This window comes from Actinacidiphila yanglinensis, assembly GCF_900107965.1.
Taxonomy (GTDB): Bacteria; Actinomycetota; Actinomycetes; order Streptomycetales; family Streptomycetaceae; genus Actinacidiphila; species Actinacidiphila yanglinensis.
Window position 1 is genome coordinate 345504 of record NZ_FNVU01000003.1, and the last position, 57671, is coordinate 403174.

Here is a 57671-nt window from a genome sequence, read left to right on the forward strand (position 1 = left end):
CGGGTGGTCACCGACGGCGGCGAGGCGCTGGCCGACATCGCCGACGTGCTGGGCGACGAATCCGTGGACCTGGAACTGGAGTTCAGGCACCGCCCGACCCAGGCGTTCGACCTGCGCACCGGCCAGGGCAACGGTCACGTGCAGTACAGCTTCGCCGCGCACCGGGCCGTGGTCGAGGTCGACACCGAACTCGGCCTGGTCAAGGTGGTCGAACTCGCCTGCGCGCAGGACGTCGGCAAGGCGCTCAACCCGCTCTCGGTGGTCGGCCAGATCCAGGGCGGCACCACGCAGGGCCTGGGCGTCGCCGTCATGGAGGAGATCGTGGTCGACCCGAAGACCGCGAAGGTCCGCAACCCGTCCTTCACCGACTACCTGATCCCGACCATCCTCGACACCCCGACGATCCCGGTCGACGTGCTCGAACTCGCCGACGAGCACGCCCCGTACGGGCTGCGCGGTGTCGGTGAGGCGCCCACGCTGTCCTCGACCCCCGCCGTGCTCGCCGCCATCCGGCAGGCGACCGGCCTGGAGCTGAACCGGACCCCGGTCCGGCCGGAGCACCTGACCGGAGCGTAGATCCGGGGGCCGCGAGGCCCCCGGACCCCCTTTCCTTGTTCGCCTCGGGCCGTCCCCCGGGTCGTGCAGTCCGCGCCGCTTCCGGCGCGATCCCAAATCCCGCCCGCGAGCCGCGGGCCGGGTGCCCCTGTGAACCTTGGGAGTTGGCTACACATGACCCAGACGCCAGTAGAGCCGCAGACAGCGCCAGGAGCTGCCGGCGGGGACGCGGGACCGGGTTCCCGCGGGCCCGCGGGCAGATCCCGGCTCGACCGGTACTTCCACATCTCCGACCGGGGATCGTCGATCCCCCGCGAAGTCCGCGGCGGCATCACCACCTTCATGGCGATGTGCTACATCCTCCTGCTCAACCCGCTCTTGCTCTCCGGCCCGGACGCCCACGGCCACAAGCTCGCCCACGCCGCCCTGATCACCGCCACCGCGCTGGCCGCGGCGGTCTCCACCCTGCTGATGGGCTTCGTCGGCAAGGTCCCGCTCGCGCTGGCCGCCGGCCTCAGCGTCGCGGGGGTGATCTCCACCCAGGTCGCGCCGAACATGACCTGGCCGCAGGCGATGGGCATGTGCGTGATCTACGGCGCGGTGATCGTGCTGCTGGTGGTCACCGGGCTGCGCGAGATCGTGATGAACGCGATACCGCTGCCGCTCAAGCACGGCATCACCATCGGCATCGGCATGTTCATCGCGCTGATCGGCCTGGTCAACGCCGGGTTCGTCGGCAAGGGCGACCCGCACGGCACCGCCCCGGTCGCCCTCGGCGGTCCGGACGGGAAACTCGCCGGCTGGCCGGTGCTGCTGTTCTGCGTGACGCTGCTGCTGATCTTCATGCTCCAGGCCCGCAACGTCCCCGGCGCGATCCTGATCGGCATCGTCACCGGTACGGTGCTCGCCGTCGTCGTCAACGCGGCCGGCCACCTCACGCCCGCCGACTGGGGCGGCACCGCGCCGAAACTCCAGGGCAGCGCGGTGTCCATGCCGGACTTCTCGCTCTTCGGGCACGTCGAGTTCGGCGGCTGGGGCTCCATCGGCGGCATGACGGTCGGCGTGATCGTCTTCACGCTGGTGCTCGCCGGCTTCTTCGACGCGATGGCCACCATCATCGGCGTCGGCACCGAGGCCGGCCTCGCCGACGACCGCGGCCGGATGCCGGGCCTGTCCAAGGCGCTGTTCATCGACGGAGCGGGCGGCGCGATCGGCGGCGTCGCGGGCGCCTCCGGGCAGACCGTCTTCATCGAGTCGGCGACCGGGGTGGGGGAGGGCTCGCGCACCGGACTGTCCTCGGTGGTCACCGGGGTGCTCTTCGCGCTCGGCCTGTTCTTCACCCCGCTGGCCCAGATCGTGCCCGGCCAGGTCGCCGCGGCGGCCCTGGTGGTCATCGGCGCCATGATGATGGGCAACGCACGGCACGTCGACTGGGCCGACCGGTCCGTGGCCGTACCGGTGTTCATGACCGTCGCGCTGATGCCCTTCACGTACTCCATCACCGCCGGCGTCGGCGCGGGGGTGGTCTCCTACACCGCGATCAAGGCGGCACAGGGCCGGTGGCGCGAGCCGGGGGTCTTCATGTGGGTGCTCGCCGTCGTCTTCACCGTCTATTTCGCGCTGCACCCCATCGAGAACTGGATCGGCGTCAAGTAGCTGTCGCATTAGAGGAGTTGAACCCATGCTGGACATCGCCACCGAGCTGCACGGCTGGTACGGGCGCGGGCGCCCGTTCGCCGTCGCCACGGTGCTCGCCACCGGCGGCAGCGCCCCGCGGCAGCCCGGGGCCGCCCTCGCCGTCGACGGCGAGGGGACCGCGATCGGCAGCGTGTCCGGCGGGTGCGTCGAGGGCGCCGTCTACGAGCTGTGCCGCGAGGCGCTGTCCGCGGACGGCCCTGCGACCGTGGTGCAGCGCTTCGGCTACTCCGACGAGGACGCCTTCGCCGTCGGCCTGACCTGCGGCGGCGTGATCGACATCCTCGTCCAGCGGATCGACCCCGCGGCGCGGCCCGAGATCGCCGGTGCCCTTGCCGCCGCCGCCCGCGGGGAGGCCGCCGGGCTCGCCCGGATCACCGCCGGCCCGCCCGGACTCCTCGGCCGCGCCCTGCTGGTGCGGGGCGACGGGACGTACGACGGGTCGCTCGGCGACGCGCAACGCGACGCCACGGCCGCTGCGGAGGCGCGGGCGATGCTCGCGGCCGGGCGCACCGGCACCGTCGGGATCGGCGCGGACGGCAGCCGCTGCGGGGAGCCGCTGACCCTCCTGGTCGAGTCGAGCGTGCCGCCGCCGCGCATGCTGGTCTTCGGCGCGATCGACTTCGCGGCGGCGCTGGTCCGCGCCGGCAAGTTCCTCGGGTACGACGTGACCGTCTGCGACGCGCGGCCGGTGTTCGCCACCGCCCGGCGGTTCCCCGGCGCGGACCGGGTCGTCGTGCAGTGGCCGCACCGCTACCTCGACGCGGAGGTCGCGGCCGGGCGGCTCGACGAGCGCACCGTGCTGTGCGTGCTCACGCACGACGCCAAGTTCGATGTGCCGCTGCTGGAACGGGCGTTGCGGCTGCCCGTCGCCTACGTCGGCGCGATGGGGTCGCGCCGCACCCACCTCCAACGGCTCGACCGGCTCCGCGAGACCGGGCTGCCCGAGGAGGCACTCGGTGCGTTGCGGTCCCCGATCGGGCTCGATCTCGGTGCCCGCACCCCCGAGGAGACGGCGCTGTCCATCGTCGCGGAGATCGTCGCGCTGCGGTACGGGGCGACCGGGGTGCCCTTGAGGGGCGCGCACACCCCCATCCACCTCGCGACGGTGCCCTGACCCTCCGGGCTGCCCCGGACCCTCCGAGCTGCCCCGGTCTGCTGGTTGAGGGACCACCTGCCGGTGGTGGGTTGCGCGCGCAGTTCTCCCCCAGCCTGGCGGCTGGGAGGTGCCCCCACGCGCCCCTGGCTACGTGCGGCCCTTCCGCGAAAGGAGGGTCACAAACAGGGGGCGCGGGGAACTGCGCGGCCAACCACCCACCCACCGCAAGGTCCCGTGGCAACAGGGTGGGGCACCCTGGAGGGTCCGGTCACCCCGGAAGCTGGGGCACGGGCTGCCGCAGACCGCGTCGGCGAACCGCCGAGGCCCACGCGGAGACCTCCGCGGCGTCGGACGTGGCAGGGTCCCAGAGACGGACGGACGTGGTCTCGGTGAGCTTGTGGAACCTGCCCCGCAGATCCCTCAGCACCCAGGCGGAGGACCGTCCTCGCCGGGCGGGCATGCCGAGGACGGGACCCTCGGGGGTGTCGGCCTCCCACACCAGCGCGCGGGTGAGCGGCTCGAAGAGGGGATCGTCGAGGTGGGCGGCAGACCAACTCCCGGCGGGCCGACCGGGATCGCCGTGAAGGCGCTCGGCGAGCAGGCCGCGGTAGGTCGTCACCTCGTCACGCAGGGCGGTCAGCCTGGCCCGGAGTGCCCCGTGCAGCGCGGGATCGCGCTGCCGGACCTTCGACGGCGTCCGGCTGAGCAGCCGTCCCGCGGCATTGCGGAAGAGCAGCTCCACGCTGCCGTCGGAACCGATCCGGAAGATCGCCAGGTACTCCCCGACGGGCACGTCGAGCGCTCGGACACCTCCGGGAACGAGCAGGTGCCACATCTGCTGCAGCAACTCCCGGGCGGCCCCCTGGACATGGGCGGGCGGATCGCCGAGTGCCCGGCGGTGGCGGCCGACGGCGGGCTCGCCGGCGAGCGCGGCCAGCGCGGCGATCCCGCCGCGCAGGAAGAACGCCGCGCCCTCGCCGGACAGGTCCCGGTCGACCGCGAGCAGTGAGTCCCCCAACTCCCGGACCACCGCGCTGTCGTCGCTCATGCAGGCGGCCCAGGCCAGCCCGACCAGCAGGCGTCCGCTGGGCTCGCCGAACTCCCCCCGGTGCCGGCGCGCATCGGTGCAGTCGAGGGGCTCGCCCCGCGCGGCACGGAGCATGGGTACGAGCAACCCGGCGGCCCGCGGCGAGCTCTGCAGCAGCTCCCGGGTACGGCCGAGCCACGCGTAGGTGGGCCGTACCTCGGTCAGCCGCGCGCAGGCGTCCACCAGGGCGAGCGCGGGAGGCAGGTAGAGGTCGGGGCCGAGCGCGCAGCGGACCGAGGCGGCGAACGGGTCGGCGGGCGGGAGCAGTTCGTCCACGTTGTACGGGAGTCCGAGCGGCCGCCGCAACCGCTCGTTGTATGCCTCCATCGCATCCTGGGGCAGGCCGGCCACGACGACGGCGTGGCAGCCGAGCCGGGCGGCCAGCGCCACCCGCAGGTACGGTGCGAAGGCCGCGTGCTCGGACGTGCGGAGCTCCCCCAGCGCGGCGAGCGGGAGTTCGAGGCACTGCGCCGACCAGAAGGTCCACCGCGGCGGATGGTCGGCGCGGCTGCTCCGCGTCGCGAGCCGGAACAGCCGGTGCGTCTCCGCGGCCGACCAGCCGCAGTGGATCCTCGCGAGGGCCTCCCCGACGACCACCTCCTGGTCCAGCGCCTCCAGGCCCCGCCGCTCCTCCTGGAGCCGCAGGGCGATCCGGCGCCGTTCGGCCTCCGGAAGCCGGGCCAGCAGCTTCTCGCCGCGGGTGACGGGCCTGTTCCTCTTCTCGGAGAGGGCGCGCGCGATGTTCCGTTCGTCCAGGGCGGCCGCGCGACGCAGCGCCCGGCCCAGCCGGCGCGGCTCCAGCGGGTCGTTCGTCGGGCCGTTCAAGGTCCGCGGGAAGGTCCCGCCGGCGAGCAGCCCGTACCAGCGCCGGATCATCCGCGGCACCTCCCCGTCTCCTCACGACCGGGGCACGGGACACGCCGCACCCCCGCGCTTCTCGCGGACCGTACCTGTCCGCGAGGGCCCGTACCGTGGTCCCCATGGTCACCGAGCCGATCACCCGGCGCACCCTCAACCGGACCCTGCTGGACCGCCAACTCCTCCTGAATCGCGCGGATATGGGCCCGGACGACGCGGTCGCTCACCTGCTGGGCCTCCAGTCGCAGAACGCCTCCTCCGCGTACCCGGGACTCTGGACGAGGCTGGCGGGTTTCGAGTTCGGCGCGCTCGGCACGCTGCTCACCGAACGCCGCCTCGTGCGGACGGTGTTGATGCGCAACACCGTGCATCTGGTGACGGCTTCGGACGCCCTGCGGTTGCGGCCGTGGCTGCAACCGGCCCTGGACCGGGGGCTGCGGTCCTCGCAGTGGGGCGCGGGAGTCGCCGGGGTCGATCGCGACGCCCTGGTCGCCGCGGGGCGCGAGGTGCTGGCGGAACAGCCGCTGGGGAACCCCGAGTTGCGCTGTCTCCTCGGGGCGCGCTTTCCCGCCGCCGATCCGGAGTCGCTGGTCAGCGCGCTCCGGGTGTGGGCGCCGCTGGTGCAGGTGCCGCCGCGCGGGCTGTGGGGCGTGCCCGGCCCCCTCCGCCACGCCTTCGCCGACGACTGGCTCGGCGCCCCGCTCGCCGCCGGGCCCGACCCGGCCGGGCTCGTCCGCCGCTACCTGGCGGCGTTCGGCCCCGCCACCCCCGCCGACATGCAGAAGTGGTCCGGGGTGACCGGGCTCAAAAAGGTCTTCGCCGCGATGCAGTTGCGGACCTACACCGCGGAGGACGGCCAGGTCCTGTACGACCTGCCCGACGCCGAACTCACCGACCCCGGCGTGCCCGTGCCCGCCCGCTACGTCGCCGACTTCGACAATCTCCTGCTCTCCCACGCCGACCGCACCCGCATCCTCGGCGACGTGCCCAAGTCCCGCGTCATCACGGTCAACGGCATCGTCCGCGGCACCATCCTCGTCGACGGTTTCGTGGGCGGGACCTGGCGGTTCGACCGGTCCAAGGACACCACGGCGCTCGTCGTCACCCCCTTCACCCCCCTCCCCACCCCCGTCCGCCACACCCTGGAATCGGAGGGCGAACGCCTCCTGACCGCGGCCTACGGAGGTCCGGGCGAGGTGCGCCTCGAGCAGTCGTAGGGCCCGACGCCCGTCACCGTGCGTTCTCGAACGCGCGGCCCTCGTCCGTGACGGCCGGGCCGCTGTGGAAGAGGCCGGTGCTCGGGGAGCCGTCCTTCGCGGGGAGGCCGAACCAGGCGTAGCGCTGGAGGTAGGGGAGGCCGTCGAGCATGCGCGTGGCGGCGGTGAGGAAGGCGGCCTGCTGCTGGTCGGAGGGGTAGCGCGCGGTGCCCGTGGAGAAGTCGGTGAGCGCGAACTCGGTGAGCCAGATGGGCTTGTGGTAGCGGTCGTACACCGCCTGGAGGTAGGACCTGAGCTGGGTGACGGCGTCGGAGGTGGTGAAGTCCCCGCCGTACCAGTGCAGCGCGATGAAGTCGACGCGGTCGTTCTTCTGCCGGGCGCCGGTCATGAAGCGATCCAGCCAGCCGCCGGGCGTGTCCCCGCCGTAGGCGACGGCTGGGCTGCCGAGCACCTTGCCCGCGGACTCCAGCTTCGGCCACAGCGACAGTGCCTGGTCGACCGTCATGTTCGCCTGCCCGCCCATGTCCGGCTCGTTGAAGCCGAGCAGGTACGGCCCGGCCGCCTTCGCCTGCGCGAGTGCGGTGGGGGTGGCGCTGTCGGCGCCCCAGATCATCGGCACGAAGCCGGGGCCGCTGATCCCGGAGTGGGTGGGGGACCAGGTGTAGTACCAGCTCGCGCCGGACTGCCGGAGCGCCGTGTTCACGCCGTCGAACGTCCACACCCCGACGCCCTTGCGGGTGGACGACGCGGGAGTGGCGGCGGGAGCGGGCGCCTTGACGGGAGCGCGGGTGGTCGGCTTCGGCGTCGGAGTACGTGTGCGGGACGCGGTGGGCTTGGGTGAGGGCGGCCGCGAGGTCGAGGGGGTGGCGGGCGGCGGAGTGGTGGGAGCGGCAGCGGTGGTGGACGGTCGGGCGGTCGTGGCGTCGGCGGCGGGCGCCGTCGGGCCGGTGGCCAGGTGCACGGCCAGCAGCGCGCCCGCGGCCACGGCCGCGACCGCGCTCACCGCGGCGGCCGGTCCCGCGACGGGCCCGTGCGGCAGCCCGTGCCGCAGCCGGTGGACTCCCCGATGCGCACCGCTCCGCCGTGGGGGGTGGGTGTGCGGAGCGGTGCGCTGGGTGGGGGGCAGAGGGGGTTGTGCCGCGGGCGCGGGCAGCGGTGCGTGCGGGGGCGGCGAGGCGTGCGGCCCCGCAACAGGCGGATGCGGTCCGGCCGGTGGGTGCCCGGCGGCGAGCGGGCCGGGGCGCAGCGCGGCCAGCGAGATCGGCACGGGCAGCAGGGGCAGCCCGCTCAGCAGCCGGTCCATCGGCAGCAGCACCGCGCCGAGCCGCCCGCAGACCGCGCAGTCGCGCACGTGCCGCGCGAAGCGCTTGCGCCACAGCGGGCTCGGCACGCCGTCCCAGCCGCCGGTCAGTTCGGTGAGCTGCGGGCAGCCGTCGGCCGCGCCGAGCGCGCGCACCACCGTCCGCGAGGTCTCCAGCTGCTCCTTCATCCGCTGCACCCTGACCGCCGCGTGCTGGCGGGTCAGCCCGAGCGCGTCGGCCAGTTCGGACCGGCCGATGTCGCCGGTCTCCTCCAGCCACCACAGCGCCAGCAGCGTACGGTCGTCGTGCTCCAGCCACCGGGTCGCCTCGGCGATCTCCCGGCGCTGGTCGGTCAGGCCGAGCCGCAGGATCGTCACCGACGCGAAGTCCGAGGCGGGGTCGGGTATCAACTCGGCCGCGTCCAGGCCGGTCTGATGGTGCCAGGACGCCTGCCTGGCCTGCTCCCGGTCGCGTACCTGGCGGACCGCGATCGCCACGAGCCACGAGCGGAAGGCGGCCGGGTCGCGCAGGTCGGCCAGCCCGCGCACCACGCGCAGCAGCGTCTCCTGGACCACGTCGTCGACGTCGTCGTGGCCGTCCAGCGCGCGCCCGACCACGTTGTAGACCAGCGGCAGGCACTCCGCCACCAGCAGGTCGAGGGCCCGCTCGTCACCGGCCCGCGCCGCGGCCACCATCTCCGGGTCGGGGCCGACCCGATCGCCTGCACGCATTCGCTCGCCGTTCCCTCCGTCGCCCGTCGCCTGCGCCTACACAACAGGAGACGGTTCCCGCCCGGGGGGATAACGGAAATTCGGTGCCGGTGCGGGGCGGTCCGTACCCGGAGGTGAGCGGCGCTCGGCACCAGGAGGTGAGCGGCGGTCCGTACCCGGAGGTGATCCGCTTCCGGGTACGGACCGGCCGCCGAACGCGCGGCGCCCCGCGCCCCCTTCGTCCCGCGGCTCCTCACGTCGCGTGAGGAGCCGCGGGCCTCCGGGGCCGCGGGGCGCGGGAGACGGGGCGGGTCAGGCGCAGGTGATGGTGGCGTTCGCCCAGTCGCCGTGGTCGCTGTCGTTGCCGTCGCCGCCGTCGGTGACGACGAGCTGGATCGCCTGGCTGCCGGCGATGTCGGCGTGCAGCGGCTTCCCGCCGTCCGCGTTGGTCAGGACGCCGCTGTCCGCGACCTCCTTGCCGTCGGCGAAGACCTCGAACTCGACGGTGCCCTTGCCGTTCTTCTCGTCGTCGACGCCGACGACGGCGTCGAACGCGGTGCAGGCCGCGCCGGTGTAGTACTCCACCGTGCTGGGCGCGTTGACGCCGAGGCCCTTGGCGTAGACGGTGCCCTTGAGCGTGATCGGGTTGCCGTCCCCGGCCGCCGTCTCACCGTTGCTGGTGTCCCGCTCCACCGGGCCCCAGCCGTTGCTGGACGAGGTCCACGGCAGGTCGCTGACGTAGGAGGTGCCGCTCGGCGGCGCCACCACCACCCTGCTCTGGCCGATCAGCGGGGTGCTGCGGGTGTCCTTGCCGCCCAGGTCGAGCGAGGTGACGCTGCCGCCGAAGGTGGCCGTGCCGGTCGCGGCGCCGGCCGGGACCTCGACGTGCCAGCGGGTGGCCAGGGTGTGCCCGCCGGGCAGCGCGACGGCGCTGGTCGAGCCCACCGGGCGGACGCTCCAGCCGGCCGGCGCGGTGAGCTTGACCCGGACCTCCAGAGCGGGGGTGATGCCCAGGTTCGAGGCGTACACGGTGATGTCGGAGCTCTGGCCCGGCTGGATGTACTGCGGGAGCCCGGTGATGCCGGTGTCCAGCAGCGCCGGGGCGCTCGCGGCGTTCGGGGCCTTGCTCACCCGCAGCAGGGTGGTGCCGTGCGCGGGGACGGTGGCGGCGAGGGTGCCGGCCGTCTGCGAGGTGGTGTGCTGCCAGAGGTCCCGCGCCTGGTAGCCGGTGTGCGAGGTGGGCAGGCCCACGGCCTTGGCGGTGGTGGACAGGTGCTGCGGCTGGTCGGACGGGTTGTAGAAGGCCACCGCGCGGTCGCCGTCGGCGAGTTGCTTGACGATCACGTCACCGGCCGCGGAGGAGGACAGCACGGTCGCCTGCTTGCCGAGCGAGTCCTGGTCGAGGGCGATGACCTCCTTGTTGAGCAGGATGTCCATCGTCGCCGCGCTGGCCTTGCGCAGGTCGGTGCCGATCAGCAGCGGGGCGTTCATCATCGACCACAGGGAGAAGTGGGTGCGGTACTCCGTGTCGGTCATGCCGCCGTTGCCGACCTCCAGCATGTCGGGGTCGTTCCAGTGGCCCGGGCCGGCCGCGGAGGCGAGCGGCAGGTTGGCGTCGATGATGGACTTCAGGCTCGACCAGTTGTCGCTGATGTCGCCCGTGGTGCGCCACAGGTTGCCGACGTCGCCGGCCCAGTTCCAGGGCTGGTTGACGCCCCACTCGCACAGCGAGTAGACGATCGGGCGGCCGGTGGCCTTCAGCGCGTCGCGCATGGCGGTGTACCGGCGCACGTAGTCGGCCTGGGTGCCGTCGCTGTTGTTGTTGCAGTTGTCGTACTTGAGGTAGTCCACGCCCCAGTCGGCGAAGCTCTGCGCGTCGGTGGTCTCGTGGCCCAGGCTGCCGGGGTAGCCGGCGCACGTGCTGGTGCCGGCGTCCTCGTAGATGCCGAGCTTGAGACCGAGGCTGTGGACGTAGTCCGCCGTGCCCTTGATGCCGTCGGGGAACTTCGCCGGGTCGGGGACCAGCCGCCCCTCGGCGTCCCGGGAGTGGGTCATCCAGCAGTCGTCGATGTTGACGTACTGGTAGCCGGCCGCCTTCAGGCCGGAGCTGACGAAGTAGTCGGCCGTGTCCTTGATCAGCTGCTCGCTGACGTTGCAGCCGAAGGCGTTCCAGTCGTTGAAGCCCATCGGCGGGGTGGTGGCCAGACCGTTGTCCAGGGCCGCGGCCGGCGGCGCGGTGGCGACGCCGGTGCTGACGGCCGCGAGGCCGAGCGCACCGAGCCACACGGCTCCGGCGGTGACGCAGGAGACGATCCTGCGGGTGATCGGCATACGAGGTCCCTCATTCGTCCGGGAGGATCGACACGTGCGGGTGCCGTTGAGGCGATTGCGTTCGACGACCGAGGCGTGGTCAGGGCCGGGCGGCGGAACATAATCCGACGCAACTCAACAGTTGGCCACATGACAATCCTCAACGCCCCCGCCTGTCAAGGGATCTGACATGAACCCTTTCAATCGATGCCATCGGTCCGCGTCTGCCGGTGAGCAAGCGGTGGGTTGCCGAGGTGAAAGCGGAGAAATGGGGAGGAGACGCGGCAATGTGTACGACCTGTGAACGTCGTCGCGGCCTTCCTGTGTTCTCCCTATTGTGCGGCTTCCCGGCCGCTCCTATTGTTCGACTTCGATTGAATCTGTTGGGAGTTCGCCCGTCGGGCGTAGTGGAGGTCGCAGATGCGAAGTCATCCGGGAGGTGCCGGGTCCGGCAGAGCGGGCCGTCGACGGCGATGGTGGGCCGGGATCGCGGCGGCGATGGCGATCGCCCTGTCCGCGGGCACCACCGCACCCGCCATGGCGGCCGGGGCCGCGCACACCGCCGCGAAGGCGGCCGGCGGGCAGGGGAGCACCGGTACCGCGCCCGCGTCCGGCGCGAAGACCCACACGGTGACCTTCGACGGCTACTCGTTCCTCGTCGACGGCAAGCGCACCTACCTGTGGTCCGGCGAGTTCCACTACTTCCGGCTGCCCAGCCCGGACCTGTGGCTCGACATCTTCCAGAAGATGAAGGCCGCCGGCTTCAACACCACCTCCCTGTACTTCGACTGGGGCTACCACTCGCCGAAGCCCGGCGTGTACGACTTCACCGGCGTGCGCGACCTCGACAAGCTGCTCGACATGGCGCAGCAGGCCGGCCTCTACGTGATCGCGCGCCCGGCGCCGTACATCAACGCCGAGGTCGACGGCGGCGGCCTGCCCGGGTGGCTGACCACCAAGGAGGAGCAGAACCGCACCGACGACCCGCAGTTCCTGAAGTACTCCGACGAGTGGCTGACGCAGATCGACCGCATCATCGCGCGCCACCAGCTGACCAACGGCACCGGCTCGGTGATCGCGTACCAGGTCGAGAACGAGTACTACAACGGCTCGGCGTCGGCCCGCGCCTACATGGCGCACGAGGAGGCCAAGGCCCGCGCCGACGGCATCACCGTCCCGCTCACCGGCAACAACAACGGCACCTTCAACTCCGGTACCGGCGCCCTGGACGTGGACGGTCCCGACTCCTACCCGCAGGGCTTCAACTGCTCCAACCCCACGCAGTGGAACGGCGTCCCCGACCTCAGCTACGACCACCCGGCCGGGAAGCCGCTCTACGCACCGGAGTTCCAGGGCGGCGCCTTCGACCCCTGGGGCGGCCCGGGCTACGACAAGTGCGCCCAGCTGATCAACGACCAGTTCGCGGACGTCTTCTACAAGCAGAACATCGCCGTCGGCGCCACCGCCCAGAGCTTCTACATGACCTACGGCGGCACCAACTGGGGCTGGCTGGGCGAGCCGGAGAACTACACGTCCTACGACTACGGCGCCGCGATCCGTGAGACCCGCCAGCTGGACCCGAAGTACGACGAGGACAAGCTGATCGGCGACTTCACCCAGTCGGTCGCCCCGCTGACCAAGACCGACCCGATCAGGGCGGCGGCGCCCGACGACAGCGCGATCGTCGACACCGCCCGGATGAACCCGGACACCAAGACGCAGTTCCACGTCCTGCGGCACTCCGACTCCACCTCCACCGCGAAGGACACGACGCACATCGCGCTGGACTTCAACGCCCAGCCGATCGCGGACACCAGCTACACCTGGGACGACCCGGACGCCACCCTCCAGTACTCCGGCACCTGGTCCCACGTGTCCAACCAGAGCTACACCAGCGGCGACTACAAGAACACCGAGTCGTTCTCCAACGTCGCCGGCGACTCGGTCACCGTGCCCTTCGACGGGACCGCGGTGCGCTGGATCGGGCCGAAGACCAACAACCACGGTTTCGCCGACGTCTACCTCGACGGCACCAAGGTCGCCACGGTCGACGACTCCGGCAGCGGCAGCCAGGCGGTGGTCTTCCAGAAGACCGGCCTGCCGGCCGGGGCGCACACGCTGAAGATCGTCGTCGACGGCAACCACAGCTCGGGCTCCACCGACAACTTCGTGTCCGTCGACGCGATCGACGTGCCGACGGCCGAGACGGCGACCGCGACCTACCCGGTCGTGCCGCAGCAGCCGGGCACCGCGATCACGCTGGACGGCCGCGACTCGCACATCATCGTGGCGAACTACAAGCTGGGTGACTCCCAACTCCAGTACTCCACCTCCGAGATCATGACCACCGCGACCATCGCCGGGCAGGACGACTCGGTGCTGTACGGCGACGCGGGCAGCGACGGCGAGACCGTGCTGCGCTACTCCTCCAAGCCCACCGTCACCAGCACCGGCGGTCCGGTGCAGACGACCTGGGACCCGGCCACCGGCGACCTGCGGCTGAACTACACGCACAAGGGCCTGATCCGGATCAGCATCAGCGGCGGCGGCTCCCGCCCGAGCCTGCTGCTGGTCGGGGACAAGGCGACCGCGGAGACCTTCTGGCGCCAGGACACCGCGACCGGGCCGGTCCTGGTGCGCGGCAGCCACCTGCTGCGGACGGCGACCAGCCAGAACGGCGGCCGCACCCTGGCACTCACCGGTGACAACGCCGACAACAAGAACCTCGAGGTGTTCACCTCCGCCGCGCAGGTCACCTGGAACGGCCGCCCGCTCGACGGGCGGATCACCGGCGGCGCCAGCCAGAGCGGAACCATCGCGGTCGCCGCGGCGGTGAAGCTGCCGGCGCTGACGAACTGGAAGCACGCCGAGGAGTCCCCGGAGGCTGCACCCGGCTTCGACGACTCCAGCTGGCAGACCGCCGACAAGACGACCACCAACAGCTCCTCGGGCGTCAACTCGCTGCCGGTGCTCTACGCCGACGACTACGGATTCCACACCGGCAACACCTGGTACCGCGGGCGCTTCAAGGCCGGCGGCGACGAGACCGGCATCCACCTGGTCTCGGACTCCGGCGGCGGCGCGCAGGCGTTCTCCGCGTGGCTCAACGGCACGTTCCTCGGCAGCTCCACCACCGGCAGCGCGGACTTCACCTTCCCGGCCGGCGCGGTGAAGAAGACCGGCGACAACGTCATCTCGGTGCTCACGGTCAACATGGGCCACGAGGAGGACTACAACTCCTCCAACGGCAACAAGACCGCCCGCGGCCTGACCAGCGCCTCCCTCGTCGGGGCGCCGCTCACCCCGGTCACCTGGCGGTTGCAGGGCGTGCGCGGCGGCGAGGACCTCATCGACCCGGTGCGCGGCACCCTCTCGACCGGTGGCCTCTACGGCGAGCGGGCCGGCTGGTCGCTGCCCGGCTACCCGGACGCGAAGTGGTCGAACGTCACGCTGCCGGCCACCGACACCCGCGCCGGCGTCTCCTGGTACCGCACCGACGCCGATCTGAACCTGCCGCACGGGCAGGACACCTCACTCGGGCTGACGATCACCGACGACCCGTCGCGGAAGTACCGCGCGGAGATCTTCGTGAACGGCTGGCAGGTCGGCAACTACGTCAACTACCTCGGCCCGCAGCACTCGTTCCCGGTGCCGAACGGCATTCTCGACCCCAACGGCCACAACTCCATCGCGATCGCGGTGTGGAACCTGGACGGCAGCACCGGCGGGCTCGGCAAGGTCGCGCTCACCGACTACGGCAGCTACGCCTCGTCGCTGCACGTCGCCCAGAACGACAGCCCCGGCTACGACCCGGTGAAGTACGCGATGCCGTCGGCGCCGGGCGCCGGCACCACGCTGGACGTGCCCAACACCGTGCAGTCCGGGCAGGCGTTCACCGCGTCGGCGACGGTGCGGGTGGCGGCCGGGAAGCCGGAGGCGTCCCACGTGACGTCCTCGCTCACCCTGCCCGACGGCTGGACCGCGAGCGCGACCTCGCCCGCATCGGTGGACCGGGTCCTGCCCGGTAGGTCGGCCACCTTCACCTGGAAGGTCCAGCCGGCCACCGGGACGCTCCCCTCGGCCTCGGCGCTGACCGCCACCACGGGCTACACCCAGCGCGGCCGCAAGGCGACCAGCTCCGACGAGCGGATCATGGCGGCCATCCCGCCGGCACCGCCGGCCGGGCAGGACGCCGTGAGCGACCTGCCGTTCCTGTCGTCCACCAACGGGTGGGGTCCGGTGGAGCGCGACACCAGCGTCGGCGAGCAGGCGGCCGGCGACGGCAAGCCGATCAGCATCGCGGGCGTCGGCTACGCCAAGGGCCTGGGCACCAACTCGTTGAGCGACGTCCAGCTCTACCTGGCCGGCAAGTGCACCCGGCTGACCGCGGACGTGGGGGTCGACGACGAGACCGGCGGCGGGGGAACCGTCACCTTCTCCGTCGTCGCCGACGGGAAGACGCTCGTCACCACGCCGACGATCCGCGGCAAGCAGGCGGCCGTCCCGATCGACGTCGACGTCACCGGCGCCCAGGTCATCGACCTCAAGGTCGGCGACGGCGGCGACGGGAACGGCAACGACCACGGCGACTGGGGGCAGCCCACCCTGACCTGCAGCTGAGGCACGGTTCTCCGGCCAGGTCCCCGCGCCCCGGAAGGGGCGCGGGGACCTGGCCGGAGCCGTCGCGTCAGCTGCTCGGCACCGTGTCCTCGAACGCGGTGCCGCTGCCGCGGAGTCCGGCGACTGCCGACTGCACCTGCGACGGCGTGAGCACCTGGTCCTTGACGAAGTACAGGTAGTCGACCTGCTCGTCGTAGGAGCGCGAAGTGGTGCTCGTCTGCCCGGCGAGGTCGATCAGCCAGTGGTTGAAGTCGATGAACTGGCCGCCCTCGGGCAGGTACGGCTCGCCGTGCTGGGCGACGACCTGACCGTCGATGGAGTAGGTGATGTACGTGTCGTCGATGGTGATCTGCAGGTCGTGCCAGCCGTCGTAACTGCCGTACTGCTGCCCGTGGGTGTTCACCGCGTTCCACGGGTCGGGGTTGTACGTCTCCCAGGACGTCTCGTACATGATGTTCTGCGTCTCGCCCCAGCCGCCGTTGGGCAGGTACTCGAAGTCCTCCTCGCTGTAGTTCGGGTCCATCGGCGCGTTGAGCGGCGTGAAGTTGAAGAACGTCTGGTTGACGTGGTCGCCGTCGGGGCCGCCGGTCGGGGTGTCGTCGAACTTCACCCGCGCCGCGTAGGTGCCGTTCTTGAACTTCTGCGCGGTGGTCTGGATCTCCGTCTCGCGGGTCCCGGCGGCGGTGCCGTCGGTGGTGAGCTTGAGGTCCATCACCTTGTTGCTGCTGCCCGAGGTCTCGGGCACGAAGGTCAGGTCACCCGGCGACCAGGTGGCCCCGGCCACGCCCGGGCCGCCCTGGCCGGACTTGACGGTCCAGCCGTGCTGCTGGACGGCCGGGTCCGAGCTGGCGGTGTAGCTGAAGTCGTCGAAGAGCGTGGGCCCGTCGGTGCTGCCGCCCCCGCCGGGCGGCGAGGTGGGCGGCGAGGTCGGGTCGTTGCCCGCGGGGGCGGTGCCCCACACCACCGCGCCGTCCTGCTGCACGGTGATCCTCGGGGCGTCGGCGTAGGAGGTCTGCGCGCCGTCGAAGGAGTAGTCGTCGGACTGGGTGAGGGTCTGCCAGTCCGACCGGTAGAAGCGCAGCTGCATGTCGCCGGTGTTCTGGCCGGATGCGAGGGAGCCCGCACCCGCGGTGAAGCCGATCTCCAGGTAGCGGTCGGCGGTCGCCGTGGGGTTGGCGAGGGTGCCGAAGGTCCCGGTGATGTTCGCGCAGCCCTTCACCGCCCAGGAGCAGGCGAAGCGGTAACCGGCGCTCGCGCTGTCGGACTTGAAGTAGTACCGCAGCGTGACATGGCTGAGCGGCACCGACGCGGAGCCGCGGTTGGTGACCTCCAGCCACGGCTCGGACTGGTCGGCGGTGGCCCCGCTCGCGCTCGTCCGGTACTGGGCGGTGAGCGTGTCCTGCGCGGCGGAGGCGGGCAGCGCGGTGAGCGCGGCGCAGGCGAGGCCGGCGGCCGAGCACACGGCCAGCGCGGCCCGGACGCGAAGGGGGATACGGAGGGGTCGGCGGTTGCTTCCTGACACGGTGGTCCCTTTCCGGTGGTGGGGGGGTGGTCCCCGGGTGGGGGTGAGGGTGCTCGGGCTCCCGGTGGCGTCCTAGCCGGCGGCCGGCGCCGTCCGGGGGCGGTCGAGGGGGCGGTGGCGCACGCCGAGCGCGGCCAGCCGCGCCTCGTGCGCGCGCAGCGCGGGGAGGAAGTCGGTGGCCCAGCCGGCGGCCGGGTTCCAGGCCCGGTCGGCGAGCGCGCACAGCCGGGGGAAGGCCAGGTACTCGATCGCGGCGGGGGTCCGCGCGAACTCGGTCCACAGCTGCGCCTGCGTCCCGAGGACCCGGCCGGCGGCCTCGCCCGGCCAGTGCGCGGGCACGGGGGCGTGGGCGTGCACAGCGCGCAGGTCCACCACCGCGCCGGCCTGGCCGAGCGGTTCGCCGGGACCGTCGGCCTGCGGGTAGTCGAGGTAGGTGGCCCGGTGCGGCGCCATGACGAGCTCGTGGCCGTTCAGCGCGGCGGCCAGGCCGTGGTCGGCGTCGCGCCAGGGCATGACGACGAACTCGCGCGGCAGCGCGGCCGCGGCCCCGGTGCTGTCGGCCCAGCACACCGGCCGCCGCCCCTGCGCCAGCAGGAACTCGCCGATCCTCCCGAGCAACCACCCGTGCAGCGCCGCGGTTTCCGCGAGCCCGGCCTCGGCGGCCCTGGCCCGCGCCCGGGGACTGGCGGCCCACTCCACGACCGGGCACTCGTCGCCGCCGATGTGCACGTACGGCGAGGGGAAGACGTCGAGCACCGCGCCGAGGACGGTCCGGAAGAAGTCCAGCACCTCCTCGTGCACGCCGAACACCGCGTCCGACACGCCCCATTCGGTCCAGACGTCCAGCGTCCGCCCGGGCACGTTGCCCAGTTCCGGGTAGGCCGCCAGCGCGGCCCGCGCGTGCCCGGGCATCTCGATCTCGGGCATCACCTCGATCCCGCGTGCGGCGGCGTAGGCCACCAACTCCCGCAGTTCCGCGGCGGTGTACGCACCGCCGTGCGGGCGGTCGTCGTAGCGGCCGCTGCCCGCGCGGCCGCGCATCGACCGGGCCCGCACCCCGCCGACCTCGGTCAGCCGCGGGTAGCCGGGCACCGGCATCCGCCAGCCCTGGTCGTCGGTGAGGTGCAGGTGCAGCACGTTCAGCTTGTGCAGCGCCATCAGGTCGACGAACCGCCGCAGGTAGGAGGCGGGTTGGAAGTGCCGGGCCACGTCGAGCAGGGCGCCGCGCCAGCGGTGCCGGGGCACGTCGGTGATCTGAACCCCGGGCAGCCGCCAGGGCACGTCGGCGACGGGGCGCGCCGACAGCGCCTCGGGCGGCAGGAGTTGGCGGATCGTCTGCACTCCGTGCAGCAGCCCCCGGCCGGTCGCCGCACGCAGCAGCACCGCGTCGGGCCCGACGGTCAGCCCGTAGCCCTCGTCGCCGAGCCCGCCGAGCAGCGGGTCGACGGCGAGCACCACGTTCCCCTGCGGCGAGTCCGGCAGCGGCAGGCCGGTGGCGGGGCCGAGCAGGTCGCGCAGCAGCCGGGCGGCGGGCTGCGCCGCTGCCGGTGCCCTGAGCGTCGTGGCGGCGTCGAAGGTGAAGCGGCCGGGGATGCGGACGGCATGGGTGGGGTGCGGAATGATCACGGCGGTGGTCTCCAGGGGGCCGGGTGGGCATGGTGGACCGGGCGGACGGCCGCGGTACCGGCCGTGGCGCGACGTGGCGGGGCGTGGGGGAGCGCGTCGGCGAGGGCGCAGGAGGGGGAGGGGACCGTCAGCCCTTGACGGCTCCGGCGGTCATCCCGGCCGTGACCCGGTTCTGGAGCAGCAGGAACACCGCCAGGACCGGCAGCATGAACAGGCAGGACGCGGCCATCGTGGCGCCCCAGTCGGTGCCGAAGACGTTGCTGAAGGACGACAGCCAGACCGGCAGGGTGCGGGCGCTCTGGTTCTTGATGATCAGCGTGTTGGCGAACGCGAACTCGTTCCAGGCGGTGATGAACCCGAACAGCGACGTCGACAGCAGGCCCGGCGCGAGCAGCGGGAACGTCACCCGGCGGAATGCCTGCGGCCGGGTGCAGCCGTCCACCCGGGCGGCCTCCTCCAGCTCCACCGGAATGGCGGCGAGGAAGCCGCGCAGCGTCACGATCGTGAACGGCAGCGTCATCATGAAGTAGATGAGGGTGAGCATGGAGAGCCGGTCGAGCATGTCGGTGTCCCGCGCGATCACGTACATCGGGATCAGCAGCGCCTCCCAGGGCGCCATCTGCGCGGTGAACACCAGCAGGACGAACGCGCGCCGGCCGCGCCAGCGCATCCGGGCCACCGCGAACGCCGCGAGCAGCGCCACCACCAGCGACATCAGTACGGCGCCGAGCGTGACGACGAGGCTGTTGCGCCAGTACCCGGCGAACCCGTCGGCGTGCACGGCGGTGCGGAAGTGCGCGAGGGTCGGGTGCAACGGGAGGAAGTGCGGGTTCGCGCCCTCGATGTCCGCGGTGGGTTCGAAGGCGGTCACCGCCATCCAGTAGACCGGGAACGCGGACAGTGCCAGGACGAGCAGCGCCGCGGCGTTCAGCGGCAGCCGCCGCAGGCGGCGCGTCCGGCCGCGGGCGCGGCGGCGTGCGGACCCGGACCCGGACCCGGACCCGGACCCGGGAGCGGCGAGTGGCGTGGCGGCGGTCATGCGGTGCCCTCCTTTCCTTCCTGGCGGAACATCCGGCGCAGGTTGAACACCAGCGCGACGAGCAGGATCAGCACGGTCAGCGTGGAGACCGCCGACCCGAGGTCGTACTTGTGGAAGGACTGGGCGATCTGGAACGCGTAGACCGGCAGCGTGGTGGTGGCGCCGTCCGGGCCGCCCTCGCCGATCACCCAGATCTGCGTGAAGCACTTGAAGCACCAGATCACTTCGAGCGAGGTGATCAGCGCGAACAGCGACCGCAGCATCGGGAAGGTGACCAGCCGGAAGGACTGCCAGGGCCCGGCGCCGTCGATCCGCGCCGACTCGTAGAGCTCGGCCGGGATGGTGGTCAGCCCGCCGTAGAGGGTCAGTGCCGCGAACGGCACCGACTGCCACACCACCAGCATGACCAGGATCGCGAAGGTGGCGCCGCCGTGCGCGAACCAGGTGTAGTCGCGGTAGGAGGTGAACCCGAGCTTTACCAGTGCCCAGTTGACCACGCCGAACCGGGACTGGAAGAGCCACTGGAAGATCGTGGTGGCCGCGATCACCGGGGTGGCCCAGGCCAGCACCAGGGCGCTCATCACCGCCAGCCGCAGCCGGCGGCCGAGCCGGATCAGCATCAGCGCGACCAGGGTGCCGATCAGCATGATCAGCGCGACGTTGAGCGCGGTCCACCACACGGTGCGGCGTACCACCGTCCAGAACTCCGGGTCGGTCAGCGCCTCGCGGTAGTGGGACACGCCGGCGAACGTGGCCCCTCCGTTGATGAGTTGGGCCAGTCCGTAGTGCTGGAAGGACATCACGGTGTTGCGGATGACCGGGTAGGCCAGCAGGAACGCCGCGCCCACCACGGTGGGGGAGACCAGCAGGTACGGCCAGAGGGCGGCGAGTACGCGGCGCGGGCCGGAGCGCGGCCGGTGGGGCGGGCGTCGGATGCGGCGGCCCTGGGGGCGGTCGGGCGGCGTGCCGCCGGTGCCGCCTCGCGGGTCGGCCGCGTCCTGCCCGGCGGCGGTGGGTGCGGTGAGCACGGCGGTCTCCCTCGGGGTCCGGGCCGGTCAGGACGAGGTGTTGAGCGCCTTGGTGATGGCGTCGGACGCGGTCGTGCCCGCCTTCGCCGGGTCGGCGCCGGTGAGCACCTGCGTGAGGTACTGCTTGATCGGGTTGTCCGCCTCGACCGCCGCCCAGTTGGGGGAGTTGGGGGTGGCGTGCCCGTCGGCCGCGCCGACGGCCATCGCGGAGGCGCCCGGGTCACCGGACAGCACTCCCGCCAGCGACGTGCGGTTGGGCACGTAGCTCATTGTCGTGGCGATCTTCGTCTGCCAGGTGGTGCCGGTCAGCGCCTTGAGCACCTGGTAGGCCATCGCCTGGTGCTTCGACGCCTGCGGGATGACCAGGTCGGAGCCGCCGGTGAAGACCGCGCCGGGGCGGTCGGCGGTCTTGCCGGGGATCGGGAAGTAGCCGATCTTGCCTTTGAGCTTCGGGTTGGCCGCGGTGATCGTGGTGGCGTTGCCCGGGGTGGCGATGATCTGCGCGACGTTCCCCTTGGCGAAGACGTTCGTCTGGAGCGGCTTGGCCTCGTCGGAGTCCTTCGGGCCCTGGCCGAGCGCCTGGAGCTGCCGGTAGAAGGCGGTGGCGGCCTGCGCCTGCGGGGTGTCCAGGCCGCCGGTCCACTTCCCGCCGCTCTGGGTGGCCAGCTCGCCGCCCTCGTCCCACAGGAAGCCGGCGTAGGCGTACCAGGACTGCCCGGGCAGGTAAATGCCCTGGTGGGCCCCGGTGTTGAGCTTGGTGGTGTCGGCGATCCACTCGGCACGGGTCTTCGGCGCCGCGGTGATCCCCGCCTGGGCGAACAGGTCCTTGTTGTAGATCACCACGCGGTTGGCGGCGTACCACGGGATGCCGTACTGCTTGCCGTCGATCTTCCCGGGGTCGGCGAGGCCGGGTATCCAGTCCGAGCCGTGCAGGTCGGCGACCTTGCCGGTGAGGTCGTCGACGCCGCCGCTGGCCGCGTACTGGGCGACCTGGGTGTTGCCGACCTCGATCACGTCGGGGGCGTCGTTGCTGGCGAGGGCGCTGGTGATCTTCTGGCCGATGCCGTCCCACTCCTGGATCTGGATGTCCAGGGTGGTGCCCTTGTGGGCCTTCTCGAAGTCCGCCCGGAACGCGTTGAGAACGGGGTCGGCGACGCTGTCGCGCATGATCCACACGGTGAGGTGGGCGGGCCCGGCGTCGTCGCCCGCGCCCGATCCGGAGGAGGAGCCGCACGCGGTGAGCCCGGTGAGGCCGATGAGCAGCGCCGCGGCGCCGGGAAGCAGTCTGGATCTGGATCTCACGGAGTAGTCACCTCAAGAGGAGCGGTGGGGCCTTACCACTGGTCAACTGGTATGGTGCTGACCGAGAAGGTGGCATAGACCACTGGTGGCGTCAAGAGGTCGCGGAAAAGCCGTTCCCGGGGCCGTATACGGCCGATGATCAGGTATTGCCCCGGCCTGCGCGGACCGTCTCCGAGCGGGCCGGCACTGGCATACTGGTCAGCATCTGGATAACCTCCCCTTGACAAGCACCACCGGGGAAAGGGCATCGCACATGGCCAGCGAGGCACCGCGCTCGGCGCTGAAACGCGAACGGGTCCGGGACTACCTCATGGAACTCGTCGAGTCCCGCGCCCCCGGCGACCCGATCCCCTCCGAGCGCGCCCTCTGCGAGCAACTCGGAGTCTCCCGGCCGACGTTGCGCTCGGCGGTCGACGAACTCGTCACCACGGGAGTGCTGTTGCGCGAGCACGGCCGCGGCATGTTCGTGGCGCGGGCGAAGATCACCCAGGAACTGGCCCAGGACCACGACGCGTTGCGCCTGCCGCAGGCGTCGGGCACCTGGACCAGCCGGGTGCTGGAGTTCGACACCGTGCAGGCGGGCGCCCGGGTCGGCCGCAAGCTGCACCTCTCGCCCGCCGCCGACGTCGTCTACATCGCCCGGCTCCGCCTCGTCGACGGCGAGCCGATGGCGATCGAGTACCTGCACGTCCCGGCCGCCCTCGTGCCGGGGCTGTCCCCCGCCGACATGGAGTCCGGCGACTTCTACGACACGCTGCGCGACCAGCACGGGGTCCGCGTGCATGAGGCGGTCCAGTCCATCGAGCCGACCGTCACCAACGAGGAGGAGGCCGAGCTGATCGGCGTCCCGGTGCTCTCGCCGGCCCTGCTGTTCGAACGCCTCACCCAGGACGACACCGGGCGGCCGGTGGAGTACGTCCACTCGGTGTACCGGGGGGACCGCTACCGCATCGTCTCCCGTCTCACCCTGGCCCACCCGACGTCCGCGTGGCGGTACACCGGCCCTCCCGGGTAGCACGCGGGGGCGTCAGGAGGCCGGGTGCTCAGGGCGCCGCGGACCCGGCCGCGCGGACGGGCCGGGTGCCGTGGGACTCCGCGGGAGCCGGGGCTTCGGGGGTCACCGGTACATCGGGGGCTTCGGGGGTTTCGGGGGCGCCCCAGGAGGCCGGCGGCCGGGCGGTGAGCACCGGGTCGACGGTCAGGTGCTTGGCACCCATCGGCTCGGCCAGGCGCAGCAGCGCCGCCTCCGACAGCCGGATCCAGGGCTGGGTCGGGCCGAGCACGGACCGCAGCCGCCGGTCGGTGGTGAACGCGACCGCCGTCCTGGTGCCGAACGGCGTACGCCACAGCCGCACCACGTCCCCGGCGGGACCGCGCCGCACGGGGACGTAGAGTGCCCGGTTCGCCATCCGCTCCGACTGCTCTGCGTGGCCGGCGACGGACGGTTGGTGCTGGCTCACATGCATGCCCTTACGGTAACCCGCCGCGGGGCCCCGCTTCCTGCCCGGCCGGAGCGGGCCGTACGGTTCGTGCCGCGCGGACCCCGGGACCCGCGGCCCGGGCCGCCCCGCCCACGCCCGAGGAGAGGGCACGCGGCCGTGGCCGCCCCGGGGGCGCGGGCTGCCCTTACTCTCGCCCGGACGAGTGAACCCGCGGCCTTGATTCGCGACGCCTCGGCCGCCCGGCCTTTTCCCGCTTCCCGCGCGGCCCGCCGCCGGTCCGCGCCCCGCGCTCCTGCCGGCCCGGCTCCTCGGGCCGGCCCGCCCTGTCCCGCCACCCGCTGCGGAGCGGACCGGAGACGCGGTCACATCCCCGTACGTGAGGGCGTCCGTCCCCCGGCGTGGGCGGGAGACCGCTCCGCCCGGAGCACCGGACCGCTCGTACGGCCCCGCCCGCCTCGCTGCGAGTCATCGGCGGGGCCGTACCATCCCGGCGTGGAACTGCGCCAGTTGAGATACTTCGTCACGGTCGCCGAGGAGCTGCACTTCGGCCGGGCCGCGGACCGGCTGCACATCGTGCAGTCCGCCGTCAGCCAGCAGGTGCGACGGCTGGAACGCGAGCTGGACGTCGAGCTGTTCGACCGCTCGCCCCGGCATGTACGGCTCACCGAGGCGGGTACGCGCTTCCTGCCCGAGGCACGCGCGGTCCTGGCCGCGGAGGAACGGGCCCGGGCGTCCGTCGCGGAGTTCGCCGACGCGCGGGCCCGCGGCCTGCGGCTCGGCACGAGCACCGGGCTGGGCGTCCACCTCGACCGGGTGCTGGACGCCTTCGCCGACCTCGCCCCCGGCTTCACCGTCGACCTGGTGTCGGCCTCCTCCGCCGGACGGCTGGAGGGTGTGGCAGCGGGCGAGCTGGACGCGGCCTTCGTGCGCGGCGACTGGCCGCTGCCGCCCGCGGCGCAGGGCAGCGGCCCGGGCGGCCGGGCCCTCCTGCCGGGCGCGGTGGACACCGACGTCGACGGGGTCTGCGTGGTGCCGCTGTGGTCCGATCCGCTGGTGGCGGTGGTCTCCGCGCGCAACCCGCTGGCCCGGCAGGCGGACGTGGCGATCGAGGAACTGGCCAAGGTGCCGCTGCGGCTGGTGCCCCGGCGGCGCAACCCCCCGCTGGTCGACCTGGTGGTCGGCGCCTGCGCGGCGGCGGGGTTCGAGCCGGTGCCGGGGGCGGCCCCGGCGGACGCCGACGGCCCGGGCTCCCTCCAGGACAACCTGGCCGCGATCGGTGCGGGCGCCGACCTGTGGACGGTGGTCTACGCCTCGCACGCGGCATCGCTGCACGCGCCCCGGGTGGCCTTCCTGCCGTTCCGGGGCGGCGGCCTCGCCCTCACCTCGGGCCTGGCGGTGCGCCGCCCGCCGTCGCGGGCGGCGGCGCTGCTGCTCGACGCGTGCGCCCGGCTGGACGATCTCGCTTCGTGATCGCTGCGCTCGCGCAGTGCTTCTTGGTCGGCGTGCGGCGGCGCGATGGACTGGTCCCACACCGCAAGGCGGCCCGGAGCCTCCGGAACAGCCGTCTCCGACCAGGGAGTTCATCATGCCGATCGTCACCGTGCAGCAGGGCCCGCGCACCGTCGAACTGAAGAGGGACCTGGTGCGGAAGATCACCGACGCGTTCGTGGACGCCCTGCACGTGCCGGCCGAGAGCGTCCAGGTGTGGATCCAGGAGACCCCGGCCGACAGCTGGGCGGTCGGCGGCCGGCTCACCGCCGACAAGAAGTGAGCCGCGGACCCGCACACACCACCGCCCCGGCGATGCGCACGGGGGTGGCGCACCGACGGGGCGGTGATCGTTCAGGAGCTCGACGGCCGGGTGTCCCGTCCCCACGATGACCCGGGTACGGGCCCCTGAAGCCCCCGGCGGCGATCCGCTCGGTTCGTGCCGGGGCGTTCTTGAGATGTGTGTCCGGAGGTGCGGCCCGGAGCCGCGGTAAGGGGCGTGTATCTGGATGCGCGCCCCTTACCTGCGCGCGGCTTCGACCTCGGGACTACATGTGCACGGCCTGCGCCTCGCCCGCGGGCGACTGCTCCGGGCGGCCGCTGCGGAACATCAGCGCGGCGAGCACGGTGCCGACCGCGAAGAACCCGGCCGACCACCAGTACGCGGTCGAGTAGCTGTGCAGCTGGGCGTGTGCGGCCACCAGTTGGGCGGGCGTACCGCTGTGCGCGTGGCTGTGCAGGTAGCTCGTCGCGGCGCTCGCGGCCAGCGTGTTCAGCAGCGCGGTGCCGATCGAACCGCCCACCTGCTGCATGGTGTTGACACCCGCGGAGGCGACACCGGCGTCGTCGGCGTGCACACCGGCGGTGGCGACGCTCATCACGGTCGGCATCACCAGGCCGAGGCCCAGGCCGATCACGATCAGCGGCGGCAGCACGTTCGCCGCGTAGGTGCTGTTCAGGTCCAGCGTGGTCAGCCAGGCCATGCCGACACCGGCCAGGCCCATGCCCACCGGCACGATCGGCCGGGGACCGAACTTCGGCAGCAGGTTGTTCGTCGCGAGCTGGGCGGCGACCATCAGCGAGCCGATCATCGGCAGGAAGGCCAGACCGGTCTTGACCGGGTTGTACTGCAGCGACAGCTGGAGGTAGTAGGTCAGGAAGAGGAAGACGCCGAACATGCCCACGCCCGAGATCCCCAGGATCGCGAACGACGCGCCGCGGTTGCGGTCGAGCAGCACGCGCAGCGGCAGCAGCGGGTGCTGGGCCCGGGTCTGCCACCATCCGAACGCGGCCACCAGCACCACACCCAGCAGCAGGAAGCCCCAGGTCAACGGGGAGCCCCAGTGGTGGCTGTCGGCGTTGGAGAAGCCGTAGACGATGCTGAACAGGCCGGCGGTGACCAGTACGGTGCCGGGGACGTCCAGCCGCGGCCGGGCCGCCGGGGCGCCCTTGCGCAGCAGCGTCATGCCGCCGATGAAGGCGATGACGGCGAAGACCAGGTTGACGTAGAGCGTCCAGCGCCAGCTCAGGTGCTCGGTGAGCACGCCGCCGAGCAGCAGGCCGATGCCGCCGCCCGCGCCGGCGATGGCGCCGTAGATGCCGAACGCCTTGGCGCGTTCCTTGCTGTCGGTGAACGTGGTGTTCAGCAGCGAGAGCGCGGCGGGTGCGAGCAGGGCGCCGAAGAGGCCCTGCAGGGCGCGGCCGCTGACCAGGACGTCGAAGTTCTGCGCGGCGCCGGCCAGTGCGGAGGCAAGGGCGAAGCCGACGACGCCGATGAGGAAGACGATCTTGCGGCCGATCAGGTCGGCGAGCCGCCCGCCGAGCAGCAGCAGGCTGCCGAAGGACAGGGAGTAGGCGGTGACGATCCACTGCCGGTTCCCGTCGCTGAAGTCGAGCGCCTTCTGCGCGGAGGGAAGGGCGATGTTCACCACCGTGGCGTCGAGCACCACCATGAGCTGCGCGATCGCGATGACACCCAGCACCCACCAGCGGTGGGACGGGTGCTCCTCCGGGGTCTGCTTGTCCAGCGTGACCGGGCTGTCCCGGTGCGAAGCGCCGACCGGTGCGTCGGCTGCGGACTGAGTCGACATGTTCGTGACTCCTGGAAGTGGGACGGGCGGCGAACCGCGGGAAGAACGAAACGGTTTCGTACTCTCTTACTCGACCGAAGGTACGACTCGTCATATCGAAACGCAAACGTTTCGCTTCCCTCGGCGGTGTGCGTCTGCTCACAGCCGGCCGGCTCAACCCTGGCGCGGCACAGAGGCGTCTTTCCCTCGGCTTCGCCGCCCGTTCCTGCGCGCCGCGCCAGCCTGCCCCGGGACCTGCCCGCGGACCTGCGTCAGGAGTCCGCGCGACCGGTCACCGCGACCGCCACGCCCAGCCCGATCATCGCCAGGCCCCCGGTGCCGCCGACGGCCGCCATCCGGCGCGGCGAGCGGGCGAACCAGCCGCGGGCGGCCGAGGCGGTCAGCGCCCACACGCTGTCGCAGATCAGCGCGATCACCGTGAAGACCAGGCCCAGCAGCAGCATCTGCTCATGCACGTGCCCCGCCTCCCGGTCCACGAACTGGGGGAGCACCGCGGCGAAGAACACGCAGGTCTTCGGGTTGGTGACGCCCACGACGAAGCCCTCCCACAGGGTGCGGGCGTCACTGCGGGCCCGTACGGGAGCGGCGCCCGGTCCGGACGGCGACCCGGTCCCGGGCCCGGCCCCGGACTCCGCGCCGGGTACGGCCGTCGCCGACAGGTCGGCGCGGTGTCGCCACGCCTTCACGCCCAGGAAGACGAGGTACACCGCGCCCGCGAGCTTCACCGTGGTGAACACCGCCGCCGAGGTCGCCATCACCTCGCCCAGTCCCAGCGACACCCCGGCCGCCAGCAGGTACGCGCCCGTCGCGTTCCCCAGCACGCTGCCGAGCGCGGTACGGCGGCCGTGGGCGAGGGCGCGCCCGAGGACGAACAACACGCTGGGGCCCGGGATCAGCACCAGCACCAGCGAGATGCCGGCGAAACCGAGCAGGCGGTCAGGGGACACGGGGACACTCCTCGGGGCGGCGGGCTGCGCGGCGGGCTGTGCGGGATCTCCCGCGTGAGCGTAGGCCGCCGGAGCCGTCGCGTCCCCTGGGTTTTCGGACGGCCGGATCGGTCCGGACGACCGGGCAGCCGCAGGGCCGGACCCGGGTGCGGACTACGGCAGGAGGCCGGCCCGCCGCGCGGCGACCACCGCCTCCAGCCGGGTGTGGGCCCCCAACTTCCGCATGGCCGAGCGGAGGTAGCTCTTGACGGTCTCGGGCCGGAGGTGCAGCCGGGCCGCGACCGTTGCGTTGGTCGCCCCGGAGGACAGGGAGCTGAGGACGTCCAGCTCGCGCGGCGTGAGCTGGGGTGCGGCGGCCGGGCCGGGGGAGGCGGGGGGCCTGGGCGGGGCGCCGGCCGCGGCGAGCCGGGTGCAGGCGCTGAGGAGTTCCTGCCGCAGGTGGATGTCGGGCACCTGGCCGGCCAGCGCGCGCAGCTCCGCGTGCGCCTCGCGCACCTCCTCCCACGCGCGCGGGTCGGCGGGCAGCGGTGCCTGCGCCAGGGACAGCAGCCGCTGCGCCTCGTCCCTTATCACCAGGGCCTGTTCGAGCTCGCGGGCCGCATCGAGCGCCACGTTCAGCGGCCGGTCGCCGAGCGTGAAGGGCTGCCGCAGCGCCCCGTAGAGCACCCCGCGCACCCGGCGCTGCACGACAATCGGCACCGCGAGGACCGAGCGCAGGCCCTCGCCCGCCACCGCCGCGTCGTACTCGTGGCTGATCACCCGGGAGTCGCGGTAGTCGGTGACGGCGTACGGGCGGCCCATCGCGAGCGTCTTGCCGCCCAGGCCGTTGCCGGTGGTGATCGCCAGGCCGCGCAGCGACTCGGTGGCCGTGCCGGCCAGCTCGGTGATCCGGAACTGCCGCGCGCCGTAGCCCACCGGCAGCCCGCCGCCCGGCACCAGACCGCCGAACGACACCGGAAGCAGTCCGGACCTGCGCATCCGCAGCAGCGCCGCCCGCAGATCGACCGCTTCGCCGTGCCCGTTCACCCGAACCACCCCCTCACCCCCTTCCGGGGGTAGTGAGACCCACATCACTACCGGACGATGCTACTCAGGGGTCCGTCGATGAGGAGGACACATGGCGTCATCGGAGGCGACCGGTACGTTCCGGGACGCCCGGGACTTCCTGCTGCGGCACCGTGAGGACTACCGGGCGGCGTACGACGGCTTCGGCTGGCCGCGCCCGGAGCACTTCAACTGGGCGCTGGACTGGTTCGACGTGATCGCCGCCGATCCCGTGCGGGCCGACCGGCCGGCGCTGTGGATCGTCGAGGAGGACGGCGGCGAGGCGCGCACCACCTTCCGGGAGATGTCCGCGCGCACCGACCGCGTCGCGAACTGGCTGCGCGGCCTGGGGGTGCGGGCCGGCGACCGGGTGCTGCTCATGCTCGGCAACCAGACCGAGCAGTGGGAGACCGCGCTGGCGCTGATGAAGCTCCGCGCGGTGGCGATCCCGGCCACGCCGCTGCTCGGCCCGGCCGACCTGCGCGACCGGATCGGCCGGGGCGGCGCCCGGCACGCGGTGGTGCGGGCCGCCGACACCGGGAAGTTCGACGACGTGCCCGGCGACTACACCCGGATCGCGGTCGGCGGCGCCCCCGCGCCGTGGCTCGCGTACGAGGACGCGTACGCCGCGGAACCGGACTTCGTGCCGGACGGCCCGACCCGCGGCGACGACCCGTTGATGCTGTACTTCACCTCCGGCACCACCGCCCAGCCGAAGCTGGTCCAGCACACCCATCTGTCGTACCCGGTCGGTCACTTGGCCACCATGTACTGGATCGGCCTGCGCCCCGGCGACGTGCACCTGAACATCTCGTCGCCGGGCTGGGCCAAGCACGCCTGGTCCAGCCTGTTCGCGCCGTGGAACGCCGAGGCGACCGTCTTCGTGCACAACTACACCCGGTTCGACGCGGCCCGGCTGATGACCGAGATGGACCGGGCCGGGGTGACCAGCTTCTGCGCGCCGCCGACGGTGTGGCGGATGCTCATCCAGGCCGACCTGCGGGCGCTGCGCACCCCGCCGCGCGAGGTGGTCGCGGCGGGCGAGCCGCTCAATCCCGAGGTGATCGAGCACGTCAAACGGCTGTGGGGGGTGCTGATCCGGGACGGTTTCGGGCAGACCGAGACCGCCGTGCAGGTGGCCAACCCGCCCGGGCAGCTGGTGAAGGCCGGTTCGATGGGCCGCCCCACCCCGGGCTACCGCGTCGCCCTGGTCGACCCGCAGACCGGCGAGCCCGGCGACGAGGGCGAGATCTGCCTGGACCTCGCCACCCGGCCGGTCGGTCTGATGACCGGGTACGCCGGGGACCCGGAGCGCACCGCGGAGGCCATGGCCGGCGGCTACTACCACACCGGCGACATCGGCCGCCGGGACGAGGACGGCTACATCACCTACGTCGGCCGCAGCGACGACGTGTTCAAGTCCTCGGACTACAAGATCTCCCCGTTCGAGCTGGAGAGCGCGCTGCTGGAGCACGAGGCGGTCGCCGAGGCCGCCGTCGTGCCCGCGCCCGACGACGTGCGGCTGTCGGTGCCGAAGGCGTACGTGGTGCTCGCGGCCGGCTGGGAGCCGAACGGCGAGACCGCCCAGCAGATCTTCGCGCACTCCCGGGCGGTGCTGGCACCGTACAAGCGCCTGCGGCGGCTGGAGTTCGCCGAGCTGCCGAAGACGGTGTCGGGCAAGATCCGCCGGATCGAGCTGCGCGAGGCCACCGCCCGCGACGGCAGCGCCGAGTACCGCGAGGAGGACCACCGATGAGCGGCACGGGCAGCACCGCGACCCGCGCGGACCCGCCGGCCGAGCCCGCCTACGCGCACGGCACCGGAACCACCGCGCTGCTCGGCGACACCATCGGGCGCAACCTGGACCGGGCGATCGCCGCCCACCCCGAGCGCGACGCGCTGGTCGACGTGCCCAGCGGGCGCCGGTGGACGTACGCCGGGTTCGGCCGCGACGTCGACCGGCTGGCGCGAGGACTGGCCGCGCACGGCGTGCACAAGGGCGACCGGGTCGGCATCTGGGCGGTGAACTGCCCCGAGTGGGTCCTCGTCCAGTACGCCACCGCGCGGCTCGGCGCGATCATGGTGAACATCAACCCCGCCTACCGGCTGCACGAGTTGGAGTTCGTGCTGAACCAGTCCGGTATCGAGGTGCTGGTCGCCTCCACGGAGTACCGCAGCAGCGACTACCGGGCGATGGCGGCCGAAGTCCGCGGCGCCTGCCCGGGGTTGCGCGAGGTGGTGCACATCGGCGACCCGGAGTGGGACGAACTCGTCTCGGGCGGGGGCGGGTTGCCCGCCGACTACCTCGCCGTGCAGGAGGCGTCGCTCAGTTGCGACGAGCCGATCAACATCCAGTACACCTCCGGCACCACCGGCTTCCCCAAGGGCGCCACCCTCTCCCACCACAACATCCTCAACAACGGCTACTTCGTGGGCGACACCGTCGGCTACAGCGAGCAGGACCGGGTCTGCCTGCCGGTGCCCTTCTACCACTGCTTCGGCATGGTGATGGGCAACCTCGGCATCACCTCGCACGCCGCCTGCATCGTCATCCCCGCACCCGCCTTCGACCCGGCGGCGACGCTGCGCGCGGTGCAGCAGGAGCGCTGCACCTCCCTCTACGGCGTGCCCACCATGTTCATCGCCGAGCTGGGCCTGCCCGACTTCGCGTCCTACGACCTCGGTTCGCTGCGCACCGGCATCATGGCCGGCTCGCCGTGCCCGGCGGAGGTGATGAAACGGGTGATGGCCGAGATGCACATGGCCGAGGTGTCGATCTGCTACGGCATGACCGAGACGTCGCCGGTGTCCACCCAGACCCGCCGGGACGACGATCTGGAACACCGCACCGAGACCGTCGGCCGGGTGCTTCCGCACATCGAGGTGAAGGTCGTGGACCCTTCCTCGGGCATCACCGTACCCCGCGGCACCCCGGGTGAGCTGTGCACCCGGGGCTACTCGGTGATGCTCGGCTACTGGGACGAACCGCGGCGCACCGCCGAAGCCGTGGACGCGGGACGCTGGATGCACACCGGCGACCTCGCGGTGATGCGGGACGACGGGTACGTCGCCGTCGTCGGCCGGATCAAGGACATGATCATCCGCGGCGGCGAGAACGTCTACCCGCGCGAGATCGAGGAGTTCCTCTACGCCCATCCGAAGATCTCCGACGTGCAGGTCGTCGGAGTGCCCGACGAGCGGTACGGCGAGGAGATCCTGGCCTGCGTGATACCGCGCGACCCGGCCGACCCGCCCACCCTCGCGGAGGTCGCCGAGTTCTGTGCCGGCCGGCTCGCGCACTACAAGGTCCCGCGCCACCTGCGCGTCCTCGCCGCCTTCCCGATGACGGTCAGCGGCAAGGTGCGCAAGATCGAGCTGCGCGAGGAGTTCAGCGCGCGGCCGTGAGCGGGATGATCTCGGTCGGCGCGTGCCCGGGCTCGGTGGCGAGTTCCTCGAACTCCGTCACGTCGCCGATGTCGGCGGTGGTGGACATCGCGATGTTGGTGATCCGCTCCAGGACCGCCTCGACCACCACCGGCACCCGGTGCAGGGCGGCGAGCTTCTTCGCCTCCTCGAAGGCCGCGCCCAGCTCGTTCGGGTCGGTGACCCGGATCGCCTTGCAGCCCAGGCCCTCGGCGACCTTGACGTGGTCCACCCCGTAGCGGCCGATCTCCGGGGAGTTGACGTTCTCGAACTCCAGGTTGACCTGGAAGTCGATGCCCAGGCCGCGCTGCGCCTGCCGGATCAGCCCGAGGTAGGAGTTGTTCACCAGCACGTGCACGTAGGGGATGCGGTGCTGGGCGCCGACCGCGAGTTCCTCGATCATGAACTGGAAGTCGTAGTCGCCGGACAACGCGACCACCTGCGCGTCGGGATCGGCGGTGGCGACCCCCAGCGCGGCCGGGACGGTCCAGCCCAGCGGGCCCGCCTGGCCGCAGTTGATCCAGTGCCGGGGCCGGTAGACGTGCAGCATCTGGGCGCCGGCGATCTGGGAGAGCCCGATGGTGGAGACGTAGCGGGTCTCCGGGCCGAACGCGCGGTTCATCTCCTCGTAGACCCGCTGCGGCTTGATCGGGATGTCGTCGAAGTGGGTGCGGCGGTGCAGCGTCGCCTTGCGCTCGCGCGCGGAGGCGGCCCACGCCGAGCGGTCGGGCAGCAGGCCCCGCGCCTTCGCCTCCCGCGCCGCGGCGACGAACAGCTCCAGCGCGGCCCCGGCGTCCGAGGCGATGCCGTAGTCGGGGGCGAAGATCCTGCCGATCTGGGTCGGTTCGATGTCGACGTGCACGAAGGTGCGGCCCTTGGTGTAGACGTCGAGCCGGCCGGTGTGGCGGTTCGCCCAGCGGTTGCCGATGCCGAGCACGAAGTCGGAGGCGAGGAACGTCTCGTTGCCGTACCGGTGGGAGGTCTGCAGGCCGACCATGCCCGCGTGGAGCGGGTGGTCGTCGGGGATCGCGCCCCAGCCCATCAGCGTCGGCACCACCGGCACCCCGGTCAGCTCGGCGAACTCCACCAGCAGGCCCGCCGCGTCGGCGTTGATCACCCCGCCGCCCGCGACGATCAGCGGGCGCTCCGCCGCGCCGAGCATCGCCAGCGCCTTGCCGATCTGCGCGGCCGAGGCGGCGGGCCGGTAGACCGGCAGCGGCTGGTAGGTGTCGGGGTCGAACTCGATCTCGGTGAGCTGCACGTCGATCGGGAGGTCGATCAGCACCGGGCCCGGGCGCCCGGAGCGCATCAGGTGGAATGCCTGCTGGAAGACGCCCGGCACCTGCGCGGCCTCCAGCACGGTGGTGGCCGCCTTGGTGACCGGGGTGGCGATCGAGGCGATGTCGACGGCCTGGAAGTCCTCCTTGTGGATCACGGAGGTGGGGGCCTGCCCGGTGATGCACAGGATCGGGACGGAGTCGCCGGTCGCGGAGTACAGCCCGGTGATCATGTCGGTGCCGGCGGGGCCCGACGTGCCGATGCACACGCCGATGTTGCCGGGGGCGGTGCGGGTGTAGCCCTCGGCCATGTGCGCGGCGCCCTCCACGTGGCGGGCCAGGGTGTGCGTGATCGCGCCGGAGGCCTTGAGCGCCGCGTAGAAGGGGTTGATCGCGGCTCCGGGGACGCCGAAGGCGGCGTTCACGCCTTCGAGGCGGAGGATTTCCACGGCCGCGCGGGCGGCGGTCATACGGGTCATCGGGGGGCTCCCTGCGGGGCGTGAACGGGCTGGGGCTCGCTGAGCTTGTTCCGTCATGCGGAAAAGAGTTTCTGTGATGTGAAATGAGGCTAGGTCCGTCGCGGGCGGGGCGTCAAGGCTGTCCGCCCGGGCTGCACCGTGCTGTCCGCACCCGGACCACCCGTCGGTGGTGGCTTGTGGGGGCACCTCCCGGGCGTAGCTCTGGGGGCGCAGTTCCTGGCGCCCCGGAAGGTGAACGTCTCCCCGGTCCAGCCGAGCCCGTGCCGTATCCGCGGGTGACAGCGGCGAGCCGTCACAACAGGGGCGCGGGGAACCGCGCGAGCAACCACGGCGGACCGTCGGGTCCGGGTACTCACGCCATCGGGCAGTGCGGGCGGACCGTCAGTTCGGGCCCTTGCGGGTCAGCGCGTCCGCCGCCTCGTTGACGGGCTGGGGCGTACCCGTGAGGTCCATCACGAAGAGCGGCACGCCGAGCTGGTCCGCCCGCAGCCGCGCATCGTGGGCGTATCCGGCCAACGAGAAGAACGCTCCCGTGGCGTCCTCGTGCACGCAGTTGAGCCACAGGCACTCCACGTCCCGCAGCGGCGTGGGCAGCGTGGTCGGGTCGACCTGCGCCACCAGTCCCTCGCCGCGCAGGTCGATGCCGTTGGCCGTGCGGTCCCCCGCCATCCGCACGCTCGCGAAGCCGAGCCACTTCAGGTAGTGCGCGGCGGCGGTGAGCGCGTCGCGCGCGGTGCGGATCGTCACCGGGCGGAACGGGGGCCGCGGGGTGGTCGGTGGCGGCACCTGCCCGGTCGGCTCGGGCGCGGCGCCGTGCGGCACCGGCACCTCGTCCTCGCTGCCCTCGGCGCACCCCTCGACGGGCAGCCGCACCAACGCGCCGCACACGCAGTCGAACTCGGGCTGCGGCCATTGGTCGCGGCGGCCGCACTCCGGGCAGCGCAGCCGGACCCAGGACTCCTCCCAGGAGCGGTGCAGCACGTGCACCGGCTCCCCACCGGGCACGACCGAGGGGGCGAGCGGGTTGCCGCAGGCGCACGGAAACGTCGGGGCGGTGTAGCTGTGGTCCCGCCCGCAGGCGGGGCAGCGCACCAGCACGCTCTCTGCCATCGCTCGCAACTCCCGTCCGGCCGCGGTGATTTCCGCCGAGGTGTCGTGCACCCATAGTGCAGGAATTCGGCGCCGCTGTGACCGGTCCCTCGCACGCGGTGAGCACGAGGAGGGCGGAGCTGGGCCGCCCGGCGGCGCTCCCGCGGCCGTCGGGCCGCGGGTGCCCCTGGCGCGACCCATGAAAGGGCGTGCACCGCCGGGCGGAGTTCGGGGGGACTCGGGGGACACGGAGGGAAGGGGCGTTCAGTCCTTGACCGGCAGGCCGGACAGCCGCTCCACGCCGCGCAGCAGCGCCGAGTGGTCCAGGCCGCCGTCGCCCTGCGCGCGCAGCGACGCCACCAGGTCGGCGACGACCGTGCCGACCGGCAGCGCCGCGCCGACCGCGCGGGCGGCGTCGGTGACGATCCCCATGTCCTTGTGGTGCAGGTCGATCCGGAAGCCGGGGGTGAAGTCGCGGGAGAGGAAGTTGTCCCTCTTGCGCGCGAGCACGGTGGAACCGGCCAGGCCGCCGCCGAGGACGTCGAGGGCAGCGGTCAGGTCCACGCCGGACTTCTCCAGGAAGACCACGGCCTCGGCGCACGCCTGGAGGGTGACCGCCACGATGAGCTGGTTGGCGGCCTTCACGGTTTGGCCGGCGCCGTGCGGGCCGCAGTGCACCACGGTCGCGCCCAGCACGTCGAGGATCGGCCGGGCCCGGTCCACGTCGGCCGCCTCGCCGCCGACCATGATGGACAGCACCGCCTCGATGGCGCCCGCCTCGCCGCCCGACACCGGGGCGTCCAGCACGTGGATGCCCTTCTCTGCGGCGGCCTTCGCCAGGTCGATCGAGGTCTGCGGGGTGATCGAGGAGGTGTCGATCAGCAGGGCGCCGCGGCGGGCGTGCGCGAGGATGCCGTCCGCGCCGTAGGCGACCGCCTCGACCTGCGGGGAGGCCGGGACCATGGTGATGATCACGTCCGCGTCGCGTACGGCCGCGGCGATCGAGCCGGCGGGGGTGCCGCCGTGCGCGGCGAGCCGCTCCAGCTTGTCGGCTTCCAGGGTGTGGCCGGTCACGTCGTAGCCGGCCCGGATCAGGTTCTCCGACATCGGGGAACCCATGATGCCCAGCCCGATCCAGGCGACCTTGGGCAGCGGGTTGCTCATCTCTTCTTGCCTTCCGTGGGGTGCGGGTCGGTGCGTCAGTGCCGGAGCCAGCCGAAGCTGGCCGCGGAGCCGGCGGGGGAGGGCTTGTACTCCAGACCGGTCCAGCCGTCGTAGCCCTGGGCGTGCAGGGCGTCGAGGAGGGAGCCGAGCGGCAGGGAGCCGGTGCCGGGGGCGCCGCGGCCGGGGTCGTCGGCGATCTGCACGTGGCCGGTGAGCGCGGTGTGCTGCGCGATGACGGCCGGCAGGTCGGCGCCGTTCCTCGCCAGGTGGTAGAGGTCGAGCAGGAAACGGGTGTTGTCGAGCCCCGCGGCCTCGTTCACCCGGCGGACGACGTCGACCGCGGAGTCCGCCGAGACCAGCGGGTAGTGCGGGGACTCGGGGGCGTTGAGTGCCTCGATCAGCAGGGTCGCGCCGATCTCGTCGGCGGCGCGCGCGGCGCGCACCAGGTTCTCCAGCGCGAGGGCGTCCTGGGCGGCCGGGTCGACCCCTTCGACGCGGTTGCCGTACAGCGCGTTCAGCGCGCGGCAGCCGACGGACGCGGCGAACCCGGCGGCGACCTCGACGTTCGCGCGGAACCGGGCGGACTCCTCGCCGGGTACGGACAGCGCGCCGCGGTCGGGCCCGGGCAGCCGCCCGGCGTAGAAGTTGAGCCCGACCAGCCGGGTGCCGGCGGTCTCCAGCGCGGACCGCAGGTCGTCGAGGCGGGCCCGGTCCGGCGTGGGGTCGTCGATCCACGGCCACCACAGCTCGACGGCGTCGAAACCCGCGGCGGCGGCCGCGGCCGGCCGTTCCAGCAACGGGAGTTCGGTGAAGAGGATCGAGAGGTTCACATCGAAGCGCGCGTCGGCGAGACCCACGAGGCGGCTCCTTCCGGGTCGGCGTACGGGTTCGTATTTCCGGATAGCGGAAGTTAGTTTCTGTTCTGTGGAACAGTGAAGCAGGCGTGGCGGCCGTGTCAAGTGCCTCCGCCGGCCTCCGGAGCGCGGTCGCCCGGCGCCGGGGGGTCGGTTAGGGTCGCCTGCGAGTCGCCCTCCGCGGTGGAGGGCCCGAAGGCGCCGCAGCCACCGTGGGGGCAGTCGTGAGAATGAGGCTGGAGTTCACCACCGAGCCGTTCGACCTCGAGGAGCCGCCCGAGCACGCGCTGGCCGCCCGCGAGGTGCTGGCGGCCGGGCCCCTGGAGGCCGTCGACGTCGGCCCGTTCGGCAACACCGCCGAGGGCGAGGAGGAGGCGGTGATCGCGGCCGTCGCCGAACTGCTGCGCCGTACCGTCGCGGTGGGGGCGACCCGGGTCTCGCTCCAGGTCAGCGTGCTCGGTGCGGGGCCGCGGTGAGCGGCGCGGCGCAGGGGCGGGACTTCGTCGCCGCCGTGCAGCCCCTGGTGGACGCGATGGGCGGGCAGGCGCTCCCGCCCGACCAGGCCCGGGGCGACGACGTCGTGCTCAGCTGGGAGGGCGAGCCGGTGGTCGCGGTGCGGCTGCCGCACCTCGCCGACTCGCTCGACCACCTGCTCGCCGACCTGCGGCGCCGGCACGGGCCCTTGGCCGAGCTGGGCCGCAAGGACAAGCAGACCGTGGTGCGCATCCTGGAGGAGCGCGGCGCGTTCTCGGTACGGCACGGGGTGGAGACGGTCGCGTCGGCCCTCGGAGTCAGCCGCTTCACCGTCTACAACTACCTGAACAGGGAGAACGCCGCTCGCGACACGAAGTGAGCCCTGCACGGCGGCCGCTCGCCGGCAGAAGTTTTCAACAAACTGTTGACGTCTGCTCGCGGCTGCTCGTAGCTTGCGAGGGTGACTTCCAGCGCTTCGCCGGGCCTGGCCCGGTTCAACGAGGCCGCCGACCGCGCCGCCGCCGAGCTGCTGCACGACGTGTGTGCCAGCCGGGCCTGGGGCGCGGCGGTGGCCGCCGGCCGGCCGTACGCCCGCCTCGACGACCTGCTCGCGGCGAGCGACGCGGCCGTGGTGGCGCTCACCGCGGCCGACCTCGGCGAGGCGATGGCCGGTCACCCGCCGATCGGCCGCCCCACCCAGGGCGACCCGGCGTCGGCGCGCGAGCAGGGCGGGGTCGGTGACGCCGAGCGGGACGAACTCCTGCGGCTGAACCTCGACTACCAGGACGCCCACGGCCACGTCTTCCTGATCTGCGCCACCGGCCGCACCGGTGCCCAGATGCTGGCCGCCCTCCGGGAGCGGATCGGCAACGACCCGGACACCGAACGCGAGATCGTCCGGACCGAACTGGGAAGGATCAACCGGATCAGGCTGACCCGCCGCACCGAGGAGGACCCCGCATGACGGCCGCACCGCACCCTCAGGGCCCGGCGGACCGGGCGCGCCCGGAGGAGACCGTCTCGGTGTCCACGCACATCCTCGACACCAGCGCCGGGCGCCCCGCGGCCGGTGTCGCCGTCGAACTCGCGGTCAGGACCGGGCCCGAGGCGCCCTGGAGCGCGCACGGCGACTCGGCCACCGACGCCGACGGCCGCTGCTCGGACCTGCCGGTCCTGCCCGCGCACACCACGCACGTCCGGCTCCGCTTCGCCGTGGAGCCCTACTTCACCCACCGAGCCGAGGCCCAGCAGGACGCCCCCCGCGCGGACCGAGTCGGTCCAAGGGACAGCGGAGTGTTCTTCCCCGAGGTGGCGATCGTCTTCGCGGTCGCGCCGGGCGAGCACTACCACGTACCGCTGCTGCTCAACCCGTTCGGCTACTCCGTATACCGAGGGAGCTAGCACCGATGACTGCAGAACCCAGCCCCGCCCGCCCCACCCGCCTCGGTCAGAACCAGTACGGCAAGGCCGAGGTCCGGGTGGTCCGGGTGGTCCGCGACGGGGACACCCACCACCTGAAGGACCTCAGCGTGTCGGTGGCGCTGTCCGGCGCCATGGAGGACGTGCATCTGTCCGGCTCCAACGCCGCCGTGCTGACCACCGACACCACCAAGAACACCGTCTACGCCTTCGCGCAGAAGCACGGCATCGAGTCCGCAGAGGGGTTCGCGATCCTCCTGGCCCGGCACTTCGTCACCAGCCAGGCATCCATACACCGGGCCCGTATCCGGGTCGAGCAGTACGCCTGGGACCGGATCGGGCCGCAGGAGACCGGCCACTCCTTCGTCCGCGACGCCCGCGAGACCCGGACCACCGAGGTCACCTTCGACGGCGCGCACTGGCAGGTGGTCTCGGGGCTGAAGGACATGGTGGTGCTCAACACCACCGACTCCGAGTTCCGGGGCTACCTCAAGGACGGCTACACCACCCTGCCGGAGACCCGCGACCGCGTCCTCGCCACCGAGGTCACCGCCCGCTGGCGGTTCTCCTGGAGCGGTGACGACCAGCCCGAGCCCGCCTGGGAGGAGACCTATCCGCAGGTCCGCGGGCACCTGCTGGCCGCGTTCGCGGAGACGTACTCGCTCTCGCTCCAGCAAACCCTGTACAGCATGGGCGCACGGGTCATCGAGCGGACGCCCGGCGTGGACGAGGTACGGCTGTCGCTGCCCAACAAGCACCACTTCCTGGTCGACCTCGAACCCTTCGGCCTGAAGAACGACAACGAGGTGTACTACGCCGCCGACCGCCCGTACGGCCTCATCGAGGGCACCGTGCTGCGCGAGGGCGCCGAGGCCGCCATCCCGGTGACGGACTGAGAGGGCCCACCCCATGGCAGAGCACATCCCCGCGCAGGTCCCGGCCCGCGCACCCGCCCGGCGGCTTGTCATCGAGAACTGCGCGATCGCGACCGTCGACGCGGACGGCACCGAGTACGACTCCGGGCACATCGTCGTCGCCGGCGGCATCATCGAGTCGGTCGGCGCCGGACCCGCGCCCGCGGGGCTCGCGGACGTCGCCCGCCGGATCGACGGCACCGGCCACCTGGCCACCCCCGGACTGGTCAACACCCACCACCACTTCTACCAGTGGATCACCCGCGGGTTGGCCCAGGACAGCAACCTGTTCAACTGGCTGGTGGAGCTGTACCCGACGTGGGCGCGGATCGACGAGCCCATGGTGCACGCCGCCGCGGCCGGGTCGCTGGCCATGATGGTCCGCGGCGGGGTCACCACCGCGATGGACCACCACTACGTCTTCCCGCGCGGCGCCGGCGACCTGCTCGGCGCGGAGATCCGGGCCGCCGCGGACATCGGCGTGCGCTTCACCGCCGCCCGCGGCTCGATGGACCGCGGCCAGAGCGCCGGCGGACTGCCGCCGGACTTCGCGGTGGAGAGCACCGAGGACGCGCTGCTGGCCACCGAGGCGGCGATCGACACCTACCACGACGCCTCCTTCGGCTCGATGCTCCAGATCGTCGCCGCGCCCTGCTCGCCCTTCTCCGTCTCGACCGAACTGATGCGTGAGGCGGCGCTGTTGGCCCGGCGCAAGGGCGTCCGGCTGCACACCCACGGCAGCGAGACGGTGGAGGAGGAGAAGTTCTGCCACGAGCTGTTCGGCATGGGCCCGACGGACTACTTCGCGTCCACCGGCTGGCTCGGCGACGACGTGTGGATGGCGCACTGCGTGCACATGAACGACTCCGACATCGCGGCCTTCGCCCGCACCGGCACCGGAGTGGCGCACTGCCCATCCTCCAACGCCCGGCTGGCCGCCGGGATCGCGCGGGTCCCGGACATGCTCGCGGCCGGCGTGCCGGTCGGCCTGGGCGTGGACGGCACCGCGTCCAACGAGTCCGGCGAGCTGCACACCGAGCTGCGCAACGCGCTGCTGATCAACCGGCTCGGCGGCGGCGAGAAGGCGCTCAACGCCCGCCAGGCACTGCGGCTCGGCACCTACGGCGGCGCCCAAGTGCTGGGCCGGGCCGCCGAGATCGGCTCGCTGGAGCCGGGCAAGCTCGCCGACCTGGTGCTGTGGAAGCTCGACGGCATCGGGCACGCGTCCATCGCCGACCCGGTCGCGGCCCTCGTGCTGGGTGCCGCCGCGCCGGTCACCCTGTCCCTGGTGGGCGGGCACCCGGTGGTGGAGGACGGCCGGCTGACCCGCGTCGACGAGGACGCCGTCGCGAAGCTGACCCGCGGCGAGGCCCGCCGGCTCGCCGAGATCACCAGGGCCCGCCTCAACGAGCCCGGTCCGGCAGCGGGTTGAGACGACCGGCCGGGGAGGGACGGCCCCCGGCCGGTGACCGGGCCCCGTCCTGAACGGGGCCCGGTGACAGCGCCCCCGGCCCGGCGGTCCCTGCGGACCACCGCTGCCCGGGGCGCTGTGCGCGCCTACAGCGCCTTGTACATGATGTGCAGCCCGACGTAGCCCAGCCGCGGGTGCCGGAAGCCTTCGGGCACGGTGCCGACGATGTCGAAGCCGAGCGACTGGTAGAGCTTCACCGCCGGCGTGTTGGACGCCACCACGGCGTTGAACTGCATCCCGCGGTAGCCCTCGGCCGCCGCCCAGCGCAGCGCCTCCTCGCACAGCGCCCGCCCCACGCCCCGCCCGGCGTGCTCCGGGTCGACCATGAAGCTGGCACTGGAGACGTGCGCGGCGTTGCCCATCTGGTTGGGGTTCATCTTCGCGGTGCCGAGGACGGCGCCCGAGGGGTCGGTGGCCACGATCGTGCGGCCGGGCGACGGGAGCATCCAGTAGCCGCGGCCCTGTTCCTCCGTGAGGTCGACCGGGTAGCTGAACGTCCCGCCCTCGGCGCAGATCCGGTGCAGGAACGGCCATATCAGCGGCCAGTCCGCGGCCGTCGCGTCGCGCAGCGCGGTGGCCGCCCGGGCGCTCATCCGACCAGCCGCTGGTAGGCGGGCAGCGTCAGGAAGTCGACGTACTCCGCGTCCAGCGCGGTCCTGATCAGCAGGTCGTGCGCCTCGGCCCACTTCCCGGTGGCGAACGCGTCCTCGCCCACCTCGTCCCGGATCGCCAGGAGTTCGTCGGCGGCGACCTGCCGGGCCAGTTCGGCTGTGGCCTTCTCGCCGCCCTCGAAGACGACGCCGGCGTTGGTCCACTGCCAGATCTGCGAGCGGGAGATCTCCGCGGTGGCCGCGTCCTCCATCAGGTTGAAGATGGCCACCGCGCCCGAACCGCGCAGCCACGCCTCGATGTAGCGGATGCCGACCTGGACCGCGTTGCGCAGGCCCTCGAAGGTGGGGCGGGCGTCGAGCGAGGCGATGTCGATCAGTTCGGCGGCGGTGACGTGGACGTCCTCGCGCAGCCGGTCCTTCTGGTGCGGGCGGTCGCCGAGCACCGCGTCGAAGGAGGCGCGGGCGATCGGCACCAGGTCGGGGTGGGCCACCCAGGAGCCGTCGAAGCCGTCGGCGGCCTCGCGGTCCTTGTCCGCCTTGACCTTCTCGAAGGCCAGCTGGTTGACGTCCGCGTCGCGGCGGGACGGGATGAAGGCCGCCATGCCGCCGATCGCGTGCGCGCCGCGCTTGTGGCAGGTGCGCACCAGCAGTTCGGTGTAGGCGCGCATGAACGGCGCGGTCATCGTCACCGCGTTGCGGTCCGGCAGCACGAACCGCTCGCCGGCGTCGCGGAAGTTCTTCACGATCGAGAACAGGTAGTCCCAGCGGCCCGCGTTGAGCCCGGAGGCGTGCTCGCGCAGCTCGTAGAGGATCTCCTCCATCTCGTAGGCGGCGGTGATCGTCTCGATCAGCACGGTGGCGCGGATCGTGCCGCGCGGGATGCCGACGTACTCCTGGGCGAAGACGAACACGTCGTTCCACAGCCGGGCTTCGAGGTGCGACTCGGTCTTCGGCAGGTAGAAATAGGGTCCCTTGCCGAGGCCGAGCAGGCGCTGGGCGTTGTGGAAGAAGTACAGGCCGAAGTCGACCAGGCCACCCGCGATCTGCTCGCCGTCGACGGTCAGGTGCCGCTCGGCCAGGTGCCAGCCGCGCGGCCGTACCACCACGGTGGCCAGTTCGGCGGCGTCCTTCAGTGCGTAGCTCTTGCCCTCGGGCGAGGTGAAGTCGATCCGGCGCTCGTAGGCGTCGATCAGGTTGACCTGGCCGCCGACGACGTTCTCCCAGGTGGGGGCGGAGGCGTCCTCGAAGTCCGCGAGCCAGATCCGGGCACCGGAGTTGAGCGCGTTGATGGTCATCTTGCGGTCGGTGGGGCCGGTGATCTCCACCCGGCGGTCCTCCAGGGGGGCCGGGGCGGACGCCACCTGCCAGTCGCCGTCGCGGATGTGGGCGGTCTGCGGCAGGAAGTCGAGCGTGGCGGTGCGGGCGATCTCGGCGCGCCGCTGCCTTCTGAGCGCGAGCAGTTCGTCGCGGCGGGCGGCGAAGTGCCGGTGGAGTTCGGCGAGGAAGGTGAGGGCCTGAGGGGTCAGCACCTCCTCCGAGCGGGGTACGGGCCCGGCGGCCTCGGAGACGACGGCCGGGGACGGCGCGCTTGCGGACATGCGGGTCACTCCTCCGTAGAGCAAGGGTGGCACGGGGTGCCGGGGCGCGCCCGGAGCGCGCTCACTTCTGCAAGGTGGAGCATAGTTTTCGCTGTGCGGAAGTTCAACGTTTTGTGGCACGCGGTGCAGCGCCGGACTCCGGACCGCCGCCCGCACCGCGGCCGCTGCCTCCTTCCGGGCCGCCCTCCTGCTGGTCGAGAACGTGCAGATCGTCGGGGGTGTCGATGTCGGCGGGGTCGCCGATGTCGGCGCATTCCACGAGCACGGTCTGCTCGATGTGCTCCCGCAGATACGTCCGCGCGCCGCGATCCCCGCCCGCGCTGCACGCCACCCCCGCCCAGCGGCTGGCGCCGAACAGCACCGGGTGCCCCCGCTGTCCCTCGTAGACGGCGGAGACCAGCGCCGACGGCAGGTCGTCGGCCGCCCGGCCCGCGGCGATCACCCGCGCCACCGCGGCGGCCGGCACCCGCGGCTGGTCGACCAGGCCGATCACCGCCGCGGTCGGGACCACCGGCACGGCGGCCAGCGAGGCGAGCCCCGCGCGCAGCGACGAGCCCATGCCGTCGGCCCAGTGCGGGTTGTCCACCAGCACGCAGCCCGCCAGGTCGGCGCGGGCACGGACCTCGTCCGCCGCGGCGCCCAGCACCACATGCACCTGGTCGCACCCGCCCTCGCGCAGCACGGCGACCGCGTGCTCCACCAACGGCCGCCCCCGGTAGGCCAGCAGCGCCTTCGGACGGCCGCCCAGTCGCCGGCCGCCACCCGCCGCCAGCAGCAGGCCGGCCACCTCGCCATGTGAGTTCATTCCTCCTGCATACCGCGCGTGTCACGGCAGTGGAACAGGACGCCGTCGGCGTGGCGTGTTCCGGTATCGTCGGGCCGTGTTGCGGGAGGGGCGGTTGCCAGGTGAGGGACGGGGACTGATGGGGCCAGCGCACACCGGTCCGGACTTCGGTCAGGACCCCGGACCGGACTTCCGAGGTCCGGTCTTCGCGCCGGTGTCCGGCGATGACCCGGCGACGGTCTCCGGGCACCGCATCGCCGCGCGGCTCGGCTCGGACGGGCCCGGCGCGGCCGGCACCTCCTACCTCGCGTACGCCCCCGGCGGGCAGCCGGTCGCGCTCACCGTGATCCGGCCCGAACTCGCCGCCGCCGACGGCTTCGCCGCCCGCTTCCACCACGACGCCCAGGCCGCGGCCCGCGTGCCCGGGCCCTGCATCGTGCCGGTGCTCGGCAGCGGGCGGGAGGGCGAGCGCTACTGGGTCGCGAGCGCCTACGTGCCGTCCCTGTCGCTGCGCACCGCCGTGGAGCGCGGCGGACCGCTGCCCACCGGGGTCGTGCTGCGGCTGGTCGCCGCCCTCGCCGAAGGGCTCCAGGCGATGCACCACGCCGGTGTGGTGCACGGCGGGCTGCGGCCCGCGCACGTGCTGCTCGCCGGGGACGGGCCCCGGCTGAAGGGGTACGCGCTGGCGTGGGTCGCGGAGGGCGCCGCCGCTGGTGCGCGCGAGCCCGCCGGCGACGGGGAGGCCGCGGGCGGCGACGGTGCGGGGGAGGGCGGAGCCGACGGGAACCGGGCGGACGGAAATCGGGCGGACGGGAACCGGGCGGACGAGGGCCGCGCGGACGAGGTCCGGGTCGGCGAGGTCGGGGAGGCGACCGCGTTCCGCTCGCCCGAGCAGGCCGCGGGGAAGGCCGCCCGGGCCGCCACGGACGTCTTCGCGCTCGGGCAGATAGCCGCGTACGCCTCGATCGGCGTCGCGCCCTTCGGTGACGGCTCCCGGGTCCAGCACGCCGAGCCCGATCTCAACGAACTGCCGGGCCAGCTCCGGGAGATCGTCACCCGCTGCCTGATCAAGGACCCCGCGCTGCGGCCCTCGCTCGCCCAGATCGCCACGATGTGCGCCCAGGCCGCGCCCGAGTCGCGTCCCACCTCCTGGCTGCCGGCCCCCCTCCTCGCCGCGATCCTCCCGGCCATCCCCCCGCCGCACTTCGCGCCGCCCCCGGTGAAGCCCGCGGGCCCGCCCCCGAGTTCGCCCGCGAACGCACCCGCGAACCCGCCCGCGGGTCGGGCGCCGTCCCGTCCGGAGGCCGCGCCCCACCTCCCGGCGCCGCCGCACCCGCACCAGGCCCCGCAGGCCCAGCCGCAGCAGCCGCCGTCGCCGGCCGGGCCGCCGCCCTCCGCGTCGGACGCCGGAGCGCCGTACCCCGCGCCGGCGCAGCCGCCGGTCCTGGCGTACGCGGGTGGCGCGCACGCGCAGCAGCCGGCCGGCGCCGCGGGCGGAGCGCCGCCGCACGGCGGGTACCTGTGGCACCCGCAGCAGTGGCCGCGGGCGCCCTACGTGCATGTGCCGCTGCCGCTGCCGAGAAAGCGGCGGAAGGCGGTCGGGGTGGTGGCCGCGATCGCCGGGTGCGCCGTCGTGGCGACCGCCGCGGTCGCCTTCGCCGGGCGGAGCAGCAGCGGGCCGCAGTCGAGCGGGGCGGCGCCGTCCGCGGTCGAGGGGGCGCCGCAGCCGTCGCTTTCCCCCGTGTCGCCCTCGCCCACCTCGCCGCCGCCCGGCGGGGACGCCACCGGCGCACCCCAGCCGGACAGCGGCCTGGTCTACCAGCAGATGCGGCTGCCCGCCGGTGACGGGCTGTCACTGCGCGGCGACCCGCCCACGCTCAGCCACGGTCCGGCGAGCGGCGATCTGGGGCTCACCGCGGACGCCGGTGCCTTCACCGTGGACGGCACCCGGGACACCCTCGCGGTGGTCGCCGCGGGCAGCCCGGCAACTGCTGCCACCTGCCGGTCGGCCGCCACCGGCCGGGTGACGTCGGTGGCCACCACCGCGCTGAGCGGGGGCGCCCGGCTGTGCGTACGGTCCGTGGACGGCGCCGTCACCGCGCTGGTGACGTTCCGTCAGATGCCGGGTCGTCAAACTCCTTCCGCCGCAGCGGTGTTCGACCTCACGGTGTGGCATGAGGTGGTAAACCGATCTGCTCCTGGTGACCAATTCCGCGCGAATTTCGCCGACGGAGTGGCGCGATAAGGGTGGAGTCGCGTTAACTGATCCGCCCCGGGCGCGCCATGGCCGGATTGCGCCCCGGGTGAAGTCCTACGCGAGGGTGGTCTGTCCGTGGTGGTGGGGGAGTCGCAGGTGCTCGAGAACGGGCGCGGCGGTACGGCCGGGAGGGGACCCGGCGCGCATCTGGCGGAAGCGGTGCGGGGGCTCCGCCGGGAACTGGCCGCCTACCGCGCGGTGTTGCCGGATCGGGGCGTGGCCGAGGACCAGCTCGACGTGCTGGCCCACGAGGCCGGCAACGCCGAACAGGCGCTCGGCCTGGTGGACTCCGAGCGGATGCGCCACTCCTTACTCCTGGTCGCCGCGGTGATCGGATCGATCAGCGCGCTGACCGCCCCGCTCGACGCGCTGCGCGAGGCCGTCGAACGCCTGGCCCCGCCGCGCCCCTGAGTCCCGCTGGGCCACGGAGTCCCGCTGAGTCCCTGTACCGCGCCGAACCGCCGCGCATTGTTGAACCGCGACGGCCCTCAGGTCGACAGCGCCCGCGCCAACTGCTGTGCCACGTCGTGCAGGACGGGCACGATCTTGTCGGTGGCCGCTTCCGTCACCCGCCCGGCCGGGCCGGAGATGGAGATCGCCGCGGCGGTGGGGGAGTCGGGCACGGTGACCGCGAGGCACCGCACGCCGGTCTCCTGCTCGTTGTCGTCGACGGCGTAGCCGAGCCCGCGGATGCGGTCGAGTTCGGCGAGGAACGCGTCCGGGTCGGTGATCGTGTGCTCGGTCGCGGCCGGCATCCCGGTCCGCCCGAGCAGCGCCCGCACCTGCTCCGGCGGGAGTTGGGCGAGCAGCGCCTTGCCGACGCCGGTGGAGTGCGGCAGCACGCGCCGGCCGACCTCGGTGAACATCCGCATCGAGTGCCGGGAGGGCACCTGCGCGACGTACACCACCTCGTCGCCGTCGAGCAGCGCCATGTTCGCGGTCTCCCCGGTCGCCTCGACCAGTTCGGCGAGGAACGGCCGGGCCCAGGTGCCCAGCAGCTTGGACGCGCTCTCGCCGAGCCGGATCAGCCGGGGCCCGAGGGCGTACCGCCGGTTCGGCTGCTGGCGGACGTAGCCGCAGTCGACCAGGGTGCGCATCAGGCGGTGGATGGTGGGCAGCGGCAGCCCGCTGCTGGCCGACAGCTCGCTCAGCCCGACCTCGCCGCCCGCGTCGGCCATCCGCTCCAGCAGGCCGAAGGCGCGTTCGAGCGACTGGACGCCGCCTCCGGTGCGGTCAGCAGGCACGTACGTTCCCCTCGTTCGTGGTGGACCCCCCGGCGGCCCGTTCCGCCGCCGGGGGCATCCGCCCCCGGATCGGCCCGACGAGCCCGTCAAGCCCGGCACCCGCTGCTGGCGGAATGCGGTTTTCGCTCTGTGGAATCCTACCGCCCTTGACGTCCCGGGGAACGATACCCACCATGTCCGTCAACAGAACGTTGAAATTCTCCCGGACGACGGAGGCCGTGTGGTGGAGGAGCAGGTGCTGCGCTCGACGCGCGTCGTGACCCCGCAGGGAGAGCGCCCGGCCGCCGTGGTCTTCGCCGGCGGCACCATCACCGCGGTGCTGCCGCACGACGCCGCGCTGCCGCCGGACGCGCGGTACACCGACCTCGGCGACGACGTGCTGCTGCCCGGGCTGGTCGATACGCACGTGCACGTCAACGACCCCGGCCGGGCCGAGTGGGAGGGCTTCGCCACCGCCAGCGCGGCCGCCGTGGCCGGCGGCATCACCACCCTCGTCGACATGCCGCTCAACAGCGTGCCGCCCACGACCACCGCCGCCCACCTGGACACCAAGCGGGCCGCCGCGCGCGGCCGGGTGCACACCGACACCGGCTTCTGGGGCGGCGCGGTGCCCGGCAACACCGCCGACCTCAAGGCCCTGCACGACGCGGGCGTGTTCGGCTTCAAGTGCTTCCTGCTGCCCTCCGGCGTGGACGAGTTCCCGCATCTGGACCGCGGGCAGCTCATCGAGGCGATGGACGCGTTGGCGCGCTTCGACGGCCTGCTCATCGTGCACGCGGAGGACCCGCGGCTGATCGACGGCGCCCCGCGGCGCGGCGGGCCGAAGTACGCCGACTTCCTGGCGTCCCGGCCGGCGGCAGCCGAGGACCGGGCCATCGCCGGGGTGATCGAACTGGCCGCGGAGCGCGGGTCCCGGGTGCACATCCTGCACCTGTCCTCCGCGTCCGCGCTGCCCCTGATCGCCGCCGCCCGCCGCGAGGGGGTGCGCCTGACCGTCGAGACCTGCCCGCACTTCCTCACCCTCACCGCCGAAGAAGTCCCGGACGGGGCGACGGAGTTCAAGTGCTGCCCGCCGATCCGGGAGGCCGCCAACCAGGACGCGCTGTGGCAGGCGCTCGCCGACGGCACCATCGACTGCGTGGTGTCCGACCACTCGCCCTCCACCCTCGATCTGAAGCACAAGGACACCGGGGACTTCGCCACCGCCTGGGGCGGCATCTCCTCGCTCCAGCTCGGCCTGCCCGCGGTGTGGACCGAGGCCCGCCGCCGCGGGCACACCCTCGCCGAGGTGGCGGGCTGGATGTCGGCCGGGCCGGCCCGGCTGGCCGGGCTCGACGGCGTCAAGGGCGCCATCGCCCCCGGCCACGACGCCGACTTCACGGTGCTCGACCCCGAGGGGACCTTCACCGTCGACCCGGCCCGGCTGCACCACCGCAACCCGATCACCGCCTACGCCGGCCGCACCCTGCACGGCGTGGTCCGCGCCACCTACCTGCGCGGCCGGCCGGCCGCGAGCCGGCCCGAGGGCGGCCGGGAGCCCGCCCGGGCCACGAAAAATCCCGCCGGGCGGCTCATCGAACGGCCGGCCGGCGGGAGTTGACGGGGCACGCCGCCGCCCGGCGACCGCGCCGATCGGGCGCGGACCGCCGGGCGGCCGGGTCGTCAGGCCGCGCGCCGCGCCTTGCGGCGGTGCGCGGCAACGATGTCGGCGTAGCGCCGCCCGCTGCCCTTGATGGTGCGCTTCTGCGTGGTGTAGTCGACGTGCACCAGACCGAAGCGCTTGTCGTAGCCGTACGCCCACTCGAAGTTGTCCAGCAGCGACCAGGCGAAGTAACCGGCCAGCGGCACCCCGCGCTTGACGGCGCGGGCGCAGGCGGCCAGGTGGTCCTCCAGGTACCGCGTCCGCTCCGGGTCGTCGACCTGGCCGTCGGCGCCGACCACGTCGCGGTAGGCGGAGCCGTTCTCGGTGACGAACACCTTGCGGGCGCCGTACTCCTCCGCCAGCCGGACCAGCAGCGACTCCAGGCCGTCCGCGTCCACCTCCCAGTCCATCGCGGTGCGCGGCACGCCCGGGCGGTACGCCATCTTCGCGTACGGCGCCTGACCGGTCGGGTCGTCCGTGATGTACTGCGGGAAGTAGTAGTTCAGGCCCAGCCAGTCCAGCGGAGCCGCGATGGACTCCATGTCGCCGTCCTTGACCGGCAGTTCGACGCCGTACAGGTCCAGCATGTCCTGCGGGTAGCCGCGGCCGTGGATCGGGTCGAGCCACCAGCGGTTGGTGTGGCCGTCGGCCCGCCGTGCGGCGGCGATGTCCGCCTCGCGGTCGGTGGCCGGCAGGCACGGGCTGAGGTTGTTGACGATGCCGATCCGCAGGTCGCCGTGGGCGGCCCGCAACGCCTGCATCGCCAGGCCGTGGCCGACGTGCAGGTGGTAGGAGGCGCGCACGGCGGCGGTCAGGTCGGTCCAGCCCGGCGCCATGGTGCCTTCGAGGTGGCCGATCCACGCCGAGCACAGCGGCTCGTTGAGGGTCGCCCAGTCCTTGACGCGGTCGCCGAGCGCCTGCCCGACCACGGCCGCGTACTCGCCGAACCGCTCGGCGGTCTCCCGCTCGGGCCAGCCGCCGCGGTCCTGCTGCGCCTGCGGCAGGTCCCAGTGGTACAGCGTCGCGTTGGGGGTGATGCCCGCCTCCAGCAGGGCGTCCACCAGGCGGTCGTAGAAGGCCAGACCGGCCTGGTTGACCGCGCCGGAGCCCTGCGGGATGATCCGCGGCCACGCGACGGAGAAGCGGTAGGTGTCCAGGCCCAGGGACTTCATCAGCCCCAGGTCCTCCTGCCAGCGGTGGTAGTGGTCGCAGGCGACGTCGCCGGTGTCGCCGCCCGCGACCTTGCCGGGAGTGTGGGAGAAGGTGTCCCAGATGGACGGGGCCCGGCCGTCCTCGTCCACCGCGCCCTCGATCTGGTACGCGGCGGTGGCCGCACCCCAGAGGAAATCCGCGGGAAGAGCGCTCAGGTCGTTCACGAGTTACCTTTCGGTGGGGTCACTTGACGGCGCCGGCGGTCAGCCCGGCCACCAAGTAACGCTGAAGAAGCAGGAATCCGGCGACCACGGGAACGCTCACCACGAGCGAGGCGGCCATGACCTGGTTCCAGTACACGTCGTTCTGGGTGGCGTACTCGCGCAGGCCCACGGCAAGTGTCCTGGTGCTCTCGTTGGTCATGACCGACGCGAAGAGCACTTCGCCCCACGCCGTCATGAACGCGTAGACGCACACCGCCACGATGCCCGGGATGGCGGCCGGCACCACCACCCGGAACAGCGCGCCCATCGGCCCGCAGCCGTCCACCTTCGCCGCCTCGTCCAGGTCCCGCGGGATCGAGTCGAAGTAGCCGACGAGCATCCAGATGGAGAACGGCAGCGAGAAGGTGAGGTAGGTGATGATCAGCCCGAGCCGGCTGCCGTTGAGCGTGATGCCGGTGGAGTTCCCGATGTTGACGAAGATCAGGTACAGCGGCAGCAGGAAGAGGATGCCGGGGAACATCTGGGTGGACAGCACCGTGACCGTGAAGACCCGGCGCCCGGCGAAGCGGTACCGGCTCACGCCGTACGAGGCGAAGATCGCCACCGCGACCGAGAGCAGCGTCGCGCTCACCGATACGATCAGCGAGTTCACGAAGTAGTGCGCGAGCGGGATCGTCTTCCAGATGTCCACGTACGGCTTGACCGTGATGTGCGTGGGTATCCACTGGAAGGAACCCTGCACGTCCGACAGGCTCTTCAGCGATGAGCTCAGCATCACGTAGACGGGGATGAGCACGAAGACCAGCAGCAGGGTCAGCACGATCCGCCGGGTCCAGATGAAGGACTTCGGCTGGGCCATGGGCGATGGCTGGGTGGGGAACCTAGGCATCGGCGTCGCCTCGCTTCCGGGACGTGATCAGCAGGTAGACCGCCGTGACCAGGAGCAGGAACAGCAGCAGGAGCACGGACATCGCCGAGCCCTCGCCGAAGTTCCAGGTGATGAACGACGACTGGTAGATGTGGATCGATATCAGGTCGGCCTGGTGCGGCGCCGACGGCCCGAACAGCACGAAGGGCGTGTTGAAGTCGTTGAACGTCCAGAGGAACAGCACCAGCACGAGCACCTGGTTCACCGGGCGCAGCGACGGCATGGTGATCTTCCTGATCTGCTGCCAGACGCCGGCGCCGTCCATCGCGGCGGCCTCGTAGAGCTCGCGCGGGATGTTCTGCAGGCCGGCCATCAGCGCCAGGAAGGCGAACGGCCAGGACTTCCAGACCGAGACGATCACCAGCGCCCAGAAGCTGTTGCTGCCGATCAGCCAGAACGACTTGTCGGACGTCAGGTGCAGCTGGTCGTGCAGGACGTGGTTCACCAGGCCGGTGTTCTGCTGGAACATGAACGTCCAGGTGATCACCGTCGCGTACACCGGCAGGGCGTACGGGATCAGGAAGATCGCGCGCATCACGGCCCGGCCGCGGAAGCTCTCCTGCATCAGGATCGCCGCGGCGGTGCCGATCAGCCACGACAGGCCGACCGACAGCACCGTGAACTCCAGCGTCACCCAGAACGAGTGCAGCAGAGCCTGGCCGATCGGCTGGTGGATCTTGACCGCGATCTTGTAGTTGTCGAAGCCCGACCAGGGGGCGGTGCTCCAGTTGCGGATGTAGAAGAGCGTCAGGCTCTTGAAGCTGATCAGGATGCCGAAGACCATCGGCACGATGTGGATCAGCAGTTCGAGCAGGACGGCGGGGAGCAGGAGCAGGTACGGCAGGCCGCCTTGGCGCAGCCGTGCGGGGATACGCGGCCGGAGCCGGCCCCGGCCAGCGGACTTGCCGCTGTCGGGACCGGCCTCGGGGGCGTTCCTGGGAGGGGCGGTGGCAGTCATGGGGAGAGCCGATCCTTAGGACGCGGGCATCTGCGACTGCGCCTTTTGCAGCGCGGCCTTGACGGAGTCGGTCGTCACGGACTTGCCACTGGCGGCGTCGGCGAACAGGTCCTTGATCGCGGTACCCACCGTGGTCTCGAACTGGCTCTCGTTGGGCACCTGCGGGAGCGGGGACGCGGAGTTCGCGAGGACGCTCGAGAGGGTCTTCAGGTCGGCCGTCTGGAAGGCGGGGTCGCTCTGTGCCTCGGTCACCGGCGGGATCGAGCCGTAGGCCTTGTTGAGGATCTTCTGCTCCGGCGTGCTGGTCATGAACTTCACGAACTTCAGCGCCGCGGACTGGTGCTTGGTGCTCTTGAAGACCGCCATGTTGATGCCGGCCACCATGGAGGTGATGCCCGCGTCACCGGTCGCGCCCTCGGTGGCGGTCGGCACCGGCACCACGCCGTACTGGTCGGGGCTCATGCCGTGCGACTTGATCGAGGTCGCGGCGGACTGCCACATCATCATCGCGGCCTTGCCGGTGGCGAAGTCGGTGATGGTCTGGTTCTGGTCGTACTCCGCGTCGCCCTTGGCGGCCTCGCCGTCGGCGATGAAGTCGACGTACTGCTTGACGGCCGCGACGTTGGCGTCGGTGGTGAAGGTCGGTTTGCCGGACGAGTCGAACCAGTCCGAGCCGCGCTGCTTGGCGAGCACGAAGGCGTGGTGGATGTTCTCCGAGCCGTTGCTGCCCTCGACCGCGATGCCGTGCACGTTGCCCTTGGTGAGCTTCTTGGCGTCGGTGTCCAGCTCGGCCCACGTCTTCGGCGGCTGCAGACCCGCGGCGGCGAACATCTGCTTGTTGTAGTACAGGCCGTAGGCCATCGAGTACAGCGGCACCGCGGCCGGGTCCTTGCCGGCCGCACCGGCGGCTTCGATGGCCGACTTCGCGAAGCGGTCCTGGCCGCCGATGGCGGTGAAGTTGGTGCTGTCGAACGGCAGCAGGGCGCCGGTGGCCTGGAGGGAGGCGGACCAGGTGTTGCCGATGTTGAGCACGTCCGGGCCGTCGCCGGAGGTGGTGGCCGCCAGGATGCGGTTGAGCAGGTCCGCCCAGCCGACGACCTCGAGCTTGACCTTGATCCCGGTCTGCTGCTGGAACTTCTGCAGCTCGGGGGTGAGCACCTGCTTGTCGTTGTCCAGGCTGGTGCCCTGGTTGCTCGCCCAGTACGTGAGCGTGACGCCCTTGTCGCTGCCGCCGCTCTTGCCGCTGCTGTCGTCGCTGGAACCGCCACCACACGCAGTGGCGGTCAGGCCGAGCGCGGCCACGAGGGCGGTGGCCGCGATGACTCTGTTGGTGCGCATAACGGTTCCCTCTCAGGGGTGGGATCGCTTCAGGAAGTGAACAGCGCCTGTGCCTTAATTCAGGCCGTGATTTAACTTGTGAGAAAAGGTGGCGTCAAGACCCCGTGCAGCGATAGGTTCCAGCGGGGCGGGCCAGGAGGGAGTCCAGATGGCTGAGCGGGCCAGGCGCACAGTGCGTGACCTGCGGCGCGGCAACCGTGCATCGCTTCTGCGTCATTTGTATTTCGAAGGCCCCCTCAGCCGGCAGGAGCTGGGCCGGGACACCGGCCTCAGCGCCGGTTCGATCAGCAACGTCGTTGGAGAGTTGATCGCGGACGGCATGGTCGAGGAGGCGGGTGCCGTCGAGTCCGACGGCGGGCGCCCGCGCATCCTGCTCCAAGTCGCCCCGGGATACGGCTATCTGGTCGGCGTGGACGTCGGCGAGACCCGGGTGCGGGTGGAGCTGTTCGACCTCGCACTGACCGAACTCGCCTCCGCGGACCTGCCGTTGTCCGACAGCGGGCACGACGTGGACCTGGTGGTGCGGCTCGCCCTGGAGGGCATCGAGGCCGTGGTGCGCGAGGCCGGCATCGACGACCGCGAGGTGCTGGGCGTCGGCATCGGCGTGCCCGGGATCGTCGAGCAGGGCGACCCGCGGGAGACCGCGCCCGGCGAGGGCCACGGCATCGTGGTGCACGGCCAGACCATCGGCTGGGACGCGGTGCCGCTGGGCCGGCTGCTGCGGGCCGGCACCGACCTGCCGCTGTTCATCGACAACGGTGCCAAGACCCTGGGCCAGGCCGAGATGTGGTTCGGCGGCGGGCGCGGCTCGGGCAACGTGGTGATCGCCCTGATCGGCTCCGGCGTCGGCGCCTGCGTGGTCGCCGACGGCCGGCCGTACCACGGCGCGAGCAGCAGCGCGGGGGAGTGGGGGCACACCACGCTGCGGGTCGGCGGCCGGACCTGCCGGTGCGGTTCACGCGGCTGCCTGGAGGCGTACGTCGGCGCGGAGGCGCTGCTGGGCCGCTGGCCGGACGCGCCGCAGGGGGTCAGCGAGGAGACCGCGCTCGCCGCGCTGCTGGCCGCCGGCGACGACGACCCGCAGGTGGCGGCGCTGCTCGCGGAGGCCGCGGAGTACCTGGGCGCGGGCATCGCCGACCTGATCAACCTGTTCAACCCGCAGCGGATCGTGCTCGGCGGATGGGCCGGGCTGCTGCTCGGGCCGCGGCTGCTGCCGTCGGTGCGGGAGGTGGCCGCCGCGTACTCGCTGCACCACCCGTGCGCGCAGACGTCGATCGAACTGGGCCGACTGGGCGCGGACGCGGTCACGGTGGGCGCGGCGACCCTGCCGCTCGCCCGCTTCCTCGACACCGGCGGCGAGCGCCCGCCGCGGCTGCCGGCGCAGCGGCCGGCCGGGGAGGGCGACGCGGCGGGACCGGGCGCGGGTGAGGAGACGGGCGGCGCGGGGGGCGGCGGGTCACGTTCCGGTTCCGGGTCCGGGGATCCGGTGCGGAACCGAATCGCGCGGGCGGTACGTTGACCGGTCGGTGCGCAAAGCGCCACGAGTGGTCCGGAATGCCGGATTCCTCACTTCTTGTCCCCCTATGATGCGCCAGCACGCCCTTCAGGAGCCCGCCCATGACCCTCCAGCAGCAGATCGTCGGCAACGCCATGCAGATGGCCGTCTGCACGCTCAAGCCCGGGCAGACGGTGTACTGCGAGGCGGGGAAGTTCCTCTTCAAGACCGCCAACGTCAGCATGGAGACCCGCCTCGGCGGCCCCGGCAGCGCCCCGCGCCAGGGTGGCGGCCCCGGCGGGCAGGGCGGCGGCATGGGGGGCCTGCTGCGACAGGCGATGGGCACCGCGATGCAGGTCGGCCAGCGTGCCCTGGCCGGTGAGTCGCTCGCGTTCCAGTACTTCACCGCCGCGGGCGGCGAGGGCACCGTCGGCTTCGCCGGGGTGCTCCCCGGCGAGATGCGCGCCCTCGAACTCAACGGCTCGCGCGCCTGGTTCGCCGAGAAGGACGCCTTCGTCGCGGCCGAGGAGAGCGTGCGGTTCGGCATCGCGTTCGCCGGCGGCCGGCAGGGCATGAGCGGCGGCGAGGGCTTCATCCTGGAGAAGTTCACCGGCACCGGCACCGTGATCATCGCCGGTGCGGGCAACTTCATCGACCTCAACCCCGCCGACTTCGGCGGCCGGATCGAGGTCGACACCGGCTGCATCGTCGCCTTCGAGGAGGGCATCCAGTACGGCGTGCAGCGCATCGGCGGCCTGAACCGCCAGGGCATCATGAACGCCGTCTTCGGCGGCGAGGGGCTGTCGTTGGCCACCTTGGAGGGCAACGGGCAGGTCATCCTCCAGTCCATGACCATCGAGGGGCTGGCCAACGCGCTGAAGAAGGCGCAGGGCGGCGACAAGCAGGGCCCGACCGGCGGCATGTTCTCCACGCACGTCGGCTGAGCGGCGCCCGCGGGGCTCCGCCGGGCGGTCCGTCCGTGCAGGAGCCCCCCGGAGCCCCGTTCGCGCAGGCCGCCGGGCGCGCACCGGGGGTCTCATGCTCCTCTCATGTCACGGTGCGGTGACAGCTCCGCCGCCCCCGGGCACCGGGCCCCCGCACGGCGGGTAACGTGCTGAACACGTGTATCCCGCAGGTGCCGTACGATCCGCGCGGCGCCCACCAGGAAGGTGGACCGACTGCCGTGTTCCGCTGGGAGATCACCCGGGCCGCACTGGCCCAGCGGGTATTCGCCACCATCCGCAGCGAGAGTTACGACCAGGCCGCCGCCACCGCGGACACGCTGCTGTCGGCCGGGCTGACCACCCTGGAGATCTCCCTCACCACGCCGTTCGCCCTGGAAGCCGTCACCACCCTGGTGCGCGAGGTGGGCGACGACGCGGTGATCGGCGCGGGCACCGTGCTCGACGGCTCCTCCGCGCGGATGGCGATCGAGGCCGGCGCCCGCTTCCTGCTGTCGCCCAACCTCGACGAGGAGGTGCTGCGCACCGGCCACCGGTACGGCGTGCCGGTCTTCCCCGGTGTCGCCACCCCCACCGAGGCGGTGCGCGCGATGGAACTCGGCGCCGACGCGCTCACCCTCTACCCGGCCACCGCCTTCAGCCCCGACTGGGTGGTGGACGTCCGCGCGATCATTCCGCAGGCCGCGCTGCTGCCCACAGGCGGTATCACGGTCAGCGCGGCGCCCGACTGGGTCGCGGCCGGCGCGGTCGCGGTCGGCATGGGCTCGGCGCTGACCGACGGCGACCGCGCCACCGTCACCAAGCGCCTGACCGAACTCCTCGAGCGGCTCGCCGACACCGGCTGACCGCCGCCCCGCGCCCGGGCCGGGCCCGGTCGGGCACCGAACGGCCCCGTAGAATCCGGCGGGTGACCGTACTCTCCGTGCCCGGCTCG

47 protein-coding genes (2 of these 47 cut by a window edge) are annotated in these 57671 nt (G+C 72.6%); 23 read left to right on the forward strand and 24 right to left on the reverse strand.

Features of this window, described 5'->3' with window-relative positions:
- The 3 genes from C4U44_RS08455 to C4U44_RS08465 form a co-directional block, all read left to right on the forward strand.
- On the forward strand, nt 1-576 hold the 3' portion of the coding sequence (locus C4U44_RS08455) for a xanthine dehydrogenase family protein molybdopterin-binding subunit (protein WP_103885033.1). Its footprint begins 1863 nt before the window's first position; 576 of the gene's 2439 nt are visible here — the last part of the coding sequence; its start codon lies off the left edge, out of view; the stop codon is at nt 574-576.
- A 153-nt stretch (nt 577-729) separates the two neighbouring features.
- Nucleotides 730-2211 (forward strand): NCS2 family permease, encoded by a 1482-nt coding sequence (locus tag C4U44_RS08460; RefSeq protein WP_103885034.1) that lies wholly within the window; start codon nt 730-732, stop codon nt 2209-2211.
- Between the two features lie 25 nt (nt 2212-2236).
- Nucleotides 2237-3367: an XdhC family protein gene (locus tag C4U44_RS08465; protein WP_103885035.1), complete on the forward strand. Its 1131-nt coding sequence runs from the start codon at nt 2237-2239 to the stop codon at nt 3365-3367.
- Nucleotides 3368-3617: 250 nt separating this feature from the next.
- On the opposite strand, the gene C4U44_RS08470 is transcribed toward C4U44_RS08465, so the two are convergent.
- Nucleotides 3618-5312, reverse strand: a complete 1695-nt coding sequence (locus C4U44_RS08470; RefSeq protein ID WP_235031944.1) for a DUF4132 domain-containing protein — start codon at nt 5310-5312, stop codon at nt 3618-3620.
- 104 nt (nt 5313-5416) lie between these two features.
- Here C4U44_RS08470 and C4U44_RS08475 point away from each other — a divergent pair, with 104 nt between their 5' ends.
- The gene (locus tag C4U44_RS08475; RefSeq protein ID WP_103885037.1) at nt 5417-6511 is read left to right on the forward strand and encodes a winged helix DNA-binding domain-containing protein; all 1095 of its coding nucleotides are present in this window, start codon (nt 5417-5419) and stop codon (nt 6509-6511) included.
- 13 nt (nt 6512-6524) lie between these two features.
- Here the strand turns inward: C4U44_RS08475 and C4U44_RS08480 are convergent, their stop codons facing one another.
- Complete coding sequence (locus C4U44_RS08480; RefSeq protein WP_103885038.1) at nt 6525-8543, reverse strand: sigma-70 family RNA polymerase sigma factor; 2019 nt, start codon at nt 8541-8543, stop codon at nt 6525-6527.
- Between the two features lie 291 nt (nt 8544-8834).
- Nucleotides 8835-10853: an NPCBM/NEW2 domain-containing protein gene (locus C4U44_RS08485; RefSeq protein ID WP_103885039.1), complete on the reverse strand. Its 2019-nt coding sequence runs from the start codon at nt 10851-10853 to the stop codon at nt 8835-8837.
- Between the two features lie 477 nt (nt 10854-11330).
- Here C4U44_RS08485 and C4U44_RS08490 point away from each other — a divergent pair, with 477 nt between their 5' ends.
- Nucleotides 11331-15452, forward strand: coding sequence for a beta-galactosidase (locus tag C4U44_RS08490; RefSeq protein ID WP_407642807.1), 4122 nt, complete (start codon nt 11331-11333; stop codon nt 15450-15452).
- Nucleotides 15453-15519: 67 nt separating this feature from the next.
- On the opposite strand, the gene C4U44_RS08495 is transcribed toward C4U44_RS08490, so the two are convergent.
- The 5 genes from C4U44_RS08495 to C4U44_RS08515 all read right to left on the reverse strand — a co-directional run bounded on the left by C4U44_RS08495 (nt 15520) and on the right by C4U44_RS08515 (nt 21969).
- Nucleotides 15520-16974, reverse strand: coding sequence for a cellulose binding domain-containing protein (locus tag C4U44_RS08495; RefSeq protein WP_235031915.1), 1455 nt, complete (start codon nt 16972-16974; stop codon nt 15520-15522).
- Nucleotides 16975-17046: 72 nt separating this feature from the next.
- Nucleotides 17047-18600: a beta-N-acetylhexosaminidase gene (locus tag C4U44_RS08500; RefSeq protein WP_407642808.1), complete on the reverse strand. Its 1554-nt coding sequence runs from the start codon at nt 18598-18600 to the stop codon at nt 17047-17049.
- A gap of 127 nt (nt 18601-18727) precedes the next feature.
- Nucleotides 18728-19639, reverse strand: a complete 912-nt coding sequence (locus C4U44_RS08505) for a carbohydrate ABC transporter permease (protein ID WP_103885042.1) — start codon at nt 19637-19639, stop codon at nt 18728-18730.
- On the reverse strand, nt 19636-20667 hold the full coding sequence (locus tag C4U44_RS08510; protein WP_407642809.1) for a carbohydrate ABC transporter permease: 1032 nt from the start codon (nt 20665-20667) through the stop codon (nt 19636-19638). Before C4U44_RS08510 ends, C4U44_RS08505 begins: the two co-directional genes overlap by 4 nt.
- Nucleotides 20668-20694: 27 nt before the next feature.
- A complete protein-coding gene (locus C4U44_RS08515) occupies nt 20695-21969 on the reverse strand; it encodes an extracellular solute-binding protein (protein WP_103885043.1) in 1275 nt (424 codons plus the stop codon).
- Between the two features lie 253 nt (nt 21970-22222).
- On the opposite strand from C4U44_RS08515, the gene C4U44_RS08520 reads away from it, so the two are divergent.
- Nucleotides 22223-22984, forward strand: a complete 762-nt coding sequence (locus C4U44_RS08520; RefSeq protein WP_103885044.1) for a GntR family transcriptional regulator — start codon at nt 22223-22225, stop codon at nt 22982-22984.
- Between the two features lie 28 nt (nt 22985-23012).
- Here the strand turns inward: C4U44_RS08520 and C4U44_RS41885 are convergent, their stop codons facing one another.
- Nucleotides 23013-23435 carry an SAV_915 family protein gene (locus C4U44_RS41885; protein ID WP_200823177.1) on the reverse strand — a complete coding sequence of 141 codons (423 nt, stop codon included), beginning with the start codon at nt 23433-23435 and terminating at the stop codon, nt 23013-23015.
- 468 nt (nt 23436-23903) lie between these two features.
- On the opposite strand from C4U44_RS41885, the gene C4U44_RS08530 reads away from it, so the two are divergent.
- Together C4U44_RS08530 and dmpI are read left to right on the forward strand one after the other, a co-directional pair.
- Nucleotides 23904-24881: a LysR family transcriptional regulator gene (locus tag C4U44_RS08530; protein ID WP_103885045.1), complete on the forward strand. Its 978-nt coding sequence runs from the start codon at nt 23904-23906 to the stop codon at nt 24879-24881.
- A 115-nt stretch (nt 24882-24996) separates the two neighbouring features.
- Nucleotides 24997-25182 carry a 4-oxalocrotonate tautomerase DmpI gene (gene dmpI, locus C4U44_RS08535; RefSeq protein WP_103885046.1) on the forward strand — a complete coding sequence of 62 codons (186 nt, stop codon included), beginning with the start codon at nt 24997-24999 and terminating at the stop codon, nt 25180-25182.
- A gap of 265 nt (nt 25183-25447) precedes the next feature.
- On the opposite strand, the gene C4U44_RS08540 is transcribed toward dmpI, so the two are convergent.
- The 3 genes from C4U44_RS08540 to C4U44_RS08550 all read right to left on the reverse strand — a co-directional run bounded on the left by C4U44_RS08540 (nt 25448) and on the right by C4U44_RS08550 (nt 28935).
- Nucleotides 25448-26989 carry an MFS transporter gene (locus tag C4U44_RS08540; RefSeq protein ID WP_103885047.1) on the reverse strand — a complete coding sequence of 514 codons (1542 nt, stop codon included), beginning with the start codon at nt 26987-26989 and terminating at the stop codon, nt 25448-25450.
- Nucleotides 26990-27240: 251 nt separating this feature from the next.
- Nucleotides 27241-27936, reverse strand: coding sequence for a LysE family translocator (locus tag C4U44_RS08545; RefSeq protein ID WP_103885048.1), 696 nt, complete (start codon nt 27934-27936; stop codon nt 27241-27243).
- Between the two features lie 153 nt (nt 27937-28089).
- Nucleotides 28090-28935: a LuxR C-terminal-related transcriptional regulator gene (locus tag C4U44_RS08550; protein WP_103885297.1), complete on the reverse strand. Its 846-nt coding sequence runs from the start codon at nt 28933-28935 to the stop codon at nt 28090-28092.
- A gap of 118 nt (nt 28936-29053) precedes the next feature.
- Between C4U44_RS08550 and C4U44_RS08555 the strand changes: the two genes are divergently transcribed.
- Together C4U44_RS08555 and C4U44_RS08560 are read left to right on the forward strand one after the other, a co-directional pair.
- Nucleotides 29054-30736 (forward strand): AMP-binding protein, encoded by a 1683-nt coding sequence (locus tag C4U44_RS08555; protein WP_103885049.1) that lies wholly within the window; start codon nt 29054-29056, stop codon nt 30734-30736.
- Nucleotides 30733-32385: an AMP-binding protein gene (locus C4U44_RS08560; RefSeq protein ID WP_103885050.1), complete on the forward strand. Its 1653-nt coding sequence runs from the start codon at nt 30733-30735 to the stop codon at nt 32383-32385. The genes C4U44_RS08555 and C4U44_RS08560 overlap by 4 nt, the downstream gene beginning before the upstream one ends.
- Here the strand turns inward: C4U44_RS08560 and gcl are convergent.
- The 4 genes from gcl to C4U44_RS08580 form a co-directional block, all read right to left on the reverse strand.
- The gene (gene gcl, locus C4U44_RS08565; protein WP_103885051.1) at nt 32369-34159 is read right to left on the reverse strand and encodes a glyoxylate carboligase; all 1791 of its coding nucleotides are present in this window, start codon (nt 34157-34159) and stop codon (nt 32369-32371) included. The two genes, C4U44_RS08560 and gcl, sit on opposite strands and share 17 nt — an antisense overlap.
- Before the next feature lie 381 nt (nt 34160-34540).
- Nucleotides 34541-35269 (reverse strand): hypothetical protein, encoded by a 729-nt coding sequence (locus C4U44_RS08570; protein WP_103885052.1) that lies wholly within the window; start codon nt 35267-35269, stop codon nt 34541-34543.
- A 243-nt stretch (nt 35270-35512) separates the two neighbouring features.
- On the reverse strand, nt 35513-36412 hold the full coding sequence (locus C4U44_RS08575) for a 2-hydroxy-3-oxopropionate reductase (RefSeq protein ID WP_103885053.1): 900 nt from the start codon (nt 36410-36412) through the stop codon (nt 35513-35515).
- A 35-nt stretch (nt 36413-36447) separates the two neighbouring features.
- Nucleotides 36448-37269: a TIM barrel protein gene (locus C4U44_RS08580; RefSeq protein WP_103885054.1), complete on the reverse strand. Its 822-nt coding sequence runs from the start codon at nt 37267-37269 to the stop codon at nt 36448-36450.
- A 221-nt stretch (nt 37270-37490) separates the two neighbouring features.
- Here C4U44_RS08580 and C4U44_RS08585 point away from each other — a divergent pair, with 221 nt between their 5' ends.
- The 6 genes from C4U44_RS08585 (at nt 37491) to C4U44_RS08610 (ending at nt 41505) form a co-directional block, all read left to right on the forward strand.
- The gene (locus C4U44_RS08585; RefSeq protein WP_103885055.1) at nt 37491-37742 is read left to right on the forward strand and encodes a hypothetical protein; all 252 of its coding nucleotides are present in this window, start codon (nt 37491-37493) and stop codon (nt 37740-37742) included.
- Nucleotides 37743-37798: 56 nt separating this feature from the next.
- Nucleotides 37799-38119 (forward strand): helix-turn-helix domain-containing protein, encoded by a 321-nt coding sequence (locus tag C4U44_RS08590; protein ID WP_103885298.1) that lies wholly within the window; start codon nt 37799-37801, stop codon nt 38117-38119.
- Nucleotides 38120-38200: 81 nt separating this feature from the next.
- The gene (gene uraD / locus C4U44_RS08595; protein ID WP_103885056.1) at nt 38201-38704 is read left to right on the forward strand and encodes a 2-oxo-4-hydroxy-4-carboxy-5-ureidoimidazoline decarboxylase; all 504 of its coding nucleotides are present in this window, start codon (nt 38201-38203) and stop codon (nt 38702-38704) included.
- A complete protein-coding gene (gene uraH / locus C4U44_RS08600; RefSeq protein ID WP_103885057.1) occupies nt 38701-39141 on the forward strand; it encodes a hydroxyisourate hydrolase in 441 nt (146 codons plus the stop codon). Before uraD ends, uraH begins: the two co-directional genes overlap by 4 nt.
- A 5-nt stretch (nt 39142-39146) precedes the next feature.
- Entirely contained in the window at nt 39147-40055 is a 909-nt protein-coding gene (pucL, locus tag C4U44_RS08605) for a factor-independent urate hydroxylase (RefSeq protein WP_103885058.1), read from the forward strand.
- A 13-nt stretch (nt 40056-40068) separates the two neighbouring features.
- A complete protein-coding gene (locus tag C4U44_RS08610; protein ID WP_103885059.1) occupies nt 40069-41505 on the forward strand; it encodes an 8-oxoguanine deaminase in 1437 nt (478 codons plus the stop codon).
- A 125-nt stretch (nt 41506-41630) separates the two neighbouring features.
- Here the strand turns inward: C4U44_RS08610 and C4U44_RS08615 are convergent, their stop codons facing one another.
- From C4U44_RS08615 to C4U44_RS08625, 3 genes are all read right to left on the reverse strand, one after another.
- Nucleotides 41631-42137 carry a GNAT family N-acetyltransferase gene (locus C4U44_RS08615; RefSeq protein WP_103885060.1) on the reverse strand — a complete coding sequence of 169 codons (507 nt, stop codon included), beginning with the start codon at nt 42135-42137 and terminating at the stop codon, nt 41631-41633.
- Nucleotides 42134-43753 (reverse strand): malate synthase A, encoded by a 1620-nt coding sequence (gene aceB / locus C4U44_RS08620; protein WP_103885061.1) that lies wholly within the window; start codon nt 43751-43753, stop codon nt 42134-42136. The genes C4U44_RS08615 and aceB overlap by 4 nt, the downstream gene beginning before the upstream one ends.
- 103 nt (nt 43754-43856) lie before the next feature.
- Entirely contained in the window at nt 43857-44558 is a 702-nt protein-coding gene (locus C4U44_RS08625; protein WP_103885062.1) for a nucleotidyltransferase family protein, read from the reverse strand.
- A 118-nt stretch (nt 44559-44676) separates the two neighbouring features.
- Here C4U44_RS08625 and C4U44_RS08630 point away from each other — a divergent pair, with 118 nt between their 5' ends.
- Nucleotides 44677-46782, forward strand: coding sequence for a protein kinase family protein (locus C4U44_RS08630; RefSeq protein ID WP_103885063.1), 2106 nt, complete (start codon nt 44677-44679; stop codon nt 46780-46782).
- A 108-nt stretch (nt 46783-46890) separates the two neighbouring features.
- A complete protein-coding gene (locus tag C4U44_RS08635) occupies nt 46891-47205 on the forward strand; it encodes a DUF5955 family protein (protein ID WP_200823179.1) in 315 nt (104 codons plus the stop codon).
- A gap of 77 nt (nt 47206-47282) precedes the next feature.
- Here C4U44_RS08635 and C4U44_RS08640 read toward each other — a convergent pair whose 3' ends face one another.
- The gene (locus C4U44_RS08640; RefSeq protein WP_103885064.1) at nt 47283-48038 is read right to left on the reverse strand and encodes an IclR family transcriptional regulator; all 756 of its coding nucleotides are present in this window, start codon (nt 48036-48038) and stop codon (nt 47283-47285) included.
- 220 nt (nt 48039-48258) lie between these two features.
- Between C4U44_RS08640 and allB the strand changes: the two genes are divergently transcribed.
- Nucleotides 48259-49638: an allantoinase AllB gene (gene allB / locus C4U44_RS08645; protein ID WP_103885065.1), complete on the forward strand. Its 1380-nt coding sequence runs from the start codon at nt 48259-48261 to the stop codon at nt 49636-49638.
- A 62-nt stretch (nt 49639-49700) separates the two neighbouring features.
- Here the strand turns inward: allB and C4U44_RS08650 are convergent, their stop codons facing one another.
- Genes C4U44_RS08650 through C4U44_RS08665 form a run of 4 tightly spaced genes read right to left on the reverse strand, consistent with a single transcriptional unit; the run spans nt 49701 to nt 54280 of the window.
- Nucleotides 49701-51056 carry a GH1 family beta-glucosidase gene (locus C4U44_RS08650; RefSeq protein ID WP_103885066.1) on the reverse strand — a complete coding sequence of 452 codons (1356 nt, stop codon included), beginning with the start codon at nt 51054-51056 and terminating at the stop codon, nt 49701-49703.
- Between the two features lie 19 nt (nt 51057-51075).
- On the reverse strand, nt 51076-51945 hold the full coding sequence (locus tag C4U44_RS08655) for a carbohydrate ABC transporter permease (protein ID WP_103885067.1): 870 nt from the start codon (nt 51943-51945) through the stop codon (nt 51076-51078).
- On the reverse strand, nt 51938-52942 hold the full coding sequence (locus tag C4U44_RS08660; protein ID WP_103885068.1) for a carbohydrate ABC transporter permease: 1005 nt from the start codon (nt 52940-52942) through the stop codon (nt 51938-51940). Before C4U44_RS08660 ends, C4U44_RS08655 begins: the two co-directional genes overlap by 8 nt.
- A 15-nt stretch (nt 52943-52957) precedes the next feature.
- A complete protein-coding gene (locus tag C4U44_RS08665) occupies nt 52958-54280 on the reverse strand; it encodes an ABC transporter substrate-binding protein (RefSeq protein WP_103885069.1) in 1323 nt (440 codons plus the stop codon).
- A 148-nt stretch (nt 54281-54428) separates the two neighbouring features.
- On the opposite strand from C4U44_RS08665, the gene C4U44_RS08670 reads away from it, so the two are divergent.
- The 4 genes from C4U44_RS08670 to aroA form a co-directional block, all read left to right on the forward strand.
- The gene (locus C4U44_RS08670) at nt 54429-55799 is read left to right on the forward strand and encodes an ROK family transcriptional regulator (RefSeq protein WP_103885070.1); all 1371 of its coding nucleotides are present in this window, start codon (nt 54429-54431) and stop codon (nt 55797-55799) included.
- Nucleotides 55800-55897: 98 nt separating this feature from the next.
- The gene (locus C4U44_RS08675; protein ID WP_103885071.1) at nt 55898-56719 is read left to right on the forward strand and encodes an AIM24 family protein; all 822 of its coding nucleotides are present in this window, start codon (nt 55898-55900) and stop codon (nt 56717-56719) included.
- Nucleotides 56720-56958: 239 nt separating this feature from the next.
- A complete protein-coding gene (locus C4U44_RS08680) occupies nt 56959-57582 on the forward strand; it encodes a bifunctional 4-hydroxy-2-oxoglutarate aldolase/2-dehydro-3-deoxy-phosphogluconate aldolase (protein WP_103885072.1) in 624 nt (207 codons plus the stop codon).
- Between the two features lie 62 nt (nt 57583-57644).
- Nucleotides 57645-57671 carry the start of a 3-phosphoshikimate 1-carboxyvinyltransferase gene (aroA, locus tag C4U44_RS08685; RefSeq protein WP_103885073.1) on the forward strand. 1209 nt of this gene lie beyond the right edge of the window, so 27 of the gene's 1236 nt are visible here — the first part of the coding sequence; the start codon lies at nt 57645-57647; its stop codon lies beyond the right edge, outside the window.

Coding starts and splice junctions, on each gene's coding strand:
- C4U44_RS08460 (WP_103885034.1), top strand. CDS start 730: ATGACCCAGACGCCAGTAGAGCCGCAGACAGCGCCAGGAGCTGCCGGC.
- C4U44_RS08465 (WP_103885035.1), top strand. CDS start 2,237: ATGCTGGACATCGCCACCGAGCTGCACGGCTGGTACGGGCGCGGGCGC.
- C4U44_RS08470 (WP_235031944.1), bottom strand. CDS start 5,312: ATGATCCGGCGCTGGTACGGGCTGCTCGCCGGCGGGACCTTCCCGCGG.
- C4U44_RS08475 (WP_103885037.1), top strand. CDS start 5,417: ATGGTCACCGAGCCGATCACCCGGCGCACCCTCAACCGGACCCTGCTG.
- C4U44_RS08480 (WP_103885038.1), bottom strand. CDS start 8,543: ATGCGTGCAGGCGATCGGGTCGGCCCCGACCCGGAGATGGTGGCCGCG.
- C4U44_RS08485 (WP_103885039.1), bottom strand. CDS start 10,853: ATGCCGATCACCCGCAGGATCGTCTCCTGCGTCACCGCCGGAGCCGTG.
- C4U44_RS08490 (WP_407642807.1), top strand. CDS start 11,331: ATGGCGATCGCCCTGTCCGCGGGCACCACCGCACCCGCCATGGCGGCC.
- C4U44_RS08505 (WP_103885042.1), bottom strand. CDS start 19,639: ATGACCGCCGCCACGCCACTCGCCGCTCCCGGGTCCGGGTCCGGGTCC.
- C4U44_RS08520 (WP_103885044.1), top strand. CDS start 22,223: ATGGCCAGCGAGGCACCGCGCTCGGCGCTGAAACGCGAACGGGTCCGG.
- C4U44_RS41885 (WP_200823177.1), bottom strand. CDS start 23,435: ATGCATGTGAGCCAGCACCAACCGTCCGTCGCCGGCCACGCAGAGCAG.
- dmpI (WP_103885046.1), top strand. CDS start 24,997: ATGCCGATCGTCACCGTGCAGCAGGGCCCGCGCACCGTCGAACTGAAG.
- C4U44_RS08540 (WP_103885047.1), bottom strand. CDS start 26,989: ATGTCGACTCAGTCCGCAGCCGACGCACCGGTCGGCGCTTCGCACCGG.
- C4U44_RS08555 (WP_103885049.1), top strand. CDS start 29,054: ATGGCGTCATCGGAGGCGACCGGTACGTTCCGGGACGCCCGGGACTTC.
- C4U44_RS08560 (WP_103885050.1), top strand. CDS start 30,733: ATGAGCGGCACGGGCAGCACCGCGACCCGCGCGGACCCGCCGGCCGAG.
- gcl (WP_103885051.1), bottom strand. CDS start 34,159: ATGACCCGTATGACCGCCGCCCGCGCGGCCGTGGAAATCCTCCGCCTC.
- C4U44_RS08570 (WP_103885052.1), bottom strand. CDS start 35,269: ATGGCAGAGAGCGTGCTGGTGCGCTGCCCCGCCTGCGGGCGGGACCAC.
- C4U44_RS08575 (WP_103885053.1), bottom strand. CDS start 36,412: ATGAGCAACCCGCTGCCCAAGGTCGCCTGGATCGGGCTGGGCATCATG.
- C4U44_RS08590 (WP_103885298.1), top strand. CDS start 37,799: ATGGGCGGGCAGGCGCTCCCGCCCGACCAGGCCCGGGGCGACGACGTC.
- uraH (WP_103885057.1), top strand. CDS start 38,701: ATGACGGCCGCACCGCACCCTCAGGGCCCGGCGGACCGGGCGCGCCCG.
- pucL (WP_103885058.1), top strand. CDS start 39,147: ATGACTGCAGAACCCAGCCCCGCCCGCCCCACCCGCCTCGGTCAGAAC.
- C4U44_RS08610 (WP_103885059.1), top strand. CDS start 40,069: ATGGCAGAGCACATCCCCGCGCAGGTCCCGGCCCGCGCACCCGCCCGG.
- C4U44_RS08615 (WP_103885060.1), bottom strand. CDS start 42,137: ATGAGCGCCCGGGCGGCCACCGCGCTGCGCGACGCGACGGCCGCGGAC.
- aceB (WP_103885061.1), bottom strand. CDS start 43,753: ATGTCCGCAAGCGCGCCGTCCCCGGCCGTCGTCTCCGAGGCCGCCGGG.
- C4U44_RS08625 (WP_103885062.1), bottom strand. CDS start 44,558: ATGAACTCACATGGCGAGGTGGCCGGCCTGCTGCTGGCGGCGGGTGGC.
- C4U44_RS08630 (WP_103885063.1), top strand. CDS start 44,677: ATGGGGCCAGCGCACACCGGTCCGGACTTCGGTCAGGACCCCGGACCG.
- C4U44_RS08655 (WP_103885067.1), bottom strand. CDS start 51,945: ATGCCTAGGTTCCCCACCCAGCCATCGCCCATGGCCCAGCCGAAGTCC.
- C4U44_RS08660 (WP_103885068.1), bottom strand. CDS start 52,942: ATGACTGCCACCGCCCCTCCCAGGAACGCCCCCGAGGCCGGTCCCGAC.
- C4U44_RS08665 (WP_103885069.1), bottom strand. CDS start 54,280: ATGCGCACCAACAGAGTCATCGCGGCCACCGCCCTCGTGGCCGCGCTC.
- C4U44_RS08670 (WP_103885070.1), top strand. CDS start 54,429: ATGGCTGAGCGGGCCAGGCGCACAGTGCGTGACCTGCGGCGCGGCAAC.
- C4U44_RS08675 (WP_103885071.1), top strand. CDS start 55,898: ATGACCCTCCAGCAGCAGATCGTCGGCAACGCCATGCAGATGGCCGTC.